Origin of the sequence: Nocardioides luteus, assembly GCF_000960475.2 — a bacterium.
GTDB classification, from domain to species: domain Bacteria; phylum Actinomycetota; class Actinomycetes; order Propionibacteriales; family Nocardioidaceae; genus Nocardioides; species Nocardioides luteus_A.
The window spans coordinates 1-50,195 of the sequence record NZ_JZDQ02000042.1; the positions used below are offsets into that span (position 1 = coordinate 1).

Annotated in this window: 44 protein-coding genes; 19 read left to right on the top strand and 25 right to left on the bottom strand. The window is 69.0% G+C overall.

Going from position 1 to position 50,195, the window contains the following annotated elements:
• Positions 1 to 299: hypothetical protein (locus UG56_RS28055; protein ID WP_218145275.1), on the bottom strand; the 299-nt coding region annotated here is incomplete at its 3' end.
• A gap of 314 nt (positions 300 to 613) precedes the next feature.
• On the opposite strand from UG56_RS28055, the gene UG56_RS23505 reads away from it, so the two are divergent.
• From UG56_RS23505 to UG56_RS23515, 3 genes are read left to right on the top strand one after another with little or no spacing between them, the layout of a single operon-like run.
• Positions 614 to 2,050: a hypothetical protein gene (locus UG56_RS23505; protein WP_045551502.1), complete on the top strand. Its 1,437-nt coding sequence runs from the start codon at positions 614 to 616 to the stop codon at positions 2,048 to 2,050.
• Positions 2,047 to 3,348, top strand: a complete 1,302-nt coding sequence (locus tag UG56_RS28525; RefSeq protein WP_052694158.1) for a sortase domain-containing protein — start codon at positions 2,047 to 2,049, stop codon at positions 3,346 to 3,348. The genes UG56_RS23505 and UG56_RS28525 overlap by 4 nt, the downstream gene beginning before the upstream one ends.
• Complete coding sequence (locus UG56_RS23515) at positions 3,348 to 4,025, top strand: class F sortase (RefSeq protein ID WP_045551503.1); 678 nt, start codon at positions 3,348 to 3,350, stop codon at positions 4,023 to 4,025. The genes UG56_RS28525 and UG56_RS23515 overlap by 1 nt, the downstream gene beginning before the upstream one ends.
• 68 nt (positions 4,026 to 4,093) lie before the next feature.
• On the opposite strand, the gene UG56_RS23520 is transcribed toward UG56_RS23515, so the two are convergent.
• From UG56_RS23520 to dnaB, 4 genes are all read right to left on the bottom strand, one after another.
• A complete protein-coding gene (locus UG56_RS23520) occupies positions 4,094 to 4,375 on the bottom strand; it encodes a DUF6510 family protein (RefSeq protein WP_045551504.1) in 282 nt (93 codons plus the stop codon).
• Between the two features lie 40 nt (positions 4,376 to 4,415).
• On the bottom strand, positions 4,416 to 5,117 hold the full coding sequence (locus UG56_RS23525; protein ID WP_143055164.1) for a ferredoxin reductase: 702 nt from the start codon (positions 5,115 to 5,117) through the stop codon (positions 4,416 to 4,418).
• Positions 5,118 to 5,143: 26 nt separating this feature from the next.
• The gene (locus UG56_RS23530) at positions 5,144 to 5,743 is read right to left on the bottom strand and encodes a sulfite oxidase-like oxidoreductase (protein WP_045551506.1); all 600 of its coding nucleotides are present in this window, start codon (positions 5,741 to 5,743) and stop codon (positions 5,144 to 5,146) included.
• 117 nt (positions 5,744 to 5,860) lie between these two features.
• Positions 5,861 to 7,291: a replicative DNA helicase gene (dnaB, locus tag UG56_RS23535; protein ID WP_045551507.1), complete on the bottom strand. Its 1,431-nt coding sequence runs from the start codon at positions 7,289 to 7,291 to the stop codon at positions 5,861 to 5,863.
• A gap of 471 nt (positions 7,292 to 7,762) precedes the next feature.
• Here dnaB and UG56_RS23540 point away from each other — a divergent pair, with 471 nt between their 5' ends.
• A complete protein-coding gene (locus UG56_RS23540; protein ID WP_084101524.1) occupies positions 7,763 to 9,118 on the top strand; it encodes an MATE family efflux transporter in 1,356 nt (451 codons plus the stop codon).
• A gap of 40 nt (positions 9,119 to 9,158) precedes the next feature.
• Here the strand turns inward: UG56_RS23540 and UG56_RS23545 are convergent, their stop codons facing one another.
• Both UG56_RS23545 and UG56_RS23550 read right to left on the bottom strand, forming a co-directional pair.
• Positions 9,159 to 9,830: a hypothetical protein gene (locus UG56_RS23545; RefSeq protein WP_045550259.1), complete on the bottom strand. Its 672-nt coding sequence runs from the start codon at positions 9,828 to 9,830 to the stop codon at positions 9,159 to 9,161.
• A 116-nt stretch (positions 9,831 to 9,946) separates the two neighbouring features.
• A complete protein-coding gene (locus UG56_RS23550; protein WP_045550260.1) occupies positions 9,947 to 10,273 on the bottom strand; it encodes a helix-turn-helix domain-containing protein in 327 nt (108 codons plus the stop codon).
• 150 nt (positions 10,274 to 10,423) lie between these two features.
• Between UG56_RS23550 and UG56_RS23555 the strand changes: the two genes are divergently transcribed.
• Positions 10,424 to 10,999: a DinB family protein gene (locus tag UG56_RS23555; RefSeq protein WP_045550261.1), complete on the top strand. Its 576-nt coding sequence runs from the start codon at positions 10,424 to 10,426 to the stop codon at positions 10,997 to 10,999.
• 147 nt (positions 11,000 to 11,146) lie between these two features.
• On the opposite strand, the gene rplI is transcribed toward UG56_RS23555, so the two are convergent.
• From rplI to UG56_RS23590, 7 genes are all read right to left on the bottom strand, one after another.
• Positions 11,147 to 11,599, bottom strand: coding sequence for a 50S ribosomal protein L9 (rplI, locus tag UG56_RS23560; RefSeq protein ID WP_045550262.1), 453 nt, complete (start codon positions 11,597 to 11,599; stop codon positions 11,147 to 11,149).
• A gap of 11 nt (positions 11,600 to 11,610) precedes the next feature.
• Positions 11,611 to 11,847 (bottom strand): 30S ribosomal protein S18, encoded by a 237-nt coding sequence (gene rpsR, locus UG56_RS23565; protein WP_008355445.1) that lies wholly within the window; start codon positions 11,845 to 11,847, stop codon positions 11,611 to 11,613.
• 71 nt (positions 11,848 to 11,918) lie between these two features.
• A complete protein-coding gene (locus UG56_RS23570; protein ID WP_045550263.1) occupies positions 11,919 to 12,503 on the bottom strand; it encodes a single-stranded DNA-binding protein in 585 nt (194 codons plus the stop codon).
• A gap of 104 nt (positions 12,504 to 12,607) precedes the next feature.
• Positions 12,608 to 12,895: a 30S ribosomal protein S6 gene (rpsF, locus tag UG56_RS23575; protein WP_008355448.1), complete on the bottom strand. Its 288-nt coding sequence runs from the start codon at positions 12,893 to 12,895 to the stop codon at positions 12,608 to 12,610.
• Positions 12,896 to 12,998: 103 nt separating this feature from the next.
• The gene (locus tag UG56_RS23580; RefSeq protein WP_045550264.1) at positions 12,999 to 16,232 is read right to left on the bottom strand and encodes a heavy metal translocating P-type ATPase; all 3,234 of its coding nucleotides are present in this window, start codon (positions 16,230 to 16,232) and stop codon (positions 12,999 to 13,001) included.
• A gap of 5 nt (positions 16,233 to 16,237) precedes the next feature.
• Positions 16,238 to 16,441, bottom strand: coding sequence for a heavy-metal-associated domain-containing protein (locus UG56_RS23585; RefSeq protein ID WP_008355452.1), 204 nt, complete (start codon positions 16,439 to 16,441; stop codon positions 16,238 to 16,240).
• A gap of 34 nt (positions 16,442 to 16,475) precedes the next feature.
• On the bottom strand, positions 16,476 to 16,796 hold the full coding sequence (locus UG56_RS23590; RefSeq protein ID WP_045550265.1) for a metal-sensitive transcriptional regulator: 321 nt from the start codon (positions 16,794 to 16,796) through the stop codon (positions 16,476 to 16,478).
• A gap of 74 nt (positions 16,797 to 16,870) precedes the next feature.
• On the opposite strand from UG56_RS23590, the gene UG56_RS23595 reads away from it, so the two are divergent.
• The 4 genes from UG56_RS23595 to UG56_RS23610 all read left to right on the top strand — a co-directional run bounded on the left by UG56_RS23595 (position 16,871) and on the right by UG56_RS23610 (position 21,921).
• Entirely contained in the window at positions 16,871 to 17,665 is a 795-nt protein-coding gene (locus UG56_RS23595) for a deoxyribonuclease IV (RefSeq protein ID WP_045550266.1), read from the top strand.
• A gap of 7 nt (positions 17,666 to 17,672) precedes the next feature.
• Positions 17,673 to 18,710, top strand: coding sequence for an LLM class flavin-dependent oxidoreductase (locus UG56_RS23600; protein ID WP_045550267.1), 1,038 nt, complete (start codon positions 17,673 to 17,675; stop codon positions 18,708 to 18,710).
• Positions 18,711 to 18,812: 102 nt separating this feature from the next.
• Entirely contained in the window at positions 18,813 to 20,870 is a 2,058-nt protein-coding gene (locus UG56_RS23605; RefSeq protein ID WP_045550268.1) for an acyltransferase family protein, read from the top strand.
• Between the two features lie 430 nt (positions 20,871 to 21,300).
• Positions 21,301 to 21,921: a DUF5317 family protein gene (locus UG56_RS23610; RefSeq protein WP_143055165.1), complete on the top strand. Its 621-nt coding sequence runs from the start codon at positions 21,301 to 21,303 to the stop codon at positions 21,919 to 21,921.
• Positions 21,922 to 22,134: 213 nt separating this feature from the next.
• Here UG56_RS23610 and UG56_RS29075 read toward each other — a convergent pair whose 3' ends face one another.
• The 4 genes from UG56_RS29075 to UG56_RS23635 are packed head-to-tail and all read right to left on the bottom strand — an operon-like array spanning position 22,135 to position 27,194.
• Positions 22,135 to 24,531, bottom strand: coding sequence for a CHAT domain-containing protein (locus tag UG56_RS29075; protein ID WP_143055166.1), 2,397 nt, complete (start codon positions 24,529 to 24,531; stop codon positions 22,135 to 22,137).
• A 50-nt stretch (positions 24,532 to 24,581) separates the two neighbouring features.
• A complete protein-coding gene (locus UG56_RS23620; RefSeq protein WP_177191543.1) occupies positions 24,582 to 26,117 on the bottom strand; it encodes a S8 family peptidase in 1,536 nt (511 codons plus the stop codon).
• A gap of 13 nt (positions 26,118 to 26,130) precedes the next feature.
• Positions 26,131 to 26,595 carry a hypothetical protein gene (locus tag UG56_RS23630; RefSeq protein WP_143055167.1) on the bottom strand — a complete coding sequence of 155 codons (465 nt, stop codon included), beginning with the start codon at positions 26,593 to 26,595 and terminating at the stop codon, positions 26,131 to 26,133.
• Positions 26,595 to 27,194 (bottom strand): RNA polymerase sigma factor, encoded by a 600-nt coding sequence (locus UG56_RS23635; RefSeq protein WP_143055168.1) that lies wholly within the window; start codon positions 27,192 to 27,194, stop codon positions 26,595 to 26,597. Before UG56_RS23635 ends, UG56_RS23630 begins: the two co-directional genes overlap by 1 nt.
• A gap of 274 nt (positions 27,195 to 27,468) precedes the next feature.
• Between UG56_RS23635 and UG56_RS23640 the strand changes: the two genes are divergently transcribed.
• Positions 27,469 to 28,632 (top strand): lipid II:glycine glycyltransferase FemX, encoded by a 1,164-nt coding sequence (locus UG56_RS23640; RefSeq protein ID WP_045551563.1) that lies wholly within the window; start codon positions 27,469 to 27,471, stop codon positions 28,630 to 28,632.
• On the top strand, positions 28,632 to 29,684 hold the full coding sequence (locus UG56_RS23645) for an alanine racemase (RefSeq protein WP_045551564.1): 1,053 nt from the start codon (positions 28,632 to 28,634) through the stop codon (positions 29,682 to 29,684). Before UG56_RS23640 ends, UG56_RS23645 begins: the two co-directional genes overlap by 1 nt.
• On the opposite strand, the gene UG56_RS23650 is transcribed toward UG56_RS23645, so the two are convergent.
• Complete coding sequence (locus UG56_RS23650; protein WP_256206858.1) at positions 29,642 to 31,087, bottom strand: glycosyltransferase family 87 protein; 1,446 nt, start codon at positions 31,085 to 31,087, stop codon at positions 29,642 to 29,644. The two genes, UG56_RS23645 and UG56_RS23650, sit on opposite strands and share 43 nt — an antisense overlap.
• An 11-nt stretch (positions 31,088 to 31,098) precedes the next feature.
• Entirely contained in the window at positions 31,099 to 33,486 is a 2,388-nt protein-coding gene (locus tag UG56_RS23655) for a transglycosylase domain-containing protein (protein ID WP_256206859.1), read from the bottom strand.
• 734 nt (positions 33,487 to 34,220) lie between these two features.
• Here UG56_RS23655 and UG56_RS23660 point away from each other — a divergent pair.
• Positions 34,221 to 34,874: a PadR family transcriptional regulator gene (locus tag UG56_RS23660; protein WP_045550687.1), complete on the top strand. Its 654-nt coding sequence runs from the start codon at positions 34,221 to 34,223 to the stop codon at positions 34,872 to 34,874.
• Positions 34,875 to 34,917: 43 nt separating this feature from the next.
• Positions 34,918 to 36,000, top strand: coding sequence for an inositol-3-phosphate synthase (locus tag UG56_RS23665; protein WP_045550686.1), 1,083 nt, complete (start codon positions 34,918 to 34,920; stop codon positions 35,998 to 36,000).
• A gap of 58 nt (positions 36,001 to 36,058) precedes the next feature.
• On the opposite strand, the gene UG56_RS23670 is transcribed toward UG56_RS23665, so the two are convergent.
• From UG56_RS23670 to UG56_RS23680, 3 genes are read right to left on the bottom strand one after another with little or no spacing between them, the layout of a single operon-like run.
• The gene (locus UG56_RS23670; protein WP_045550685.1) at positions 36,059 to 37,282 is read right to left on the bottom strand and encodes an ABC transporter permease; all 1,224 of its coding nucleotides are present in this window, start codon (positions 37,280 to 37,282) and stop codon (positions 36,059 to 36,061) included.
• A complete protein-coding gene (locus UG56_RS23675) occupies positions 37,279 to 37,953 on the bottom strand; it encodes an ABC transporter ATP-binding protein (protein ID WP_052693970.1) in 675 nt (224 codons plus the stop codon). The genes UG56_RS23670 and UG56_RS23675 overlap by 4 nt, the downstream gene beginning before the upstream one ends.
• Positions 37,954 to 37,997: 44 nt before the next feature.
• On the bottom strand, positions 37,998 to 39,104 hold the full coding sequence (locus UG56_RS23680) for a biotin/lipoyl-binding protein (RefSeq protein ID WP_177191544.1): 1,107 nt from the start codon (positions 39,102 to 39,104) through the stop codon (positions 37,998 to 38,000).
• 151 nt (positions 39,105 to 39,255) lie between these two features.
• On the opposite strand from UG56_RS23680, the gene UG56_RS23685 reads away from it, so the two are divergent.
• Positions 39,256 to 40,539: a helix-turn-helix domain-containing protein gene (locus UG56_RS23685; RefSeq protein WP_045550682.1), complete on the top strand. Its 1,284-nt coding sequence runs from the start codon at positions 39,256 to 39,258 to the stop codon at positions 40,537 to 40,539.
• A 123-nt stretch (positions 40,540 to 40,662) separates the two neighbouring features.
• On the opposite strand, the gene UG56_RS23690 is transcribed toward UG56_RS23685, so the two are convergent.
• Both UG56_RS23690 and UG56_RS23695 read right to left on the bottom strand, forming a co-directional pair.
• A complete protein-coding gene (locus UG56_RS23690; RefSeq protein WP_045550681.1) occupies positions 40,663 to 41,118 on the bottom strand; it encodes an SRPBCC family protein in 456 nt (151 codons plus the stop codon).
• An 87-nt stretch (positions 41,119 to 41,205) separates the two neighbouring features.
• Entirely contained in the window at positions 41,206 to 42,657 is a 1,452-nt protein-coding gene (locus tag UG56_RS23695) for a CCA tRNA nucleotidyltransferase (RefSeq protein WP_045550680.1), read from the bottom strand.
• A 50-nt stretch (positions 42,658 to 42,707) separates the two neighbouring features.
• On the opposite strand from UG56_RS23695, the gene UG56_RS23700 reads away from it, so the two are divergent.
• The 5 genes from UG56_RS23700 to trxA all read left to right on the top strand — a co-directional run bounded on the left by UG56_RS23700 (position 42,708) and on the right by trxA (position 50,025).
• Positions 42,708 to 44,882 (top strand): DUF6049 family protein, encoded by a 2,175-nt coding sequence (locus tag UG56_RS23700; protein ID WP_143055170.1) that lies wholly within the window; start codon positions 42,708 to 42,710, stop codon positions 44,880 to 44,882.
• Between the two features lie 79 nt (positions 44,883 to 44,961).
• Positions 44,962 to 46,599 carry a murein biosynthesis integral membrane protein MurJ gene (gene murJ / locus UG56_RS23705; protein WP_256206860.1) on the top strand — a complete coding sequence of 546 codons (1,638 nt, stop codon included), beginning with the start codon at positions 44,962 to 44,964 and terminating at the stop codon, positions 46,597 to 46,599.
• A 66-nt stretch (positions 46,600 to 46,665) separates the two neighbouring features.
• Positions 46,666 to 48,414: a protein kinase family protein gene (locus UG56_RS23710; protein WP_071327287.1), complete on the top strand. Its 1,749-nt coding sequence runs from the start codon at positions 46,666 to 46,668 to the stop codon at positions 48,412 to 48,414.
• A gap of 182 nt (positions 48,415 to 48,596) precedes the next feature.
• Entirely contained in the window at positions 48,597 to 49,571 is a 975-nt protein-coding gene (gene trxB, locus UG56_RS23715) for a thioredoxin-disulfide reductase (RefSeq protein WP_045547253.1), read from the top strand.
• Between the two features lie 124 nt (positions 49,572 to 49,695).
• A complete protein-coding gene (trxA, locus tag UG56_RS23720; RefSeq protein ID WP_045547254.1) occupies positions 49,696 to 50,025 on the top strand; it encodes a thioredoxin in 330 nt (109 codons plus the stop codon).
• The last annotated feature ends 170 nt before the right edge of the window (positions 50,026 to 50,195 follow it).

Here is a 50,195-nt window from a genome sequence, read left to right on the forward strand (position 1 = left end):
GATGGTTCGACCGGCGGTTCGACCGATGGTTCGACCGGCGGTTCGACCGATGGTTCGACCGGCGGTTCGACCGATGGTTCGACCGGCGGCTCCACCAGCGGCTCGACCGGCAGCAACACTGCCGGCAGCCATGGCGGGATGACGTACCCCGGTACGTCGACGGCCGGGAACCCGGCCGTGTACTTCCCCGGCAGCTCCAGCACGGGCGCGGGGATGTACACGCCGACGACCAGCACCAGCTTCGGCGGCCTCTCGCCGATGACCGAGTTCGGAAGCATGGGCACTGGAGCCAGTGCCACCTTCGGAGCCTCGGGCATGAACCACGGTGCTGGGGTCCACGGCGGAGCTCCGAACGGAGTGTTCGTCACGCCCATGGGGGCGGTCGGCGCGGGCGGTGGCGGCACCGCCAGCAACAGGGGGCGCGCCGAAAGCCCTTCCGGTGACGATGCCGACTGGCTGTGGCTGCTGGCCCTCGGGCTGGGTGCTGCAGCGGCGTCTCGTCGCCTCCGGAGCCGCGCGAGCTGACGCTCGCCGGCCCCACCTGGGTGGTGCGGCACGGCTCACCCGCCGTGCCGCACCACCTGCCCCGATCACAGAACGTGCAGGAGCCCCGATGACCACCATGCAGAACCATCTGCCCACCGAGAACCCCGCAGACCTCGAGTTCCAGCAGGTGCCGATCGTCTCGATCGGCGGCGGGCTGGGATCCTTCGCTCTCGTCGACCGGCTCCGGATCGGCGGCGTCAGCACCGCCGACATCCGGGTCGTCTCGCTGCACCGGCAGCCGGAGCAGGCCTTCGCCGACGCCTGTCGCGATTCCGGCATGGGCCCGCGCGACCGGCTCCGCTCCGAGTCATCGGCGCGGATCGACAACCTCTGGGGCTTCCCGGGCTACGCAGCCCGAGAGGCGCACGAGACGAAGAGCCCCGGCCTGATCCTCCGCTCGCTCGTCGAGCCCGTCCTGGCCCGCCCCTACGCACCGACTGCCGGCCTCGTCCAGCATGCCGTCAAGGAGGAGACCGCGCGGATCGGCTGGAACAAGATGACCGTACGCGGCATGGCGCTGCGAGTGCAGCGGCAACCCGACGGGGGCTACGTGGTCCTCGTCCGGCGTCGCGGGAACCGACGAGACCTGGCGCTGGTGTGCGACTACGTACACCTCGCCCTCGGACCCTTCGGACCGAAGCTCACGCCGGAGGCCGTCGGCTTCCGCCTCGAGCATCCCTACCCGCAGCGGCTGGTGCATGCCTACGAGCAGCACTCGGAGGTCTACGACGACCTCGCCGAGCACGGCGGATCCGTGCTGGTGCGCGGCTCCGGGATCGCGTCCTCGAGGGTCCTCCAGCGACTGATCGAGGACCGCGAACGATCCGGCAAGGACGTACACATCTTTCAGCTCTTCCGGAGCTATGACGACGACGGGTGCGGATTCACCCACCACCCGTACGACTTCCCGAAGGCCGCCCTCGGCGGACAGCTCCGCGACACCATGAGGCGGCTCGACGAGGACGGCCGGATCGAGCTGTCGACGAAGCTGGGCGCGACCTCGACGCCCTATCGGACCGAGTGGGCTGCGCCGCTGCGCGAAGCACGCGCCGAGGGCTGGTACGACGCGCTGGCCGGCGAAGTCCAGCAGTTCGTCGCCCTCGACGACCAGGTCAGGGCCCAGATCCGGCTCGCCGACAAGGAGACCTACGAGCTCGATGTCGACTACGTCATCGATGCCACCGGGATGGACCAGCGGGCCGACAACCATCCGTTGATCAGCGACATGGTCCAGCAGGGCATCGTCGAGGTCAACGACCTCGGCTGTCTCCGGGTCGGCGACGACTTTGTGGTCGCCGGCTCCGAGAACCACTCCGGGGCGATCTTCGCCTCGGGGATGAACGCGCGCGGTGGGCCGCTGGGACCGGTGGACTCGTTCCTCGGTCTGCAGAGCGCCGCACTCAGCATCGCCGACGTCCTCGCCGATCACGGCCTGGGCGAGCGGCTCACCCCGGCGCGCTCCGTACGCCAGTGGTGGAAGTGGATGGGAAGGAAATCGCTATGACGCCGACGCTCTCGGGACGGCTGCAGACACGCGTGGCGCTGATGGCCCTGGTGGCCGTGCCGCTCACACTGCTGCTGGCGCTCCTGCCTGGGCTCACGCTGGTGGGCGGTCTGCTCACCATGCTGATCATGACCGCTCTCGGCCTCGGCTGGGAGCTGGCCTACCACGCTCTCCAGCAGCTGCGGTGGGACAAGGACTGGCCCGGCCTCTTCTCGCTCCTCGCCGGCGTGCCCGAGGCTGTGGCGCTGTGGGCTGTGCTGGGTGCCCTCGGGCAGCGGCCCTCGGCCGGCACGTTCGCCCTGCACATCGGCGTGGTGTGGATGGTGATCTGGGCGATCCAGCAGGGTCCGCTCGCGGTGATCGCACCCGCGTGGCGGTTCCACGGCGCCCGGCTGATCGAGCGTCGAGCCGCGACGACACTGGCGCCGGCAGCGGCCCCCGCACTGGCTCCAGCGCCGGCACCGACCCCGGTTGCGGAGTCGCCGCTCGAGGCGATGTTCAAGGAGCCGAAGCCGGCCAAGACGGTACGTCCGAAGAGCAAGAGCCACGGTCGCAGGCAGCTCGTCTTCGGCCGCGGTGTTCGTATGGCCGCCGCGTTCACCGTACTTGCCGTCGTCGGACTGCTCGTCGCGTCCAATCTGCGCAGCGGGCCGCAGGCGCCGACGGCTGCCATCGACGTTCCGGCGGCCTCACCATCAGCACCGGCGAGCCCCCCGGGCTCGGCTCCGACCCGGTCTCCGGCCCCGTCGCCCACCCATCGGAAGCACGAGGCAGAGGGATCGAAGCCGGTGGCCTGGCAGGTGCCGAGCGACCACAAGGCGTACAAGACCTGGAACAAGAACGCCAGCGTGATCCCGTACGCCCTCACCATCCCGCGCCTGGGGATGCAGCAGAAGCTGGGAGCGGTCGGGCTCAGTGATTCCGGCACCCTGCAGACGCCGAAGAAGAGCACCGAGGCGAGCTGGTACCAGCAGGCGGCCGCTCCCGGGCAGGTCGGGCCCGGAGTGATCGTGGGGGCGATGCAGGGCCACCACGCGATCTTCGCCCACCTCGGCGAGCTGGTGAAGGGCGACACCGCTCTGGTCACCCGGATGGACTCGACCACCATCCAGTTCCGGGTCGACAGGGTGCAGACGGTCTCGATGGACCAGTTCCCGTCGCAGTCCGTGTACGGGATGACCGACGACCCGCAGCTGCGCCTGATCGGCTTCGCCCCGGGGAAGGGCAAGACGAAGGGCACCAACGTGATCGTCTACGGCACCGCCGTGCAGCTGCTCCAGCCGAAGCAGCAGAGCTGATGGCCAGGTCCGCGCCGGAGTCGACGCCGGGCCGAGGTGCGCTCGCGTACCTCGGCCTGGCGTGCTCCATCATCCTCGTCACGGCCGGGCTGCTGATCGGGCTCCACCCGGGGGAGACTCCGGCAACCAGCCCGGACACTGGCGGCCACGGGGCGCCCGACCAGCGTGCGACGGGTCCACGCCCGGCGTACGTCTCGATGGACGGAGTGGATCAGGCCGCTCCGGTCAGGCTGGAGATCCCGGCGATCGGGCTCGACCGGAGGCTGCTTCGGCTCGGACTGGACGAGCACAAGAAGCTGCAGGTCCCGACGATGGCGCAGGCCGACCGGCCGGGTTGGTATCGCTACTCCCCCACGCCCGGCGACGTCGGCCCGTCGGTCATCGCCGGCCACGTCGATTCCACCCATGGCCCGGCGGTCTTCTACCGGCTCCGTGAGCTGGAGCAGGGCGACACCATCCGCGTCCACCGCGCCGACGGTCGGCTCGCGGTCTTCACCGTCACGAAGGTGCGGCTGGTCCGCAAGAACCGGTTCCCCACCGACGAGGTCTACGGCCCCATTCGGTACGCCGGGCTGCGGTTGATCACCTGCGGTGGCGACTACGACCAGGACCACGGCGGATACCAGAGGAACCTGGTTGTCTTCGCCAAGCTCGAGCGCCTGCTCAAGGTCGCCTGACCACGGCGCCGCCACAGACGAACCGGCCCGGGCCACGGGGCACCCCGGGCCGGTTCACCGCCCCGTCCTCAACGGCTGCTAGCGCGCGTAGCCGTCGACGTGAAGTGGAACGAGGTGGCTCCGCCGAGGTCGAGCCAGGTGCCTGAGGGCGTCGTCGCCACGCGGATGACGTGTTCGCTGCATCCTGGGCAGCGGCCCACGAGGCCCGGCTCGGGCCCGTAGACGACGAGCTGGGCCAGCGTTGTCGACAGCCCACAGGCCCGGCACTGCACCTCGGCGGTGGTGGCTTCGACGGTGAAGATGTCGGCGAGCGGTCCTGCTAGCGCGTTGCCGTCCCGGTGTTCGCTCATGACAGGGTCTTCCTTTCCATGACTCGTGCAGTGGTCTCGCTCAGCGGCCGCCGAAACGTTCGGTACGGATCCGGTCGGCGTGGTGCCCGGCTGCGAGCAGGTGGTTCGCCGCTTCTTCGACGAAACCGGTGGGGCCGCAGACGAAACAGATCGGCGTCGCACCCGACGTCCAGTTGCTTCCGTCGTCGAGATCGCTCGGGCGGAGTCGACCTGGCGGACGCGTCTCGGTCGTCGGCGCGGTGCGTGTGTAGAGCCACGTCACCGAAGGCCCTCCGGCCTGGGCGGCGAGCCGGGTGAGCTCGTCTCCGTAGATGCGATCCTGCGGGGTTCGCACGGAGTGGACGAGGCGAAGTGGCGTCTGGATGTCGGCTCGATCGCGAGCACGGATCATGGACATGAGGGGAACGACGCCCGATCCGCCCGCGACGAGGAGGACGGGCGAAGGGTCGTCCTGGTCCCACACGAACCAGTTGCCGAGGGGGCCTCGGATCTCGAGCTGGTCGCCGATCATGGCGATATCGGTGAGGAAGGCAGAGACCTCGCCTCCGGGCAGGCGCTGCACGGTGATCTCGATGACGCCGTCGTCGGCCGGCGCTGCGAGCGAGTAGCTGCGTACGGCCTGGTAGCCGTCCGGGGCGGTCAGCCGCACGTCGATGTGCTGCCCGGGCAGGTGACCGTTCCATTCGTCGACCCGCAGGGACAAGGTGTGGGCCGTGGCCGTCTCGAGGCGGCTTCCGGTCACGGTGGCGCTCTGCCAGCGCCGCGCCCCTAGTCGCCCTGGTATCGCTGTTCGCGCCATGGGTCGCCGTAGTCGTGATAGCCGAGCGACTCCCAGAAGCCCGGGTCGTCGTCCTCGACGAGATCGAGGCTCTTGATCCACTTGGCGGACTTCCAGAGGTACAGGTGCGGGACGAGAAGCCGAGCTGGTCCACCGTGTTCGGCGGGAAGGTCCTCACCGTCGTGCTCGTATGCGATCCAGGCCTTGCCGTCGAGCAGGTCCTCGAGCGGGAGGTTCGTGGTGTAGCCGCCGTAGGAGCGAGCAAGCACGTACTCGGCCGCGGTGTCGACGTCTGCCAGGAGATCGTCGATGGCGACACCTCTCCAAGTGGTGTCCAGTCGGCTCCAACGGGTCACGCAGTGGATGTCGACCGTGATGTCCTCCGAGGGCAGGGCCATGAACTCGTCCCACGTCCAGGATCGCAGGGCCTGGTCTCCGTCCGTGACGCTGAACGTCCACTCGTCTCTTCGGATGGCGGGTGTCGGGCCGGCCGACAACACCGGGAAGTCGTCGGTCAGGTATTGCCCAGGAGGCAGTCGGTCGTCCGTTGCAGGGTGCCTGCCCGTGAAGCCGCGCGTCACGTGCACCATCTCAAGCCACCTACCCTTCTCTCGAGGGTCAGCGGCTGTCGGGTGCCGCGCCCCATCGCAGCGTAGTTCCAAAGCTCGGCCCCCGTGGTGGGAACGAGCTCGGCGTCGACACAGGCGTCAGTGGGCCATGTCGACGAAGCGGCTGTAGTGACCCTGGAAGGCGACGACGAGGTCGCGGGTGGGGCCGTTACGGTGCTTGGCGATGATCACGTCGGCCTCGCCGGGGCGGGTCGACTCCTTCTCGTAGACGTCATCACGGTGGAGGAGGACGACCATGTCGGCGTCCTGCTCCAGCGATCCCGACTCACGCAGGTCGGAGACGGCCGGGCGCTTGTCGGCGCGCTGCTCGGAGCCGCGGTTGAGCTGGGAGAGCGCGATGATCGGGACCTCGAGCTCCTTGGCCAGCAGCTTGATCTGACGGGAGAACTCGGAGACCTCGAGCTGGCGGGACTCGACCTTCTTGCCGGAGCTCATCAGCTGGAGGTAGTCGATCACGATGAGGCGGAGGTCGTGGCGCTGCTTGAGCCGCCGGGCCTTGCTCCGGATCTCCATCATCGTCATGTTGGGGCTGTCGTCGATGAACATCGGCGCGCTGGAGACCTCGCCCATCTTGCGGGCCAGCTTGTTCCAGTCGTCGTCGGACATGTTGCCGTTGCGGATGTGGTTGAGCGGCACCTTCGCCTCGGCGGAGAGGAGGCGCATGGTGATCTCCGAGCGGCTCATCTCCAGGCTGAAGAAGACGCTGGTCAGGTTGTTGTGGATCGAGGCGGCCCGGCAGAAGTCGAGAGCCAGGGTCGACTTACCCATCGCGGGTCGGGCCGCGACGATGATCATCTGGCCGGCGTGGAAACCATTGGTGAGCTCGTCGAAGTCGGCGAAGCCGGTCGGGACGCCGTAGAGGCCGGCCTCGCGGTTGGAGATCGCCTCGATCTCGTCGAGGACGCCGTCCATGATGTCGGCCAGCGGGGAGTAGTCCTCACCGGAGCGCTTGTCGGTGAGCTTGAAGACCTCGGCCTGGGCCTCGTCGACGATGTTGTCGACCTCGCCCTCGCCGGCGTAGCCGATCTGCACGATCTTGGTGCCGGCCTCGACCAGGCGCCGCAGGACGGACTTGTCGCGGACGATCTCGCCGTAGTAGGCCGCGTTGGCGGCGATCGGGACGTTGGAGGCGAGCGTGTGCAGGTAAGGGGCACCGCCGATCCGCTCCAGCTCGCCCTTGCGGCGCAGGTCGTCGGCGACGGTGACCATGTCGGCCGGCTCGCCGCGGCTGTAGAGATCGAGGATCGAGTCGTAGATCGACTCGTGCGTCGGACGATAGAAGTCGGTGCCGCGCAGCGTCTCGGAGACGTCGGCGATGGCGTCCTTGGAGATCAGCATCGAACCGAGGACGGCCTGCTCGGCGGCCATGTCCTGCGGTGGCGTGCGGTCGTTGACGGCGCGCGGAGCGTTGCCCGGTTCGTACGCCGCGGGGCCGTCGCCCCACTCCTCGAACGGCGGCTCCGGGAAGTCGCCCGGACCGCCCATCGAGCCGGTCTCAGTGACGCTCATTCCCTTGCCCCTCCGTGGTCTGCGGATCGTCGCTGCGTGGACTCGGTCGATCCGTTCCCACGCTAAGGGTCAGCACCGACAGTTTCTGTTCACACCGTCCGGGGCCGACCCTCGACGACACCTCAAGTCTCCGCGACCTTACGTCGCATGCCACATCGGCGACAGAGGGTTATCCACAGGCCCTGGGGATAACCAGGGGATAGCGGTGGACGACACCCTGGTCAATGTGAACAGCCTGGGGAACCGGCTGTGCATAACTAGTGAAACGTCATCGGTAAAGCCAATCTGACCTGCAGTTTTGTTGTTCACGACCTGTGGACGGAAGAAAGTACGCAGCCCATCCGGTTTTACCCCCGGGATTGGCTCACCTCGTCGGGCGTTTTGTCGACATAGCGCCGCAACGACGTTTTCCACAGGTTTTCCACCTGCCCTGAACAACGCTCCGGGCCGACGGTGTTTAACCTGGAGACCGTGATCACCCCGGCGGATACGAAGAACTACTCCAAGACCGACCGCCGAGGCCTCGACAAGCAGATCTGGCGGCTCGCGATCCCCGCCTTCCTGGCGCTCGTCGCCGAGCCGCTCTTCCTGCTGGCCGACTCCGCGATCGTCGGCCATCTCGGCACCCGCGAGCTCGCCGGCCTCGGCGTCGCAGGGGTCGTCCTCCAGACGATCGTGGGTCTCTGCGTCTTCCTGGCGTACGGCACGACAGCATCGGTCGCCCGCCGTATCGGCGCCGGCGACACCGCCGGCGCCCTCCGGCAGGGGATCGACGGGATCTGGCTCGCCGTCATCATCGGAGTCGTCGTCACGGTCCCGGTGATGGTGCTGGCCGAGCCGCTCAGCCGGGCGGTGGGCGCCGGCGACGAGGTGGCCGGCCCGGCGACGACCTACCTCCGGATCGCTGTCCTCGGGGTGACACCACTGCTGATGATGCTTGCGGCGACCGGTGTGCTCCGCGGGCTGCAGGACACCCGGACACCGTTGGTCGCGGCGGTCGTCGCCAACGTACTCAACATCGTGCTCAACCTCGGCCTCGTCTACGGCGCCGGGCTCGGGATCGCCGGATCGGCGATCGGCTCGGTGATCGCACAGGTGCTCGCCGCCGCGATGCTGACGTACGTCGTGGTGCGAGCCGCCCGCGCCGAGTCGGTGCCGCTCCGCCCGGACGCGCCCGGGATCCGCGCCGCCGCGCGGGCCGGCGTCGCCCTCGTCGTGCGCACGCTGACGCTGCGGGTGGCGCTCCTGGTCACGACGTACGCCGTCACCCATCTCGCCGTGGGCGACCAGGCCGTCGGGCTGGCGACCCACCAGATCGCCTTCACGCTGTGGACGTTCCTGGCCTTCGTGCTCGATGCGATCGCGATCGCCGCCCAGGCGCTGACCGGGCGGTCGCTCGGCGCCGGCGACACCCGGGAGACCCGGGCCATCACCGCCCGGATGGTGTGGTGGGGCGTCGTGATCGGGGTCGCGACCGGCGTACTCCTGGCTTCTCTCTCCCCGTTCCTCGGCGCGCTCTTCACCGAGGACCGGGCCGTGCGGGAGCTGTTGGTCCCGGTGGCGATCGTGGCGGCGATCGCGCAGCCGATCGCGGGCGTCGTCTTCGTCCTCGACGGGGTGCTGATCGGTGCCGGCGACGGGCGCTACCTGGCCTGGGGCGGGGTGTGGACCCTGGTCGCCTATGTCCCGCTCGTCGCCCTGGCCGTCGCTCTCGGCGGCGGGCTGGTGTGGGTGTGGATCACCTTCGCCGTCGGTTTCATGGGTGCGCGCTTCGTGGTGCTGACGCTGCGTGCGCGAAGCGACCACTGGCTGGTCACCGGCGCCTGAGCCCGCCGGCGACCAGCCCGTTCTCACCTCGGGTCGGGAATCAGGGGTTGCTGGTGACCAGGATCGGGTTGTTGGCCGCGTCGGTCGCGCTGACGGCATAGGTCGCCGCGAAGGAGACCTGGTCGCCGTTGGAGATCCCGGCGACCCCGCAGAGGAAGCCGGACACGTTGGACAGCGTCAGGGTGGGCTCGCTCCCGGGGAGGGTGAGCGTGCCGGACGAGTCGCCGTTGGTGTAGGCGCCGGCCACCGAGCCGGTCGCGTCGAACGAGCAGCCGGACCCGCTGACCCTGGCCGAGATCCCGCTGATGGTGCCGGCGGTGGAGCCGTTCGCGTCGGTGTCACCAGTGGCGTCGAGCGACCAGGTGCCCGATCCGGTGACGGTGAAGTCGATCCCCGCGGGGCCGGTGCAGTCGGTGAAGGAGACGCTGGAACCGTCGAGCGCGGCGATTCCGGTGCCGCTGATGGCATCGCCCGGGGTCGCGGTGCCCGAGATCGAGCTGCCGCTGCAGGTGACGGTGGCGCCGGCGGTGACGTCGGTGAAGGTGATGCCGCTCCCCTGCGCTCCGAAGGCGACGCTCGAACCTGCGGCCGCCGATCCGGCGCTGAGGTTGTAGCTCGAGGCCGCGAACGCTGCGGGTGAGGCGAGACCGATCGCGGCGACGGCCGCGACGGGTACGACGGTGAATCTGGCCAGCTTGGACATGTTCGACATGACACGCTCCTCTGGTGGTGGGGTCGGCCGAGGAGTCTCGACCGGACGATCACGCTAGGAGCGGTTCGGTCCGTTCGGGCTGGTCCGGGCCAGGGACCCGGACTATTTCGTTCATATCAACAACATGTGTCCCGGTTACCTCGCGCGCGGCGCCGCTTCGCGTACGCCGCCTCCGCCCGCCACCGCGGCAGCGCCGAACGCAACGCCCGCATCATCGCCAGCCTCACCGCCGGATCGTGCAGGTCCGGTCCGAGGAGCTCGCGGAGCAGGCGTACGCGGTAGGCGGCCGTCGACGGCGGGACCTCCATCCGCGCCGCCACGTCGGCGGGACGGTCGACGCCGTTGAGCAGCATGACCTCGAGCGTCTCGCCGAGAATCCACCTGGAGTGTGGCTTCACCTCCTCGAGCTTTCCCAGCACGGCTCCGTTGTCATGGGTCAACATGTGGGGGACCTCCCGAGTGGTCGCCGGCGGATCCCCGGCGATCCGCAAGAGAACAGGTTATAGAGCCGTCTCATGTTTCGATGAGGTTTCGAGACAACGAGTCCCACATACTCGCTTGCACCGAATCCGGGTTGGCGCGAAGGTCAGGGCATGCCCGCCGATCCGAAGAGCACCCTGAAGAGCTACATCGACGCGCGCCGCGAAGCGCTGATCTCCAAGGTCGAGGACCTGCCCGAGCGTGAGGCCCGGTTGCCGCGTACGCCGACCGGCACCAATCTCCTCGGCATCATCAAGCACGTCACCGGGGTCGAGGCCGTCTACCTCGGGACGACCTTCGGCCGCCCGTTCCCGCATCTCGAGGAGCTGATCTCGGACGAGGTCTTCGAGGCCGACCCGCAGGCGGACTGGTACGCCACCGAGGACGAGACCATCGAGGGAATCATCGATCTCTACCGTCGGGTCATCGCCCATGGCGACGAGACCATCGACGCGCTGCCGCTGGACGCCATCGGCCGCGTACCCCACTGGGGCGACGAGGAGGTCACCCTCCACCAGATGTTGGTGCACCTCTTCGCCGACCTCGCCGGTCACGGCGGCCAGGCCGACATCCTCCGCGAAGCGGCGGACGGCGCCGTCGGCTGGCGCAAACCCGGCGACAACATCCCCTCGGAGTACGACTGGCCGGCGTACGTCTCGAAGCTGACCGACATCGCGAACAAGTTCTGAGCCGAGGCGTCACCCCGGGCGGCCGAGATGGCACTCAGGTGACCAGTCGGCCGACGGGAGTGACGCTTCGGCCGACGTACCTGACTTCTCGGCGAAAACGAACAGGCCCGCCTCCCGAGGGAGGCGGGCCTGTGTGGAATCCCTAGATCAAGCGGGGACCACGTTGAGGGCCAGCTTGGCGGACACCTCGTCGTGGAGCTTGACGGAGACCTCGTGGGAACCGAGCGACTTGATCGGGTTGCCCAGCGCGATGGTGCGCTTGTCGATCGACTCGCCGGTGGTCTCGGTGACCGCGGCGGCGATGTCGGCGGCGGTGATGGCGCCGTAGAGGCGGCCGTCCTTGCCGGCGCGGACCTTCACGTTGACCGTGTTGGCCTCGAGCTTGCCCTTGATCTCGGCGGCGTGAGCCTCGTCGCGCACGGAGCGAGCCGAACGCGCAGCCTTGATCGACTCGACCTGCGACTCGGCGCCACGGGTCCAGCGGATGGCGTCGCCACGCGGGATCAGGTAGTTGCGGGCGTAGCCGTCCTTGACCTCGACGACGTCACCGGCGGAACCGAGCCCGGTGACCTCCTGCTGAAGGATGATCTTGGTAGCCATGTCGATCCTCCTCAGCGACCGGTGGAGGTGTAGGGCAGCAGAGCGACCTCGCGCGCGTTCTTGACGGCGATGGCCACGTCGCGCTGGTGCTGGACGCAGTTGCCGGTCACGCGACGGGCGCGGATCTTGCCGCGGTCGGAGATGAACTTACGGAGCAGGGTGGCGTCCTTGTAGTCGACACCGGTCGCCTTCTCCTTGCAGAACTGGCAAACCTTCTTCTTAGGCTTGCGAATCACTGCCTTGGCCATTGTGGTGCTTCCTTTCTAGAAGCCCGGCTAGCGCCGGAATGGTTGAGGGATTCGGATGGGGTTTTTGCTGATCAGAAGGGAGGCTCGTCGTTGCCCACGCCCGGGGTCGCCCACGGGTCGTTGGCCGGCGCGCCGCCGCCCGCGTTGGCAGGCTGCTGCGGAGCCGGCGAGGCCCACGGGTCGTTCCCCGCCGGGGCCTGGCCACCACCCTGGGGGCCGCCGTAGCCGCCGCCCTGGTTGTAGCCACCGCCCTGGTTGTAACCGCCGCCGCCACCCTGGCCGCCGGACTGCCGGCTGGCCTTGGTGACCTTGGCGGTCGCGTAGCGGAGCGAAGGACCGATCTCGTCGCACTCGAGCTCGAAGACAGTGCGCTTCTCGCCCTCACGCGTCTCGTAGGACCTCGACTTCAAGCGACCCTGAGCGACGACACGCATGCCGCGCTGCAGGGACTCGGCGACGTTCTCAGCAGCCTGGCGCCAGATCGAGCAGCGCAGGAACAGGGTCTCCCCGTCCTCCCACGCGTTGGTCTGCCGGTTGAAGCTGCTGGGCGTCGAAGCAATCGTGAAGTTGGCAACGGCTGCACCGGACGGCGTGAAGCGAAGCTCCGGGTCGTCGGTGAGGTTGCCGATCACGGTGATGACGGTGTCGCCTGCCATGAGATCTCCCTTGAGTCTGATCTGGGTGTCGGTGTCGGTCAGGAGTTATTCCTGGGCCCAAACATAGGACCACGCACCGACATTTTCCGACGGTGACATCCGCGTCACTTGGACGGGCGGATGACCTTCGTACGCAGAATCTGCTCGTTGAGGCCAAGCTGGCGGTCGAGCTCCAGAACGGTCTTGGGCTCGGCGGTCAGGTTGACGACGGCGTAGATGCCCTCGGCGTTCTTGTTGACCTCGTAGGCCAGACGGCGACGTCCCCAGACGTCAACGTTCTCGACGGTGCCACCATCGTTGGTGACGACCTTCAGGAACTTGTCAAGGGTCGGGGCGACGGTGCGCTCATCGAGGCTGGGCTCGAGGATCACCATTACTTCATAGGCGCGCATAGCGTTCTCCACCTCCTACGGACTCGGCGGCCATGGTCTCTCCATGGCAGGAGGGCTGATGCGATGTCCCATCTCCATCTGTGGAAAGGGACGCGTCAGCGTATCAACCAGCCGAACCCGCGGCCGAATCCACGGCCTCGACGGTGAACGGCACCGTGATCACCGTGCCGTCGCCGAGCCGGAACTGGGCCCACAGGCGGTAGAGACCGGCCTTGGGTACGTCCAGATGCAGCCCGAGCTCGGGCCCGAAGCTCGCTCCGGGGACCGCCAGCTCGTCGCCCTCGGCGTGCCCGTGGATGAAGGTCGCGCCGTCCGCGCTCATGACCACGACATGGCCGGCCGCACCGAGGTAGGGCTGTAGATCGTCGACAATCTTCCCGGTGCTGTCCTCGAACCGGAAGTGCAGGTCGCTCTGCTGGTCGGCGACGAGCGAGCCCTCCAGCGCGACGGTGAGATTGTCGACAGTCGACGATCTCGGCGTCGGCTCGAGCGGGACGGCCGGGGGCTGCGTACCTTCGACCGTGAGCTGCTGGCGGTCGAGCACATCGGCGATGTCGGCACGCCGGCGGAACTCGGTGTCGACGCGGTAGGTCCCTCCGGCGGGGAAGGTCACGTCGGTCTCGAGCTCGCCCGGACGGCCGGTCGGCTCGGCGTGCAGGTGGCGGAACCAGGAGAGGTCCTGGCTGGTCACGATGACGTGCATCCAGGCCTGGTGGGTGCGGCCGAGGTCGGTCACCGGCTCGCCGGTCCCGGCGTCCGTCACCAGGAAGCGGAGCCCGCCCTCGCGCCGCGTGATCGCGACGTCGATGCCCGACTCTGCGGAGCTGACCGGGGCCACGTCGACCTCGTGCATCTCCGTCATCGACGGTCGCATCGGGCTCATCCCCTGCGCCCAGGCGAGGATGCCGTTCATGCCACGCTGCGCGGGCTCGGTGCGCGACAGGTAGGTCAGCGCGGCCCCGATCGAGAGCGCGATCACGGCCGTGACCAGGAGATATCCACCGTCGCGGGCCTTGGTGACCAAGCCACGGCCGGCGTACGCCTCCGGGGTCTCCGGCCGGCGGAAACCTCGCAGGCGCAGCGCGTTGGTGACGACGCTGACCGAGCTCATCGCCATCGCGGCGCCGGCGAGGACCGGGTCGAGGAGGGCGAGCGCGGCGACGGGGATGAGGAGCACGTTGTAGGCGAACGCCCAGAACAGGCCCTGCTTGATCGTCGCGACCGTACGGCGGGAGAGCGCCAGCGCGGTCACCACGCCACGAAGGTCACCACCGACCAGGGTGATGTCGGAGGCGGCCAGGGCGACGTCGGTGCCGGTGCCGATCGCGATCCCGACGTCGGCCTGGGCCAGCGCCGGGGCATCGTTGATCCCGTCGCCGACCATCGCGACGACCTTGCCCTCATCCTGCAGCCGCTGGATCCGGGCGAGCTTCTGCTCGGGCAGGAGGCCGCCGGCGGCGTGGCGTACGCCGATCTCGTCGGCCACCTTCGCCACCGTCGCGGCCGCGTCGCCGCTGAGGATGTGCACCTCGACGCCCGACTCCTCCAGCAGGCGGACCGTCTCCTTCGCCTCGTCGCGGATCTGGTCCTCGACCCGGATCGACCCGGCGTACGCCCCGTCGACCGCGACCAGGACCGACCCGTTGTCGGCGGCGTCGATGCCGTCCTCGGCCAGCATCGCCGAGTTGCCGACGACGACGCGCTGCCCGTCGACGACCGCGCTGATCCCGCGACCCGGGTGAGTCTCGAACGCCGAGACGTCAGGCGCGCTGGCCGAGACGTCGCCAGATGACGCCTCGACCGACGTACGTGACGCCTCGGCCAGCGCCGCCGACTTCTCGGCCGACGCGGGTGACTTCTCGACGAAGGACCGGAGGGCGGTGGCGAGGGGGTGGTCGCTGCCGGTCTCGGCGGCGGCGGCGATGCGGACGAGCTGGTCCGCCGTCCACCCGGCAGCAGGCACGACCTCGGAGACCTCGGGCTTGCCGTGGGTGATCGTGCCGGTCTTGTCGAAGACGATGGCGGTGACCGAGCGGGCGCGCTCGAGGGTCTCGCCCGAGCCGACCAGCACGCCGAGCTCGGCGGCGCGACCGGCGCCCACCATGACCGCGGCGGGCGTGGCCAGGCCGAGGGCACAGGGGCAGGCGATGATGAGGACCGCGATCGCGGCGGTCACGGCGCTGGTGAGCCGCTCGGCATCGGGCCCGAGGACCAGCCAGCCGACGAAGGTCAGCGCGGCGACCACCAGGACGGCGGGCACGAACACCTCGGAGACCCGGTCGGCCAGGCGCTGCAGCTTGGTGCCGGAGCCCTGGGCGGACTCGACCATCGCGATGATCTGCGCCAGCGTGGTCTCGGAGCCGACCGCGGTCGCCTCGATCTCGAACGAGCCGGTCTGGTTGATCGTGGCGCCGATGACGATGTCGCCCTCGGCCTTCCGCACGGGATCGCTCTCGCCGGTGAGCATGGACTCGTCCACGTAGGACGCCCCGGCGACGACGCGGCCGTCGACCGGGATCTTCTCCCCGGCACGCACCCGGATCCGGTCGTTGACCCGCAGGTTCGCCACCGGGACCGTGACGTCGCGACCGTTGCGGACGACCGTGGCCGTCTCCGGCATCAGACCGACGAGGGCCTTGACCGCATCAGCCGTACGCGACTTGGCCCGGGCCTCCAGCCAGCGGCCCATCAGCACCAGCGCGACGATGACCAGGGCGGTCTCGAAGTAGAGGTGGAGCGGCAGGCCCCACGCCTCGGCCTGCCCCATCCACAGGGTCACGAAGGCGCTGTAGGCGAAGGCGATGCCGGTGCCGAGCGTGACCAGGGTGTTCATGTCGACGGTGCCGTGGCGCAGGCCGCGGGCCGCCGCGAGATAGATGTCCCGGCCCGCCCACCACTGGGTGACCGCGGCGACCACGAGCACGATCGACATGACCGGCTCCATCGCGTCGACGGGGAGCGGGACGTACATCAGGGCCATCAGGCCGAGCCCCACCGCCAGGGCCGTGATCCACCGCCGCTTGAGCTGGACGAGCTCTTTCTCGCGGCGTACGTCTCGATCGTCTTCGCCTACCTCGGGCTCCTGCGGATTGTCGACAGTCGACGATCGCAGGACAGCCTGATAGCCCGCCTTCTCGATGGCGGCGCTGATCTCGGCGAGGTCGGTGCGAGCGGGATCGAAGTGCACCAGCGCGGTCTCGGTGGCGAGGTTGACGTTGGCGTCCTCGACGCCCTCGACGCGGCTGATGGCCTTGGTGACGCGGCGCACGCAGCTCGCGCAGGTCATGCCCTCGATCTCGAGCTGCTGCTCCGTGGATGTGGCGGCGGTGGGGCTCATCGTGATCAGGCCAGCGAGTAGCCGGCCTCTTCGACGGCCGCGCGGATGGCGTCGTCAGAGATCGGCTCGGCGGCGGTGACGGTGACGTTGCCGGAGGCCAGGTCGACGTCGACGTTGCTCACACCGGCGATCTCGGTGACCTCCTCGGTGACGGAGGCGACGCAGTGGCCGCAGGTCATCCCGACGACGGTGAAGTTCTGGGTGCTCATGAGACTCTTCCTAGGGTTGTTGGATTGTTGACAATCAGGACCGGACGAGGCGAGCGATCGCTGCGGAGGCCTCGGCGAGCTTCTCGTCGGCCTCGGCGCCACCGTTCTGGACCGCGCCCGCGACACAGTGACCGAGGTGCTCGTCGAGCAGCCCGAGAGCGACCGCCTGGAGCGCCTTGGTGGAGGCGGAGACCTGGGTGAGGATGTCGATGCAGTAAGCCTCGTCCTCGACCATCCGCTGCAGACCGCGCACCTGACCTTCGATGCGCTTGAGGCGCTTGAGATAGGCCTCTTTGTTCTTGTTGTGGAGGTATCCGTGATCCGCGTGGCCTTCGTGCCCGGTGTGCTCGTCCATGCCGCCTACCATACCCCCGTATGGTATGAGGTCAACCCCGCAGAGATGTCGGTGCCGCGTCCTAGACTGGCCCCATGGCTGTTGCGATCGGTGCCCACGTTGACCAGACCGACCCCGTCGCCGAGGCGACCGCGCGGGGCGCGAGCCTGGTGCAGTTCTTCCTCGGCGACCCGCAGTCCTACAAGGGCCCGGTGGTGACGTACGCCGACGGCGCAGCCGCGCTCAAAGGACGCGCGGAGCAGGCCGGTGTCGATCTCTACGTCCACGCGCCCTACATCATCAACGTGGCCACGACGAACAACCGGATCCGGATCCCGAGCCGCAAGCTCCTCCAGCAGCACATGGACACCGCGGCGGAGGTCGGCGCCAAGGGCCTGATCGTCCACGGCGGTCACGTCAACAAGGACGACGACCCGGCCAAGGGCTTCGACAACTGGCGCAAGGCGATCGAGGCGACCGACATCAAGGTCCCGCTCCTGATCGAGAACACGGCCGGCGGCGACAACGCGATGGCGCGCTACCTCGACCGGATCGCCGGCGTCTGGGAGGCCATCTCCACCGCCGAGGGCGCGGAGAACGTCGGCTTCTGTCTCGACACCTGCCACGCCCACGCCGGCGGCAACCCGCTCGAGACGGTGGTGGAGGACGTCCGCAAGATCACCGGCCGCATCGACCTGGTCCACTGCAACGACTCCCGCGACGAGTTCGACTCCGGAGCCGACCGCCACGCCAACTTCGGTGCCGGCCGCATCGACCCCGACCTGCTCGCCGGCGTGGTCCGCGACGCCGGCGCCCCGGTGATCTGCGAGACCCCGGGCGGCGCCGAGCAGCACGCCAGCGACTTCGCCTGGCTCCGCGAGCGGCTCTGAGCACGACATGACCCGACGACTCCGCCGGCTCGGCTTCCTCACGATCGGCCTCTTCGATCCCTCCGCACCGGCCGCCGGCCACGAGGAGACCCTGCAGATCATCGAGCTGGGCGAGGAGCTCGGCTTCGACTCGGCCTGGCTGCGTCACCGCCACCTGCAGTACGGCATCTCCTCCCCGATCGCGGTGATGGCCGCGGCCACCCAGCGCACCTCGCGGATCGAGCTCGGCACGGCCGTCACGCCGCTCGGCCTGGAGAACCCGTTCCGCCTCGCCGAGGACCTCGGCACCGTCGACGTACTCTCCGACCGCGGCAGCGGCGGCCGGATCAACCCCGGCGTCAGCGTCGGCCCGCCGATGAACTACGACGCGCTCAAGGACCACCTCTACCCCGACACCCACGACGTCGAGGACTTCACCTACACCCGCGTCGAGCGGCTCCTCCACAACCTCGAGGGCAAGCCGGTCTCGACGTTCGAGGGCACCCGCGGGATCGAGACGTTCTCACGGAGCATCCAGCCGCACTCCCCGGGCCTGCGCGAGCGGGTCTGGTACGGCGGCGGCTCCACCCGCAGCGTCACCTGGGCCGCCGAAAAGGGTCTCAATCTGCTCACCTCGAGCGTGATCGACGCCGAGGGCGAAGATTTTGCCCAGATCCAGCGCGCGCAGATCGATCTCTTCCGCTCGCTGCACCCCGCCGGCGAGGCCGCTCGCGTCTCCCAGGGCCTCGTCGTCATCCCCACCGACACGGCGACGCCGGAGCAGAAACAGAAGTACGAGACGTACGCCGCCGCCCGGCTGCCCCGCACCCGCGAGCCACAGCAGCTGGGCCCGCACAAGCGCGCCTATTTCGCCCCTGACCTGGTCGGAAGCAGCGAACAGCTGGCCGAGCAGCTCAGCAACCACGCGGGCTTCCAGGCGGTCGACGAGGTGGCTTTCGCACTGCCGTTCACGTTCGGCCACGACGACTACGTCCAGATCCTCACCGACATGGCGACGAGGCTCGGACCGATGCTCGGGTGGTCACCGGGACGCGCGGGAAGCTGAGACAAGAGCCCGCTGAGAGATCCCTGAAGAATCGGCGAGAAGGACCACCCAGCGGGACCGTCAGCTATGACCCATCAGGGCCATTGACATAGGCTTTTTCAAATGAGCTCGAACTGGCGCGCCGATGTTCAAGGTCTCCGTGCCGTCGCTGTCGGTCTGGTGATCGCAGGACACGCGGGACTATCCGGGTTCGAGGGTGGGTTCGTCGGAGTCGACGTCTTCTTCGTCCTCTCCGGGTTCCTGATCACCACCCTGCTGCTGCGTGAGACCGACCGCAGCGGCACAGTCAGCATCAGCCAGTTCTACGCCAGACGCGCCCGTCGGATCCTGCCCGCGGCGACCGCGACGATGCTCGTCGTACTCACCTACAGCGCGATCGTCCTGCCCCAGACGCGCACCGACCAGATCGCGAGTGACGCGGGCTGGGCCGCTGTCTTCCTGGCCAACGTCCACTTCGCCAAGGAAGCCGTCGACTACTTCCACAGCGCCGCGCCGTCGCCGTTCCAGCACTACTGGTCGCTCTCGGTCGAGGAGCAGTTCTACGTCGTCTGGCCGCTGCTGGTGCTCGCCGTCGCGCTGTGGATCCCGAAGCACCACCGCCGTCGGGCGATCACCGCGGTCGCCACACTCGTCGCCGTGGTCAGCCTCGCCTGGTCGCTGCACGCGACCGCCACCGACCCGACGACGGCCTACTTCTCCACCCCGGCCCGCGCCTTCGAGCTCGCCGCCGGCGCCCTGCTGGCCTGCCTCGCGGGACGGGTGCAGGTCGCGACGACCTCGACCAGGGTCGGACGCATCGGCGCGGCAGCCCTCGGCGTCGTCGGCGTCGGCACCCTCGTCTACGCCACCGCGAGCTTCAGCGAGGAGACCCACTTCCCGGGCTGGCACGCCCTCGTCCCGGTGCTCGCCACGGTCGCGCTCCTGGTCGCCGGCCCCGCCACCCCGACCGGCTGGCTGCTCTCGAAGCAGCCGCTGCGCTACCTGGGTGACATCTCGTTCAGCCTCTATCTGTGGCACTGGCCGATCCTGATCCTCGCCCCGGAGGCGATCCCCGGCGGCGGCGTCCGCCAGCTGCTGATCATGCTGGCGCTCATTCTCGCCGCCTCCGCGGCCAGCTACCACTGGATCGAGATGCCCTTCCAGCGCCACAAGATCCCGCATCTCACCAAGGGCCGCCGCGCCCTCGCCCTCTGGCCGGCCGCCGCTGCCCTCGCCCTGGTCGCGGGCACGAGCTCCCAGGCGTACGCCGGCTATCAGGTCGACGTCGCCAAGGCGAACGCCGAGGAGTGGTTCAAGGACAACCCCGACGTCCTCGACACCGACGACAAGCCGGTCACGGGCGTCCTGAAGACGACCGTCAAGGCCGCCGAAGAAGGCGCCCCGCTGCCGCCGGAGGTCGAGTTCGACGCCACCGACTCGTGGGCCGAGCGTGGCGGCTACTGCTACGCGGGCTACGGCGAGACCAAGCTCGACGGCGACTGCGTCTACGGCGACGGCAAGGCCAAGCGCACCGTCGCCGTCGTCGGCGACTCCCACATCGGGATGTGGCTGCCCGCCCTCGACACCCTCGCCGAGCGCCAGCACGTGAAGCTGGTCCCGTTCGTGAAGCTCGCGTGCGCTGCGTACGGGGTGAAGCAGAAGTCCTCGAAGATGACCGTCGAGGAGTGCGAGGACTTCCGCAAGTGGACCAATGAGCAGATCACCAAGCTCAAGCCGGACACGATCGTCGTCGGCGCCCGCGGCATGCTCGACATGGAGGAGCGCGACGGCGTCTCGACCGAGGAGCAGTGGCGAGAGGGCGTACGCGAGGGCGTCGACGACTTCGAGAAGATCACCCCCGACGTACGCGTCTTCGCCGATGTCCCCTCCGTAGACCACGATCCCGGCGAGTGTCTCTCCGACGCCCGCAACCTCCTCGAGGACTGCGTCGTGAAGGCCGACGGAACCGAGGTCGACTCCAACGAGGTGACCCAGGAGGCGCTCGCGGGCACCGAGGCCGCGTACGTCGACATCGTCGACCTGGTCTGCACCGAACGCTGCCCGCTCGTCGTCGGCGACGTCGTCACCTACTACGACGACTCCCACATCACCGCGACCTGGGTCGACCGGGTCACCCCGGCGCTCGGCAAGCGCCTCGGCCGCCTGGACCGTTCCGCGTAGAACACATTCCAGTTCTGCGCTCGTCGACCATTGCCGTGGCGGCGTCGGCGCGGAAGAATCGAAGGTCGCCGGGCGGGGCAGTCAATCCCCTCACCGCCCCGCCCGGCCCACGTCCCGGGGCCTGATGCCGGTGGTCGAGCTTGTCGAGACCCCCGGCCCGCCCGTGGGTTGGGCATCCCCCTCTTGCCCAACCCACGTTGCGGCCCCGAAACCGCCTGCCTCCCCCAAGGCGGCGGCGCCAGCGTCCGAACCGAATTCCCCCGAATCTCGGTCCGGACAGCCCCAAGGAGTACGCGGCGGACCGCCTGATACACGGTCCTGAAGATTTCTTGCCGACTCCCTGCGGCCCCTCTCTCGGCACTCCGGACGCCCGGAACGAGTTGTCTCGTTCCCCTCACGGACGCCGAACGACGCCACTACGCTCTTTCGCATGCCCGGGCCCGGAATGCTCACGCTGATGGTGCTTCCTGCGGTCATCGGTCTCGTCATCGTTGCCCGACCGAACATCGCGACCTCGCTGACCAGCCTGCGCGGAAAGTGGCTGATCGTTCTCGCAGCTGCGCTCCAATTCACTCAGTACGAGGGGTGGTGGCCCCAGTCGATCCCCGAGGCGAACCAACACAGGTTGTCTGCGGTCTTGGTCCTGGCCATCGCAATGACGTTCTGTTGGCTGAACCGGTCGCTTTCATCCCGTCGTGCAGGCATGTGGGCATTGCCGCTCATTGTCCTGGGAACCGCGTCGAACTCAATCCCCATCGCCGTCCTTGGCGCTATGCCCTACAGCCTGTCCGGTGCACGAGCGGCTGGCTACTCCAGTGCGGAGTTGGCGACTGACGCGCCTGGGTACGTCCGGCTAGATGACGTCTCCCATCTCTGGATCCCGCTCGCTGACCTCATTCCGATTCCAGTGCTGATGAAGGTCCTCAGCATCGGCGACTTGCTTCTGTTCACTGGCCTTGCCCTGCTGATCGTCGCCTGCTACCGCTCCGAAACTCCAACCTCTGCCGACACTGACGCTTTGAACGACAGGTCGGTCCAGTCGTCGGCGTAGCCACGCCGATTCGCGCCTCTACCCCACGAGAGGAGGAAACCACCGATGTCGATGAACGATCTGAAGGCACGCGCATACCTTGCGGCGACCACCACGGTCACCACAGCGTTGGCCATCTACGCGTTTGCAGCGCCGCACAACAGGCCGACATGAGCAGCGGTTAGGTGGGTGAGGACCTGACAGGGTCCTCACCCACACCGCTGAACGAGGCCCCTACGAGAAACAGACGAATGGGGCCGGCGGAGCGTCCGTGGTTGCGGCGGGGAGGGACTCGGCGAGGGCTTCGGCGGGCGCCAAACCCTTCGCGAGGGCGCCGTGGAGGCGACTGAACACCTCGTACGCAGCCTCGTCCGCGACCACGGCTGGCGAGGCGATCACGGCGCGGGCGCCGGCGTGGAGCCAGGCGCCGACCAGGCCGATCAGCTCCTCGCCCCAGCGGATGGTCGATCGTCCGACCTCGCAGGCGGAGAGGAGCACAACGTCGGGGACGGCGGAGAGGCCGTCGATGTCGTAGCCGTACCAGGTCCCGTCGGTGAGCTCGAGCCCGGAGAAGAGTGGGTTGTCGGCGGAGTGGTGGCCGTGGGCGGCCAGGTGGAGTACGTCGACCTCGGCCGCCAGGGCGGAGACGGCTGCCGCGGTGGCGTCGCTGCCGGTGAGCAGGCGCGCGCCGGACCAGGCGGTGGCGCTCTTGGCCACCTCGTCAGCGGCTCGCATGACTCGGGGCCCCGCGACGAACCCGGCGGATGCGGTGCGCAGCGGGGTGTCGGCACGGCTCAGCCAGGCGGTGGCGCTCTGAGCGACCGTCACCGGTCGCCCGGTGAAGCCCGACAACAGCGTCCACGGAACCGCGGCCAAGACGGCCGATGGGGTCAGGACGACCGGCCGGTCGCCGATCTGCTCGAGAATCGGCGCGACGAGCAGGTCGGAGAGCTGCTGGAGCCGGACGGTCAGGTCACTGCGAACGGCCACACCCAGTGGACCCGGGAGATCGGTCGCGGCGACGTCGAGGTCCGGCAGCAGGCCGCCCAGGAGCGATCGGAGCGCGGCCTGGTCACCGAGGTCGACCCGGGTCGCGGTGTCGTCCGTCGCGACGACGGCGACCAGGCGGCCGGCCGCGACGACGTAGGCGACCAGTGCATGGCCACCGATGCGTTCATGCAGGTCAGGCAGGGAGATAGGGTCCGAGACCTGGCCGGATCCCTTCACCCGCCAGGCACGCTGCCGGATCTGCTCACGCAGCTCGGCCTCCCGCTCGGGCGTCACCTCGCCGCGGAGCTCGGCCAGGTCGGCGGCGAGCTGCGGATCGGACGGTGGCCGCACCGGCTGGACCCGTGACGCCAGCATCCGTGACCGCTCCGACCACTCGAAGAGCACGTCGGTCTCCCCAGACTCGACCGCCAGCTCCAGACCGCGCCGGGCCAGGGTGCGGCCGTGGCCGGAGACATTGGTCTGCAGGTCCAGGCTGCCGAACGAGCTCTGCCACAGATGGAAGTCATCGAGCCCCGACCGGAGCTCACGGAGTCCGGCGACGGTTCGGCCGGCCGCCACCGCCAGCTCGGCCCGGAGCTCACGCTCCAGCAGGCGAACATCGATGGGAGCCTCGGCCGGGACCGGACCGAGGATCCCGCCGCTCGCCGGTCGCGCCGGAAGCCCGGCGCTCTCAGCCGAACGGATACGCGCCAGCCGGGCCTGCATGCGTACGCGAAGAGCTGGCCAGCTCAAGCCCTGCTCCTCGAGCGGGCCGGCCAGCGCTTCGCCGTTCTCGCTCGGATCTCGGCCTGCGGTCACGGCTGCCTCGAACGCCACCGCCCTCGCCCGCAGCGCCAGCCCTGTCGCCCGCGCCTCCTCGAACCAGTTGAGCGCCGAGCGGGCCACCCGCTCCGCTTCGACCGGATCGGTCGCGACCAGATGCGACGCCAGCACCAGTTCGGCCTCCCCCTGCCGCTGGCGTTGCTTCTTCGATCCGTACGCCTCTGCCGCCTGTCGCAGCATCTCGCCTCCCTGCCGCGTCAGGCCCGCCGCCATCAGCACCTCGGCCCGATCGGCGTCGCACACAGCCTTCAGGAGTGGTCCGGCCGCAGCCTGAACGTCATAGCACGACTCCATCAGCGCGAGTGCGCCAACCAAGTCCCCCGCCAGGAAGAACGCATAGGCCCGGTTGTGGTCCGACTGCGCCGCCGACACCTCGTCGGCAGCTTCGCGGTAGCCGATCGCCGCCAACTCGAACTCATGCGCTGCGAGAGCCGGCTCGTGCTGATCGAGATAGACGGTCCCACGGTTGTTATGCGCTTTGGCGAGTTTGGCCGGCTGTCCTTGTAGGGCATCGATCGCCTGCCCGAACGTTTCCAACGCCTCATTGGCGCGCCCGGCCCGCCTGAGCAGCGTCGCGCGTTGCTGCAGCAGGGCGCCGCGAGTTGCGAGGGAGAGTTCGGATCCACCCAGCGCACGATCCAGCCGATCCAGGGCATGCTCTAGGTCCGACTCATCCGCAGCGAGAAACGCCATGGATGACTCGATCCGCGCCGCGAGGTCGGGATCATCTGCGAGCGCTTGTGCCCTTCGGAGCAGTTCTTGTGCCTCTGTGAGATCGCCAGCGTTGAGCGCGGCCACCCCGAGACGATGTAGCTCCTCGGGCGGTTCTTCCCCCCGCGGCATCACGATCAGCGCCTCAGACTCGTCAACTCTTCGAGTGCGGCCCAAGCACGCTTAACGTCGTCTTCCGTGGAACCCGGTGCACCGTTTCCGAAGATGTGTTGAGCGATACGCCCAGCCATCAGCGGCGCGGCGAAAGACGTCCCGCTCCAGAGTCCGAACCCGCTGCTGAAGTCATCGGGATCGAGGCTAGATCGGCGTCGTCCCATGAACTCGGTCAGTTGGGCCGGCTGGTAACCCCCATTGAACGCAACGGGGAAGGTGCTCACAACGCCAGCTCCGACCTCGTGTGCTCGTACCCATGGTCCGGCATTGCTGAAGATCGCGTCCGTGCCGTTGGGATTCAGTGCCCCGACCGAGACGATCGGCAACTCACCTTGCCGTACGGGCACTGGGCCCTGCCCATCCGTCCAGGGGGCAAATGCCGCAGGGAAGGCGGGGCGAGAGGTGGCATCGTTCCCAGCTCCGCAGACCACGACCGTTCCGTTTGCCGAGAGGTCCGCCAGGATGTCGTACAGCGTCCCGTCGAACAGCTCGTCGGCCGGAGTCTCGTGGTAGTAGCTGATCGACAGGCTGAGCACGTCGATTCGCCGTCCGCGTGGATCACCGTCCCGATACAGACGGACGAGCTCCGCGATCTGCGCGAGGGCCGTGATCCAGTCCGTTTCGGTCACGGGACCGTCCGGTGGCACGATTCGCCAGGAATAGATGTCCGCATCCGGGCACGCTTGGTGAACGAGGCCAGCGATGAATGTGCCATGTCCAGCTACAGGGTCGATCAACCCGTCCAGACGACCTACCTGATCCCCGTCGACCTCCGAGTTCGGGACCTCGCTACCCCAACCGACCTGGTGGTCGCCGAGGCGTACGTCGCGCTGGACGAAGTCGAGCCACGGATGATGGCCGCATCCGGTGTCCAGGATCGCAACCACCGGTCGCGTCCGGTCACCAAGTTCCTGGTCGGAGCGTCGATGGGGCCGCGCCCCGACGAAGGCAACGGGTTGCCGACCGCCAGTTCCCAACGGGTCGTAACCAGTTCCGGCGTCCGCCTGGTTGTGCGGGTCTGGCTGGTTGTGCGGGTCTGGCTGGTTGTGCGGGTCCGGCTGGTTGTGCGGGTCCGGCTGGTTATGCGGGTCTGGCTGGTTGTGCGGCGCCGGAACCAACACGTGCTCAAGGCTTACGCCGCGAACATTCTCCAGACCCTCGGCCCGCAGGTACTGCAGGACGGTCCAAGCGTCGGGGGCCTGTGATGCCTTGCCTGGCCGAACCCCGAGCCGCACGCGGCGTACACCAAAGCGGAGGTCGACGGCACACTCGCGCTCATCCTCCGCGATGGCACGCCAGCCAAATCCCTTAGCGGCCTTCTCGATGCGGTCGAAAGTGTCGTCGAAATCGACCGACTTGGAGACGAGCAGGACGGCGGAGGAGTAGATCGTCGGACGAGCGTTGACGCCGTCAACGACCACTGCATTGGTGGGGTCGAGGACCCGCGCGTCGGTCGATCCGTATGCCACCGACAACCGGGGCTCACTCTTGGGATGCACTGTTACTCCTGGATCAGATCTCGAACGTGGGGGTCAGGAAGGCGGCGGAGCCGTCGGCGGGCTCGAAGCGGCCCGAGGCGCCGAGGGTGACGGCGACGATCGGCGTACGGACTTCGTCGGCGCGGATGGCGCGGACGGTCATGGGTGAACCGGGGACGACCCAGCCGTCGAGGCGGGCCGTGGTGTCGGTGTCGGAGGCGACACGGACGAGGACGTCGACTCCGGACTGCGCGAAGCGCAGGGTGTAGGCGGAGCGGGCGGAGGCGGGGGCGGCGGAGCGGACTCCGGCGGCCTCGGACGACGACTCCACCAGGAGCATCAGCTCGAGGTCGAGCCCGAGGCCGGACTCCTCGGCGGCGCCGGCCGCGGCCGCCTGCATCCGGGAGATCAGTCCGCCTGGGACCGGATCACCGGCGACGTACGCCTGCCGGACCAGACCCAACAACTCTTCGCGCGAGGGTTCCTCCGAGCGACCCATCACGACACCCCTTCTTGTCGAAGTGCATCCCGCAGCTTCCCGAGACAGCGACCGCGGGTGGGGCCGATGCTGCCGATGGGCATCTCGAGCTCTTCGGCCAGACCGGCATAGTCGGGCCGGTCGGAGAAGGCGACCACGCGCAGCAGCCGCCGGCACCGCTCCGGGAGCGACTCCACGGCCGCCCACAGGAGCGAGTTGCGGTCGCCCTCGACGACGAGGGACTCGGCCGAGCGCTGGGTCGGGACGCGGGACTCGAGCGCCTCGTCCTCCACAGGTACGTCACGCCCGGACCGCTTCGCGACCCGCCAGGCCTCACGGCGCGTGGTCAGGGTGAGCCAGGCGCCGACGGCTGCGGTGTCGAGGATCGAGGAGTGCTTGCGTACGAACGTGAGCCAGGTGTTCTGGACGACGTCCTCCGCCTGCTCCTGGGTGAGCCGGTAGGAGCGGGCGACCTGCCACAGGACGGGTGTCATCGTCGCGACCAGCTCGTCGAGGGCGGCGGAGTCGCCGCTGAGCCAGCGGTCGAAGTCGGCCGTGGCCCGGGACCACACGGTCACGGGTGCGTCGGCGTGGCCGATCCCGCGTCGTACCCGTGTCACAGTCCCCTCCTCGACCGGCGGCCTCCGGTTCGGCATGGAGCCGGTGGGGGGCCAGATGACACGCGGGCGCGCCATCGTGGTGGTCATAGTTGCTGTCACGGCTCCAAGGAGGCCCGGGCCCCAAGCCGTGATACATCTGGTCGCTGACAATAGCGTCTCAGCGGCTCGGACTCACTAGGTGAGCGAGGGAACTCATCAGATTAGGGTCGTCTCGACAAGCTCGACGCAACGCCCGACAAGCTCGACCACCGGGGCGACGGGTAGCCTTCTGCGGGTGAGTCTCACCGTGCGCCCCATCACCGCTGCGGAGCATCTCGCCTTCATCGAGAAGCAACCCAGCGTGAGCTTCCTCCAGACCCCGTCGTGGGCGCGGGTCAAGACCGAGTGGCGCTCGGAGTCGATCGGCTGGTTCGACAGCCTGCAGGGCGGTGCCCTCGTCGGCGCCGCGCTGGTGCTGCACCGGCCGGTACCGAAGCTGGAGCGGTTCACCCTCGCCTACCTGCCCGAGGGTCCGAGCATCGACTGGTCGGGCGATCTGGCTCCGTGGCTGCAGCCGCTGGCGGCGTACCTGAAGAAGAACCACGCCTTCGGCATCCGGATCGGGCCGCCGGTCACGACCGCCACCTGGAGCGCGGCGCAGGTCAAGGACGGCATCGCCGACGACACCGTCCAGCGGCTCAACCAGCTCACCCCGACCCACCGCGACGCCACCGGCGCCCGTGTCGTCTCGCAGCTGCGGGCGGCGGGCTGGCGGCTCCAGTCCCCCGAGGACGGTTTCGGCGCGGGGCAGCCGCAGTACAACTTCGTCATCCCGCTGGCCCACGAGGACGGCACCCCGAAGACCGAGGACGAGGTCCTCAAGGGGATGAACCAGCTCTGGCGCCGCAACATCAAGAAGTCCGCCAAGATGGGCGTCGAGGTCTCCGTCGCGACCCCGGCCAAGCCCGCCGGCGGCGAGTTCGACGCGGACCTGAGCGCGTTCCACGACCTCTACGTCCACACCGCCGAGCGCGACCACTTCACCCCGCGACGCCGCGACTACTTCAAGACCATGTTCGCGGCGATGTCGGCCGAGGACCCCGACCGGATCAAGCTCTTCATCGCCCGTCACGAGGGCGACGTGGTCGCGGCCACGATCATGGTCCGGGTGGGTCAGTACGCCTGGTACTCCTACGGTGCCTCCTCCACCGAGAAGCGAGACGTACGTGGCTCCAACGCCCTCCAGTGGGCGATGATCCAGGACGCCATGGCCGCCGGCGCGACCACCTACGACCTGCGCGGCATCACGCCGACGCTCTCCACCGACGACTCCCACGTGGGGCTGATCCAGTTCAAGGTCGGCACCGGGGGCCAGGCGGTGGAGTACGCCGGGGAGTGGGACCTGCCGCTGAACAAGCCGATCTACACGGCCTTCGATGTCTACATGAAGAGGCGCTAATGCCACTGAAATTGACCGTTGACGCCGATCGCTGGCGCAAGCACGTCCAGACCTTCGCCGAGGCGACCCCCGGCCTCGTCCCGGTCGCGAAGGGCAACGGCTACGGCCTCACCCTGCGCAAGCTCGCCCACCAGACCGAGTGGCTCACCGGCCTCGGCACCGGCGTCGACACGCTCGCGGTGGGCACCTACAACGAGGTGTGGGAGGTCGCGACCCGGTTCAGCGGATCGATCTACGTCCTCACCCCGTGGCGGCCCTACTCGCCGGAGATCAACCCGGAGATCGCCGACCGGATCATCCACACCATCAGCCGCCCCGAGGACCTGCCGCTGCTGCTGGAGCGCCAGCCGAACGCGCGGGTGATCGTGGAGCTGGTCACCTCGATGCGCCGTCACGGGATGACGCCGAGCGACCTGTGGCCGACCGCCGCGATCGCCCGCGAGCACGCGCGCTTCGAAGGCATCACCATGCACTTCGGCCTCGACGGCGGCTCGCTGGCCGAGGTACGCGCCCAGATGGACGCCGTCGTCGGCGCCGAGGCGAAGACGGTGTGGGTTTCCCACCTGAGCGCCAACGAGCTGGCCCAGCTGCGCGCCTCCTACGGCGACATCACCTTCCGTCCCCGGGTCGGCACCGCCCTGTGGCTCGGTGACCGTGGCGCGCTCCACGTGACCGCGACGGTCGAGGACGTGCACCCCCTCGAGCGGGGCTACTCCTACGGCTACCGCGGCCGCACCGCGCTGCGCGCCGGTCACCTGGTGGTCGCCTCCGGCGGCACCGCACACGGCATCGGGCTCGAGGCGCCGCTGGGCGACACCCACCTGCGCTCCCGCGCCCTCGCGGTCGCCCGCGGCGGGCTCGACGCCATGGGGCAGTCCCGCTCGCCGTACACGCTCGACGGCAAGGCGCTCTGGTTCGCCGAGCCGCCGCACATGCAGGAGTCGATGCTCACCCTTCCCTCCGGCGCGCGTGTGCCCGAGGTCGGCGAGGAGCTCGAGGTGCGGGTGCGCTACACCGCGACCTCGTTCGACGAGATCATCCTGGACTCCTGACCCTCCGTAGCGGGCTCGGCCTCGGACTCGATGGTCGCCTCGGTCCACCGGACCGGGTCGCGCCACGGCTCGTAGATCTCCCGGACGACAACCACGATCAGATAGATCTCGGCGGCGACCCGCGCGAGGATCGCGAACCAGTAGACCGGCTGGTCACCACCGCTGCTGGCCAGGATGTCGGCGAGATACCACCAGACCGCGACGAAGTAGAAGAGCTCACCGGCCTGCCAGATGAGCTGGTCGCGCCAGCGCGGCACGGCGAGGACCGCCAGCGGCAGCAGCCACAGGACGTACTGCGGTGAGTACACCTTGTTGACCAGCAGGAACCCGGCGACGATCAGGAAGCCCAGCTGCGCCAGCCGCGGCGTCTCACGGGCGGTCAGCCCGATGATGAGTACGCCGCTGCACCAGGCGATGAAGAAGGCCCAGGAGACGAGGTTGACCGTCTGCGCCGAGATGGTCGCGTCCGTGGCCTGCTGGACCACGAGCCACAGCGAGCCGAGGTCGGGGCCGCGCTCGGAGTTGAAGCTCCAGAAGACCTTCCACTGCTCCGAACCGGTGGCCATCGCCGGCAGGTTGGCGAGCACCCAGGCGAGCACCGTCGACAGGGCGGCGACCGCCAGGTCGTAGTAGCGGCGGCGCCGGATGCAGATCACCACCAGCCCGCCGAGCAGGAAGAGCGGATAGAGCTTGGTCGCGCAGCCGAGCCCGATCAGGATGCCGGTCAGCAGCGGCCGGTCCCGCGACCATGCCCACAGGGCACCGGCCACGAGGACCACGGCCAGCATGTCCCAGTTGATGATCCCGGTCGCCGCCAGTACCGGGGCGAGCGCGAACGCGGCCGCGTCCCAGGGCCGCCGGCGGTGCGTACGTGCCAGGAACCAGGCCGAGAGCAGCGCCGCGACGGCGAACCCGATCACGTTGACGATGATGAAGACCCGGATCTCGTGGAGCATGCCGGGCAGGCCCCAGAAGGTGGAGGTCTCGGCGAGATGACGTTCGTCCTCGTCGGGGGTGTCGGTCAGCCAGTCGGTGACGTACGAGGTCGCCCAGGCGTAGTAGGAGATGCCGACCGGATACTCCATCACCTGCGGATAGCGCGCCCGGACGTCGGGATCGGAGGAGTAGGGCCACTCGTGCTCGGCCAGGCCCCGGTCGACGTAGAGATAGGGCAGGTCGGAGTAGCAGAAGTGGGTGTATCTGCTCTCGCCGTTGGTCCAGGTGGCGTTGTAGCAGGTCTGCTTCGAGACCATCCCGATCGCGAAGGTGAGCGAGGTCAGCAACAGCAACAGGCCGACCGCGCTGAACCAGCGCCGTCGGCCGTGTGCGAGTCCCCCGAGAGGACCGCCCACCGCGGCGGAGGCGGTCCTGACGACCGGATCCTCCGCCGCAGGGGCGGTCACTGGACCATCTGTCACTGAGTGGTGCTCCCCGTGGTGCTGTCGTTACCGCCGCCATTATTGCCATCGGCCGGCGGCGAGGACGACTCGCAGTCGCCGAACCAGTCACACGCGGTCGCGGTGGCAGCCGGGTCCGTCGACTCCGACGGGTCAGGGGTCGTCCCGCCACCTGGGTCGCCGGCGGTCGCGCCGTCGCTCGGCGACGTGCTGGCCGACGGCTCCTCGATCGGGATGCAGAGACCCTTGCGCTCGTCCTTCTTGGAGCAGTTCTCCGACGGCGTCGGGGTCGGCGTCGGGGTCGCGGTCAGCGACGGCTCGTGACCGTCCATCGGCGCGTCGCCGTCCATCCAGGCCGGCTCGGGGAACTCCTCGAGGTCGAGGTCGTCGGTCAGCGTGCCCATGATCTCGGCCCACGTCTCCGCCGGGTAGCCGGCACCGAAGTAGGAGTCCAGCCAACCGTCCAGCTTGCCGGAGCCCTTGCCGCGGACGTACATGACGGCCGTGGCCAGCTGCGGCGTGTAGCCGGCGAACCATGCCGAGGAGACGTCGTCGTCCGCGTTGGTCGCGGTGCCGGTCTTGCCCGCGGCCGGCTGGTTGATCACACCGGCCGTCTTGCCGGTGCCGTTCTTCACGACCTGCTGCAGGGCGTAGGAGGTGTCGTCGGCGGCGTCCTCGGACATCGCCCGCTCCTCGCCGTCGCGCTGGTTCCACTCGTAGACGACCTCGCCCTCCGCGTTGACGACCTTCGAGACGAGGTGCACGGTGTTGCGTACGCCGCCGTTCGCGATGGTCGCGTAGGCGTTGGCCATGTTGATCGGGCTGATCGCCTGACGACCCAGGGTGATCAGGTAGTTCTTCGGGTCGAAGTCGATCGAGTAGGCCGGGATCGAGCGGTAGTCGGCCGGTGCGTTCTCGGCGTGCTCCTCGTCCGGCGGCAGACCGGCCTTGACCGCCATGTCGTAGACGTCCTCGCTGCCGTTGGGCAGCGCGGTCGACATCTGGACGAAGGAGGTGTTGACCGACTCCTCCATGGCCTTGATGCCGGTGATGTGCTCGCCGTAGCCGTGACCGGTGGGATCCGAGTCGCTCTGACCCGAGTTGCGGACGACCCGGTCGGTGCCGGGGATCTCCAGACCACCCTCACCGGTCCAGGTGTCCTTGAGCGAGTAGCCCGCCTCGAGAGCCGCGGCGAGGGTGAAGGGCTTCATCGTCGAACCGGCCATGCCGCCGGAGGCCGCCCAGTTGATCTGGGAGTCGAGGTAGTCCTGGCCGCCGTAGAAGCCCTTCAGCGCACCGGTCTTCACATCGACCGTGGCCGCACCGACGTGCAGCTCGTTCTCCGGGTGCTTCGCGTTGACCGCCTTCTTGTCGTCGGGACGTACGTCCTTGACGGCGTCCTCCGCGGCCTTCATGGCCTTCGCGCTGAGCGTGGTGGTGATCTTCAGCCCCTTGCTGTCGATCTCCTCCTCGGTGAAGAGAGGCTCGCCGTTCTCGTTCTTGAGCGACTTCAGCTCGTTCTTCACCAGGGTCAGGGCGTGGCCCTTCTGGCCACCGAGGCGGCTGTCGGCCTTCGGCTTGGGGAACTTGGGCAGCGCCTCCTTCGCCTTCTCCAGGGTGGCCGTGTCGTAGTCGCTGAGCGCCTTGCCCTGGCTCTTGAGGTCGGCCATGCCGTTCAGGACGTACTGATAGCGGCCCAGCAGCTCCGTGCCGCCCGAGTCCGCGCCGGCCTTCGACGGGTCGAACCCGTTCGGGTTGTTGAGGATCGCGGTGAGCGCCGCGGCCTCCTTGATGTCGAGGTCCTTGGCCTGCTTGCGGAAGTAGGCCTTCGCGGCGGCCTGGATGCCGTAGGCACCGCGGCCGAAGTAGACGGTGTTGAGGTAGCCGGTGAGGATCTCGTCCTTGGACTTCTGCCGGCTGATCTTGAGCGAGATGACCGCTTCCTTGACCTTGCGCGAGTAGGTGCGCTCCTGGGTCAGGTAGAGGTTCTTGACGTACTGCTGGGTGATCGTCGAGGCGCCGCCCTGGCTGCCGGTGGTGGCGTTGGAGAAGAGGGTGCGGGCGATGCCCTTGAGGTCGATGCCGTTGTTCTCGTAGAAGCTGCGGTCCTCGGCGGCCACGGCAGCGTCCTTCACGAGGGCGGGCATCTCGTCCGGGCGCAGCGCGTCACGGTTCTGGTCGCCCGCCTGGAAGCGGCCGACCTCCTTCTTGCCGCCGGCGTAGTAGACGAAGCTCGACTCGGCCTCGAACGCCGCGTTGGCGCTGGGGATCGAGATCATGTTGTAGGAGACGATCACCGCGGCGCTGCCGATCAAGGCGAGGACCAGCGCGCAGATGGCCGCGATCTTGGCGATCCGGACCGCCAGACCCTTCTTGTCCATGTCCGGGTCGTTGAACCGGTCCATCGCCGCACCGAAGGCGCCCTTGGGGTCACGCGGCGGGCGACCGGGGCCACCCGGCTCGGGACGCGCAGGGCGCTGGCCGAGGCGGTCGACCGGCGGCTCGCCGGGGCGACGCGGGCCCGGATAGGGCGGCCGCTGACCGGAACGAGGACCACCGGGAGGCATCGGGCGCTGGCCGCGGGGCTGACCGCCGCGCGGCTGGGGCCCGCGGGGCTGGGGACGGCCACCGGAGGGCTGACCCTGCGACTGAGGCCGGCGCGGAGCCGGCGGACGGCCGGCCGGACCACCCTGCGGTGGGCGCGGTCCGCCCTGGGGTCGTCCTTGCAGCCCACCGAGATCGGATCTACGGGGACTCGCGCTGCGGGGGCTGGGCCTTTGAGAAAAGCCGCCAGATGGGTCGCTCACGGGTGTAGCACTGCTCCTGTGACTGCCCGGCACGTGACCGGACGGGCTGACACTGACAATCCCCCGACGTCGCTGGATCCCCCGAGGAAATCCCATCAACCTGACGCGCGACGCTTGCCGAACATCTCCCCGGGTGGTTCCGCAGGTGGGTGGACGGCAGCCATCAGCGTACGCAATCGACGCTAGCGCTCCTGCATCCACGCCCAGCGCGCCCCAAGTCACCTGACGTCAACAGTTCGGTGACGGTTGCATCGAAATGCCTCTCCCAGGCGTCATCAGACAAGACTTTGGTCTCTATTTGCTGTCTCGGATATATCGGTACGATAGGTCGCATGGCACGTCGCGCAGAGACGATCGAGTTGGCAGTCCTCGGACTGCTGCACGAGTCGCCTATGCATGGCTACGAGCTGCGCAAGCGGCTCAACCTGATGCTGGGCTGGGGACGAGTGCTGTCGTACGGCTCGCTCTACCCGGCTCTGAAGAAGATGCTGCGCAAGCACCTCATCGAGGAGGTGGCGCAGACCGTCACGCCGGTGACCCGGCGTCCGCGGATCGTCTACCAGCTGACGCCTGCCGGCGAACGTGAGTTCACCCAGCTCATGTCCGAGGTCGGTCCGATGGCCTGGGAGGACGACAACTTCGACATCAGGTTCGCGTTCTTCGGTCGCACCGACATGGAGATCAGGCTCCGCGTCCTCGAGGGACGTCGCAGTCGGCTCCAGGAGCGGCTCGACCGGGTGCAACGCGAGCTTGCCATGACCCAGAAAGAGGTCGACTCCTACGCCCGCGAGCTTCAGCGTCACGGTGTCGAGTCGGTCGAGCGGGAGGTCCGATGGCTCTCCTCGCTGATCGATGCCGAGCGCAACCCCAAGCCTGCGATCAACGAGCAGGCAGCGGGTCGAGGGGATCTGGGGGATGACGATGGCGTACGCGACGAAGCGGACGTCTCGCGCACAGCGCAGAGCAGCCTAGAGAACGAGAAATGACCTTCTGACCGGTGAACCGGCCAGAAGTATGGAAGGAGCCCCGATGGGTTCGGTTCGTGTAGCAATCGCGGGAGTCGGCAACTGTGCCAGCTCCCTGGTCCAGGGTGTGGAGTACTACAAGGACGCCGACCCGGCGGGCAGTGTCCCGGGCCTGATGCACGTCACGTTCGGCGACTACCACGTCTCTGACGTCGAGTTCGTCGCTGCCTTCGACGTCGACGACAAGAAGGTCGGGAAGGACCTCTCCGAGGCGATCAACGCCTCCGAGAACAACACCATCAAGATCGCCGACGTCCCCTTCAAGGGTGTCGAGGTGCAGCGTGGCCCCACGCTCGACGGTCTGGGCAAGTACTACAAGCAGACGATCTCCGAGTCCGGCCTCGACCCCGTCGACGTCGTCTCGATCCTGCGCGAGAAGGAGGTCGACGTCCTCGTCTCCTACCTTCCCGTCGGCTCGGAGGAGGCGGACAAGTTCTACGCGCAGTGCGCGATCGACGCGGGCGTCGCCTTCGTCAACGCGCTGCCGGTCTTCATCGCCTCCGACCCGGAGTGGGCCGCGAAGTTCGAGGCCGCCGGCGTCCCGATCGTCGGTGACGACATCAAGTCGCAGGTCGGTGCCACCATCACCCACCGCGTCATGGCCAAGCTGTTCGAGGACCGCGGCGTCGCGCTGGACCGTACGTACCAGCTCAACGTCGGCGGCAACATGGACTTCAAGAACATGCTCGAGCGGGAGCGCCTGGAGTCCAAGAAGGTCTCCAAGACCCAGGCCGTCACCTCGAACCTCAAGGGCGAGCTGGCCGACAAGATCGACGACCGCAACGTGCACATCGGTCCCTCGGACTACGTGCAGTGGCTCGACGACCGCAAGTGGGCGTACGTCCGGCTCGAGGGCCGCGCGTTCGGTGACGTCCCGCTCAACCTGGAGTACAAGCTCGAGGTCTGGGACTCGCCCAACTCGGCGGGCATCATCATCGACGCCGTCCGTGCGGCCAAGATCGCCAAGGACCGCGGCATCGGCGGCCCGATCATCCCGGCCTCGGCCTACCTCATGAAGAGCCCGCCGGTTCAGATCGAGGACACCGAGGGTCGTGCGCAGCTGGAGGCGTTCATCCGCGGCGAGTGATCCTGAGCGGACCGGCCCCGAGGACTCTCGGGGCCGGTCCGCCCGTTTTCGGGGACGGTCAGAAGCGGATCGCGTCGATGATCCTGACCCGCGCAGCGATCATCGCCGGGAGGATCCCGGCGAGAGCTCCGACCGCGAGCGCGACGGCGAGACCGAGGAACGCCGCCGAGAGCGGGAACGGCGGGACGTCGTCGATGCCTCGGAGGACGTACTTCTCCACCAGCGGGTTCTTGACGGCGGCCACGGCCAGGAGCACGCCGATCACGCCCGCGACCACGGTGGCGACCACGCTCTCCATCATCACCGAGAAGAAGACCCGCCCGGTGGTCGCGCCGAAGCTGCGCCGGATGCCGATCTCCCGGATCCGCTGCTGGATGGTGACCAGCGCGATGTTGAGCAGGCTCAGGGCGCCGAGCAGCAGGATGATCCCGGCGATGCCGATGATCACCCACTTGACCGGGCCGATCGGGTCCTCGCCGCCCCACGCCATGTAGTCGTCGCGCTGGGCGTCGACCTGGAGTCCCGGGAGCTCCGCGCGCATCGCCATGTTGATCTCTCCGGCGAGCTCGTCCGCGCCGTCGACCGGCACCCACATCTCGTAGGCCGCGTCCGTGGGCGCCCCGCTCTGCCAGTGCTCCAGCGAGTCGGCCAGCATGAACGCACGTGGTGTGCCGTAGCCGCGCAGGCTCGTCACGCCGATGATCGTGGCCGTCACCGACATCCCCTGGCCCTTCAGGTCCACGGACGTCGGCAACGGCGTGCCCTGCAGACCGAGCTTCTTCAGGAACGTCTCGTCGACCACGAGCGCCGGGGAGAGGCGCTCCTCGTCCGAGGCCGCCAACCAGCGGCCCTGCGGCACCACGACCCGGTGGATGGCCGCGTACGCCGGGTCGACCCCCATCAGCTCGATCCGCTTGCTCCGGCTCGTGGCGGTCGCCTTGATGTCGTAGACGGAGATCCTCGCCGATGCGTACGTCACGTCGAACCGCTCCGCGACCGTCTGGAACGCGGGCCGGACCCGCTCGACGGAGAGCGGCATCCCGCTGCGGCCGTCGTAGGCCATGATCGAGATGTGGGCCGGTCGCCCGTCGGTCTCGTAGGACTCGGTGAACATCTGCTTCGCGATCTGGCCGGCCGCGACGGTCGCGGTGATCGAGGCGACCGCCACCGCCACCCCGACCAGCGACAACAGCACGCGGAGCTTGTGGATGCGCAGCTCCTGCCACGCCTCGACGGTCGACGCGGCCAGACCCGTGACGAGGCGTCCCAGGGCCGTCCTCACGCCATCGCCGCCTCGGTCAGCGGGTGGAGCCGTCCCTCGGCGAGCCGGAACCGGCGCCGCGCCAGGGCGGCGACGTTCGGGTCGTGGGTGATGGTGATGAGCGCGGCGCCGGAGTCGTAGGTCGCCTGGTCGAGCAGCTGCATCACCATCGCGCCGGTCTCGACGTCGAGAGCGCCGGTCGGCTCGTCGGCCAGGACGACGGACGGTGTCCGGACCAGGGCTCGGGCGATCGCGATGCGCTGCTGCTCGCCGCCGGAGAGGAACTGCGGCATCGCGTCGAGCCGGTCGCCGAGCCCGACCCTGTCGAGCATCTCCGCCGCTCGCCTGCGTCGCTGCCAGAACTCCCGGCCCGAGGCGTAGAGGAGCGGCGCCATCACGTTCTCCAGGGCCGTACGTCCCGGCAGCAGGTTGAACTGCTGGAAGACGAACCCGACGTCCCGCCCGCGGATCCGGGCGGCCTGCCGGTTGCTGATGTCGGTGACGTTGCGGCCCGCCCACTCCAGCGTGCCGCCGGTGGGCCGGTCCAGCAGGCCGAGCAGGTTCAGCAGCGTGGACTTGCCGGTCCCGGAGCGGCCGACGATGCCGACGTGGTCGCCGCGGCGTACGTGCAGGTCGACGCCGGTCAGGATGTGCAGGTCCTCGCCGTCGGGGAGCTCGACAGTTCGGGCCACGCCGGTGAGTCTGAGGAGCTCCTCCGCGCTTCGCGCGGCCTCGCTCACATCTCCCCCTCGGGCATGCCCTCGGCGGCCATGTCACCGGCCGACTCCTTCGAACCCGGGACGTACCTCAGGATCGAGTCGCCCGCCTTCAGCCCGCTGGTGACCTCGACGACCTTGCCGTCGGTGACGCCGAGCTTGACCGGCTGCTCGGTCGGGGTGCCGTCCTCACCGACGACCCAGACGCTGCCCTCGCGGACCAGACCGGTGACCGCCGTGACCGGGACGGTGACCACGTCGCCGTCGCTCTTGCCGGCGTCGATGGTCATCGTCATCGTGAGGCCGTCGAAGACGGTCACCTTCTCCGGGACCAGGCAGCTGATCCGGGCGCCCGCGCCGGACTCGCCCTCGGCGCCGGACTCGCCCTCCATCATCTCGCCCTCGGGTGCGTCGCTGGTGATCGTCTCGGTCGCCGCGTCGCCGATGCGCAGGTGGGTGCAGGTGAACGGCTTCGGGCCGCCCTCGATGGTGACGGTCGCCCGGTCGGGATTGCCGGCCAGCCGGTAGCGGTCCAGCGGGGAGATCGCACCGACCGCGTGGAAGGTCGTGGGACGGATCGAGACGACCACGCCGTCCTCGGCGACGTCTCCCATCAGGTCGGCGACGTAGCTGCCGACGACACCACTGGCGGGCGCGACGACCGTGTACCAGTGGTAGACCGGCTCGGGTGCCCGCTCGACGGGTGCGTCGTCGACCTTCCCGGGCTCGTCGGGGTTCTCAGCGTCTTCGGTCTCCTCGGCCGGCTCGTCGACGGGTTCGACGGCCTCGGCGGGCTCCTCGGTGCGTACCTGGAAGAGCTTGTCGCCCTTCTTCACCCTGGCACCCGTCTCGGCGAACCGGTGCGCCAGCACGCCGCTGACCGAGCTGGAGACCGACACGGGCTTGTCGATCACGATCGTCCCGTCGACCGTGAGCGAGTTGGAGATCGTGCCCTTCTCGACGACGACCTCCTCCGGCGGGATCTTCCCGGTCGGCGTGAGCGGTGCGCCGTCGGCGTCCTGCGTCGACCCGGTGAAGGCCAGCTTGAAGAGGCTGACCGCGACGACCAGCCCGATCACCGCCCAGAACGTTCTGAAAAGTACGCGGCGCACCGCCGTCTTCGACATGACCGGACTGTAGCCCCGGGGTCGGGGTCGCGGCGGCCGAATTTTCACCCGGTTCGCCAACACTCCATCGACAGACATCTCGAACACGTGTTCCATCCCCTAGACTCCGGGGCCGAACGATCGACCGCCTCAGGTACCGGAGACCCCCACGATGCGTCCCGACAACGACTCGACCACGGCTGGCAAGGGCTCCACAGACAACGGCCGTGGGCTCATCCTCTTCGGCGCCGTCTCGGTCGCGCTGATCTCCACGGCCGCGGCGTACGTCGCGATGGTCGGCTTCGGACGAGACGTGCTCGCCATGGGCGCGATCAACGCCTACGCCTTCGCCGGGGTCTTCGAGCTGTCGCTGGTCACCGTGGCGCTGATGGCCCGCGAGGCCGCCCAGCAGGACCGGCCGGCGCAGACCCTGCTGACCCTGACCTGGCTGCTGTCGGCCGCGTCCGGTTTCTTCGCCGGCTGGCACGAGATCCACCTCGGCCACGCCGCCACCGCGGCGGCGTTCCGGTTCATCGTGCCGCTGCTGGCCGCGCTGATGTGGCACCTGGCGCTCGTCGGCGACCGCCACCTCGCCATGGAACGCTCCTGGTCCGACCTGCGGATGGGCGCCCGGATGCACGCCCTGCTCGCCACCCGGGTCGAGTGGCGGCGGGCTCGCGACACGGCGGTGCGGAAGCGTACGCGCTCCTCCCGACGGAAGCTGGAGCGCGCGCAGAAGCGCTACTGGCGCGCCGAGGCGGTGGCGCTGCGGTCCGTCGCCCCGGGCGCCATGCGCGAGCAGATCAACCAGTGGGTCGACGCCTTCGCCGCGGTCGCCGAAGGCACCCGCCAGGCCGACCGGCTGCCGATCACCCTCCCCGACGTGCACGAGGCGCTCAGCGTGCCGGTGGTGGAGCAGGTCCCGCACGTGACGCCCTCCGGTGTCGACCGGGCCATCGAGGCGGCACCGACCGGCATCCTCTTCGACCGGACCGCCGACGCCGTCTCCGACTCGGTCACCGACGTACCTCGTGAGGTGACGCCGTCGGGCGAGACCCGGACCCGCGAGATGGCCTCCGCCCTCGCCACCACCGACACCCGCCGCCGGGTCTCGAGCCGGGTGACCGACTCCGTACGTGCCGCCGCCGAGGCGGCCCCCGGGGCCGGGATGGCTCCGCAGTTCAGCAACGGCCGCACGGCCTCCAAGCCCTCCGACGCCGACGGCGGCCTCCTCGACCGGATCCCGTTCCCGGAGAACATCCCCGACCCCGAGCCGGCCATCGACTACCCCGACATCCTTCCCGACGAGATCGCCGAGCTGATGGCGAATCTCCCCGACGACAAGGCCGAGGCCTCCCGGCTCCTCGTCGACGCCGGCGCCCGCATCCCCGACGTGGCCGCGCAGCTCGGCGTCTCCACCAGCAGCGTCTACCGCTGGACCAGGGCAAAGGCCTGACCCGAGGCGTCACCCCCGTCGGCCGAGACGTCACGTACGTCGCTCGAGACGTCAACACGATGCCATCTCGGCCGACCGGCCTGACGCTTCGGCCGACCGGAGCGACGCCTCGGCGTGGGAGGGTCAGCTCTCGAGGTCGGCCTTGAGCTTGGCGAGCGTGGTGGCCATGCCCGTACGCAGCTCCTCGGTGAAGTTCTCCTGACCCCCGAAGGCGATCTTCGTCAGCGAGAGGGAGAGCGCCGAGATGCCGGTCGGGGTCTCCCGGCGGTGGGTGACCACGGTGCCCTCGGGGCTCTCGGCGAGCTGGTAGGACCACACGGTGGTGTTCTCGGTGATCCGGAAGGCGAAGTCGGAGTGCGGGGTGAAACGTACGACCTTCGCGTTGGTCGGCCAGTGCTTCCAGCCCTGGTGGTTGATGTTGAGGAAGCGGGTCCCCTCCTTGACCTGCCCGAACACGATCGTCTTCACCACCTGCGGGCTCCACGAAGCCATCCGTGGAAGGTCGGTGATCGCCGCCCACACCTGCGCCGGCGTCGCGTTGATCGTCGTCGTTGCCTCGAGATCTGTGATCGTCGTCATAGCCGGAACCGTACCGTCAGTATGGCTCGATGGACAGTAGTAGCCCAGATGTCAACAGGCTCGTGCCGAGCGCCACAGCCGAACGGGCTATGCGGAGCGCTCGGCCCACCAGGCCAGCAGCCGCTTGGCGGCGTCCTCCTCGGAGAGGACGCCCTCGTCGAGCCGCAGGTCCATCAGGAACTTGTACGCAGCCCCCACCTCACGACCCGGAGGGATGTCGAGCAGCGACATGATCTGGTTGCCGTCGAGCGCGGGACGGAGTGCGGCGAGCTCCTCCTCCTCGGAGATCCGCTCGATACGCGCCTCAAGGGCGTCGTAGGTGCGGGCGAGGCGGTCGGCCTTGCGCCGGTTGCGGGTGGTGCAGTCGGCGCGGGTGAGCACGTGGAGCCGCTCGAGCTGGTCACCGGCGTCGCGGACGTAGCGGCGCACCGCCGAGTCGGTCCAGTCGCCGTCGCCGTAGCCGTGGAAGCGCAGGTGCAGCTCGACCAGCTTCGAGACCGCCTCGATCTCGTCGTTGGAGAAGCGCAGCGCCTTCATCCGCTTGCGGGTCATCTTGGCGCCGACGACGTCGTGGTGGTGGAACGAGACGGTGCCGTCGTCGTGGAACTTCCGGGTGCGGGGCTTGCCGACGTCGTGCATCAGGGCAGCGAACCGCGAGACGAAGTCGGGCCCGCCACCGAGCCGCGCCTCCTGGTCGATCGACTGCTCGAGCACGGTGAGGGTGTGCTCGTAGACGTCCTTGTGGCGGTTGTGCTCGTCGCGCTCCATGCGCAGCGCGGTCAGCTCGGGCAGCACCAGCTCGGCCAGGCCGGTCTCGACCAGCAGCGACAGGCCCAGACGCGGAAAGGGGGCGCAGATCAGCTTCACCAGCTCGTCGCGGACCCGCTCGGCGGAGATGATCGAGATCCTCGAGGCCATGTCCTTCATCGCGGCGACGACCTCGGGCGCGACCTCGAAGCCGAGCTGGGCGGCGAAGCGCGCGGCGCGCATCATCCGCAAGGGATCGTCGGAGAACGAGTCCTCGGGGGTCCCGGGGGTGCGGAGCACCCGGGTCGCCAGGTCGACGACACCGCCGTAGAGGTCGACGACCTCACGGCCCGGCAGCCGCACCGCCATCGCGTTGACGGTGAAGTCGCGGCGTACGAGATCGTCGGCCAGCGAGGTGCCGTAGGCGACCGCCGGCTTGCGGGAGTCGGCCGAGTAGGCCTCGGAGCGGTAGGTGGTGACCTCGACCTGCCAGGGGCCCTTGCGGGTGCCGATGGTGCCGAAGTCGCGGCCCATGTCCCACAGCGCCTCACCCCACGTACGCAGGATCTTCTCGGTCTCCTCGGGACGGGCCGAGGTGGTGAAGTCGAGGTCGTTGTGGGGGCGTCCGAGCATCGCGTCGCGGACGGGTCCGCCGACGAGGGCCAGCTCGTGACCGTCTGCAGCGAAGGCCTCTCCGAGGGAGTCGATCACCGGTGCGATACGGTCCAGTTCAGCAGTCACCGATCGCTGAACATCGGCGACGCTGATCGGGGGAAGCTGGCTGTCGGACACAACGCCGCAGTCTACGAGGACCGCACCCCCGGAAAGATATTCTCGAAGTCATGCCAGTCCGCCAGCATCAGGCGAGGCCGCCACGGCCACGTGGGCGAGTCACCGCCGCACTCGTCCTGGCGCTGCTCTCACCCCTGCTGCTGATGCTGCCGGCGCCCGCTCAGGCCGACGACGAGGCTGCCGAGACCGACCCGCTGGCGGTGAGCATCGACCAGCTCGACACGGTCAGCCTCGACGGCCGCACCAAGGGCCGGATCACGGTGAGCGGCAAGGTCGCCAACACCACCGAGGACGAGTGGAACGGGGTCAAGATCTACCCGTTCATCGGCGACACGCCGATGACCACCTCCAAGGAGCTGGCCGAGGCCGCCGACCTGCCCGCGGACGCGCTGGTCGGCGAGCGGATCGTGTCCGAGGGGACGTACGCGACGATCCCCGACCTCGCACCCGGCGAGACCTACTCGTGGTCGCTGACGGTGCCGCGCAAGCTCCTGCACATCACCGAGCCGGGCGTCTACTGGTTCGGGGTCCACGCGCTGGGCGCCACCACCCCCACCACTGCGGATGGCCGGGCGCGCACCTTCCTGCCGCTGGTCAAGGAGCCCAACAAGAGGGCCAAGGCCGAGAAGGTCTCGCTGGTGATGCCGCTGCGGCGCAGCGTGGTCTACAACGCCGACGGCAGCGTGAACTACCTCCCCGGCTGGACCCGTGACCTGAGCGCCGGAGGACGCCTCTTCCGGATGCTCGAGACCGGCAGCGAGATGCCCGAGCTGACCTGGGCCATCGACCCGGCCCTCATCGATGCCGTACGCAACCTCGCCGAGGGCAACCCCGCCCGCAACCTGGCACCGACGGACGAGGGTGGCGAGGAGCCCGAGGAGAGCGGCAGCCAGAGCGCGTCACCGTCCGCCTCGGCCCTGGTGCCGAGCCCCTCGACCGGCCCCGACACCGACGCCGAGGAGGCACTCGACGAGGAGGCCCAGGCCGCGCAGAAGGCCGCGACGGTCTGGCTGGGTCGCCTCGAGGACGCGCTCGCCGGCCACGACCTGCTCGCCCTTCCCTACGCCGACCCCGACCTGTCCGCGCTGGCCACCACCGATCCCGACCTGCTGGCCACGGCGCGTGAGCACACCGCCGAGGCGCTCGCCAGGCTCGGCATCAAGGCGACCTCGGCGGTCGCTCCGCCGACCGGCTACCTCGACCGCGCCGCGGTCAACCTGCTCGAGCCGGGGGCGGTCAACCTGGTCAGCGACCGCATGTTCCGCGGCACCGCACCGGTGATCGCCGATCTCGACGGTCATCAGATGATCGTGACCTCCTCCGGTGCCGCCCGCGGTGGGCCCGGCCCCAACGATCCCATCGACGCGATCTCGGTGCGCCAGCGTCTGGTCGCCGAGGCCGCGCTGCTCCGCGGCTCCGGGAAGCCTCTCGTGGCGGTCCTCCCCGACGGCTGGCACCCGCCCCAGACGCCGGCCTCGTTCGTCGGCCCGTGGAAGAAGGCGGCCTGGATCTCGTCCTCGACGCTGACCGAGGCGATCGCCGGTCACAAGGCGACCTCGATCACCACCAACAAGCTCCGCTACCCCCGTCGCGAGATGAAGGCCGAGATCTCCGCCGACCGGATCGGCACCGCCAACGAGCTCATCGACGCCGGCACGATGCTGCAGCGGGTCCTGACCCACAACGACGAGATCTCCTCCGACATCGTCAGCGAAGCCCTGACCACCACCTCCTACTCCGCCCGCAAGGGTGACACCGACTCGGCCGCCAACGCGCTGAGCGAGGTCAGCGCCCAGCTGAGCTCGATCACCGTGGCCGTACCCCCGAAGGTGATCCTCTCCAGCATGAAGGGCGGCGAGTTCCAGGTCACCCTGAGCAACGAGCTCGACGAGCCGGTCACGGTGCGTCTGGACGCGATCACCGATGAGTCGCTGCGGGTCGCGACCTCCGAGCCCGTCCAGCTCGACGCCAACTCGAAGGCCAGCTTCAACCTCGCCGCGAGCATGGACGACACCGGCACCCACACCGCCCTCATCGTCGTCACCGACACCAAGGGCAACCCGCTGGGCGCCCACGCCTCCGTACCGATCCGCCCCTCGCAGGTCAGCGGGGTGATCTGGTGGTTCGTCGGCACCGGCTGCGCGCTACTCTTCGCGGCGATCGCCGTGCGACTCACCCGGCGCATCATGAAAGCCAAGAAGGCCCGTACGTCAGGAGCAGCGTGAGCGAGCGTCAGCGAGTGAACCATGAATGCAAGACGCCGCCGCGTCCGTATTCTGGCGCTTGCGCTACGGAGGTGGCGGCGTGACAGCCACCGAGCAGAAGTCCGGCGGAAGCTCGGTCCTGGCCAACAGCGCGGTGATGGCCGCGGGGACGCTCTTCTCGCGGGCCAGCGGGTTCATCCGCTCCGCACTCCTCGTCGCGGCCCTGGGTTCCGGGCTGCACGCCGACGTCTTCAACATCGCCAACACCGTTCCCAACATGCTCTACATCCTGTTGGCGGGCGGCGTCTTCAACGCGGTGCTCGTGCCGCAGCTGGTGAAGGCGCAGAAGAACGACGAGGACGGCGGCGCGGCCTACACCGACCGGATCATCACGCTGGCCGGGCTCTTCCTCGGTGTCGTCACGATCGTCCTGGTGCTCGGTGCGCCGCTGCTGATGCGCCTCTACCTCGGCGCCGACATGTACACCCCCACTCACCAGGCAGAGCTCGAGTCGACCATCGACTTCGCCCGCTGGTGCCTGCCGCAGGTGTTCTTCTACGGGATGTTCGTGCTGGTCGGGCAGGTGCTCAACGCCCGCGGCAGCTTCGGGCCGATGATGTGGGCTCCGATCGCCAACAACATCGTCGCGATCTCGACCCTGGTGGTCTACCTGGTCGTCTTAGGACCGTCCGACGTCGGTGGCTTCACGGCCGGTCAGGAGACGCTCCTGGGCCTGGGATCGACGCTCGGCATCGCGCTGCAGTTCCTGCTGCTCCTGCCGGTGCTGCGCAAGGCGGGCGTCCGCTTCCGCCCCCGCTTCGACTTCCGCGGCGCCGGGCTCTCCCAGACCGCGAAGCTGGGCATCTGGACCGTGCTGTTCGTGATCGTCAACCAGATCGCCTACACGATCGTCACCAAGCTCGCCTCGACCGGTTCGGCCTCGGGCGGCACCGGCTACACGGTCTACTCCAACAGCTTCCTGGTCACCCAGGTGCCGCACTCGATCATCACGGTCTCGCTGGCGACGGCGATCCTGCCGGTCCTGTCGCGCCACGGCGCGGCCGGCGAGCTGCCCGAGCTGGGACGTACGCTCTCCCGGCAGCTGCGCAACGCGCTCGCCATCGTGATCCCGATCGCCGCGCTGCTGCCGGTGCTCTCCGAGGACATCGCCCACATCCTGTTCGGCTACGGCGCCGGCGCCGACGCGTTCAAGACGTACGCCCCGACGCTGTCGGTCTTCGCGGCCGGGCTCGTCTTCTTCACGATCCACTACCTGCTGCTGCGCGGCTTCTACTCCCTGGAGCAGAACCGCACCGTCTTCTTCATCCAGTGCTCGGTCGCGACGACGAACATCGTCGCCGCGCTGCTGCTGACCAGGGCGTTCTCCGCCGAGCACACGGCCGCGGCGCTGGCCGGCGCCTACTCGCTGTCCTACCTGGTCGGCTCCGTCGTCTCGTACGTCGTGCTCAAGCGCACCCTCGGCGACCTGGACGGCCGCGGGCTGGTCGCGTTCCTGGCCCGGCTGATCATGGTCACGCTCGTCGCCGCCGTCGCCGCATGGCTGCTGCGCACCGGGCTGGGCCTGATCAACGACGAGCCGACGATGGTGCTGGCCTTGATCGGGGCCGCTATCGTCGGGGCGCTGCATCTCGGCATGCTGCTCCTCGGGGCGCAGGCTGCCCAGGTCAAGGAGCTGACCACGATGGTGCAACAGGTTGCCCGACGGCTGCGTCGTTGAGCGGTCCTCGACCACCATCGGACAGCCGCCTCACTGTCTGGCAAGGTCTGAAAGAATGGGTCCGATATGGAGTTCACGCAATCAGGCGACGTCCTCGCCGGCAGATACCAGCTGACGGATCTGCTGAGCGAGTCCCGTGAGGGACGCTTCTGGCGTGCCCAGGACGCGGTGCTCGGCCGCCCGGTTGCCGTGCACGTCCTCGATGCCCGTGACGAGCGCGCCCCGCGCCTGATGGCCGCGGCCCGCAACTCCGCCGCCGTCGGTGACCCGCGGATGCTGCGCGTCCTCGACGCCGCCCAGACCGACCAGGTGGCGTACGTCGTCAACGAGTGGGGCGAGGGCGCGTCGCTGGAGAACGCACTGGCCGCCGGTGGCCCGCTGCCGCCGCAGCAGGCCGCCTGGATCGCCTCCGAGGTCGCCGACCTGCTGGTGCTGGCCCACGACCAGGGCCACGCCCACGGCCGGCTCAACCCCGAGGCCGTGCTGCTCGACGACCTCGGCGCGGTGCGCGTCATCGGCTTCGGTGTCGACGCCGCGCTGCACGGGATCGACCCCGACACCCGTGACTCGCAGCGCCGCGACCGCGTCGACGCCGTCGGTGTCCTCTACGCCGCCCTGACCGGCAAGTGGGCCGGCGAGACGCTCTCCTCGATGCCTCCCGCGCCCCGCGACCACGGCCGGGTGCTCCGTCCCCGGCAGGTACGCGCCGGCGTACCTCGTCCGCTCGACGACCTGTGCGACCGGGTGCTGGGCAGCGGTGCCGACATGCCGCCGCTGACCGCCGCCGAGCTCCACTCCGCCCTCGCCGGCTTCTCCGGCGAGCCGACCGCCCCGCTCAACCGGCCCTCGGCGATCGACGAGGACACCCAGGCGATGGCCCCGCCGACCGAGCTCGAGCCCGCCGAGGCACCGGCCGCGGCCAACGCCATCGGCGTGGCCCCCGATGCCGTACGCCCCCAGCGCCAGCGCCCGTCGTCCCCGCCGCCGATGCAGGACCCGACCCCGTCGAAGCCGCTCTTCGCCGACGAGACCCCGGGCTACACGCCCCCGCCGCCGCGGCCGCAGCAGCCTCCTGCCGCCGCCCGGCGCCCGGTGGCCCCGGACGCCTCCTACAACGGCTGGCAGGGCCCCTGGACCGGCGCCAACGTGGCCATCGCCGAGGAGCCGGACTACAACCAGAAGCCCGGCACCAACTGGATCCGCGTCGCCATGGGCGTCGCCCTCATCGTGCTGGTCCTCATCGCCGGCTCGATCGCCTGGAACATCCTCGGCGACGACCCCAGCACCACCGCCGAGAACCCCGGCACCGGGAGCAACGGCGGCGGTGACAACCCCGCAGCCGCCGAGCCGACGGTCATCAAGGGCATCACCGCCAAGGACCTCGACCCCCACGGCGACCCGCCCACCGAGTATCCCGACTTGGTCGGTGGCGTCGTCGACGGCAAGAACGACCCGGCCACCGCCTGGCGCACCTCGACCTACAACGACCAGATCGGCGACGGTCCCCGCTCCCTCAAGCCGGGCATCGGCATCGTGCTCAACCTCAAGGGCGACTACGCCGTCGACGAGGTGAAGTTCAACATGAATGCCGAGCCCACCGACATCTCCGTCTACGTCGGTGACTCCCCCTGGACCGAGGACCCCACCGGCGCCGCCGCAGGCAAGGGCAGCATCGGCCGCACCGGCGAGATCAAGCTCGACGACGCACCTGAGGGCAGCTACGTACTCGTCTGGATCACCGGCCTTCCGCAGAGCGAAGGCGGCTACCGCACCGAGGTCAACGAGGTCGAGGTTCTCGGCACCTCCGTGTCCTGAGGCGTCACCCCGGTCGCCCGAGAAGTCACTCCCGTCGCCCGAGATGTCACGCCGATGCCGCCTCGACCGACGTACGTGACGCCTCGGCCGACGCGGGCGACGTCTCGGCGTTCGGGGCCATGGAATGTACGTGGCCTACGATCTGTTGTGCAGTTCGCCAGCCACACCTGAGGAGCCTCTAGATGCCGACCCCGTCGTCCCCGACCGAACCCCGCAACGTGATCGTCGTGGGCTCCGGCCCGTCGGGCTACACCGCAGCCGTCTACAGCGCCCGTGCCGGACTGCAGCCGCTCGTCTTCGAGGGCTCGGTGACCGCCGGCGGCGCTCTGATGAACACCACCGAGGTGGAGAACTTCCCCGGCTTCCGTGACGGCATCATGGGTCCGGAGCTGATGGACAACATGCGTGCCCAGGCCGAGCGTTTCGGCGCCGAGCTCGAGCCCGACGACGTGGTCGAGATGGACCTCACCGGGCCGGTCAAGGTCGTCAAGACCGCCACCGACACCCACTACGCGAAGTCCGTCATCCTCGCCACCGGCTCGGGCTACAAGAAGCTCGGCCTGCCCCGTGAGGACGAGCTCTCCGGCAAGGGTGTCTCCTGGTGTGCCACCTGCGACGGCTTCTTCTTCCGGCAGAAGCCCATCGTGGTCGTCGGCGGCGGTGACTCCGCCCTGGAGGAGGCCCTCTTCCTGACCCGCTTCGGCTCCTCGGTCACCCTGCTCGTACGCCGCGACGAGCTGCGTGCCTCGAAGATCATGCAGGAGCGTGCCTTCGCCGACCCGAAGCTCGAGATCGCCTGGAACTCCGTGGTCGAGTCCATCAACGGCGAGCTGTCCGTGGAGAGCATCACCGTCAAGGACACCAAGACCGGCGAGCTGCGCGACCTCGAGTGCTCCGGCCTCTTCATCGCCATCGGCCACATCCCGCGGTCCGAGCTGCTCGTGGGCCAGGTCGACCTCGACGACGAGGGCTACGTCCTGACCAAGGAGGGCTCCACCGCCACCAACATCGAGGGCGTCTTCGCCGCGGGTGACCTGGTCGACCACGTCTACCGCCAGGCGATCACCGCCGCCGGCACCGGCTGCCAGGCTGCCCTCGACGCGGAGAAGTTCCTCGCCCACCAGGCCCACGCCGAAGCGGCTGCCGTCTCGGCCTGACCTGGGCCTCTACGGTGGTGGTCTCGACAAGCTCGACCACCGGGCGCTGGGAATGCGCGACGCAAGCCCAGCGTTCTGACCACAGACCTCCCCAAACACGTCCCTACCCGAGAAGGAACCCATCGTGGCTGACAACATGACCGCCGTGACCGACGCCGAGTTCGACTCGACCGTCCTGAAGTCCGACAAGCCCGTACTGGTCGACTTCTGGGCCGAGTGGTGCGGCCCGTGCCGCCAGGTCTCCCCGATCCTCGAGGAGCTCGCCGGCGAGCACGGTGACAAGGTCACCTTCACCAAGATGAACGTCGACGAGAACCCGGTCACCCCCTCCACCTACCGCGTGACCGGCATCCCGACCATCAACGTCTACCAGAACGGCGAGGTCGTGAAGTCCATCGTCGGCGCCAAGCCGAAGGCCGCGCTCCTCAAGGAGCTGCAGGAGTTCATCGGCTGACACCAGCCGTCGCCCGCCGGCCCGCTTCCTGTCACAGGGGGCGGGCCGGCGTCATTTCGCCGAGACGTCACTTACGTCGGGCGAGACGTCACTTACGTCGGGCGAGACGTCACTTACGTCGGGCGAGACGTCACTTACGTCGGGCGAGATGGCACTTACGTCGGGCGAGA

Bases quoted from the DNA above. Each gene is read 5' to 3' on its own strand.
- UG56_RS23505 (WP_045551502.1), top strand. From the start codon at position 614: ATGACCACCATGCAGAACCATCTGCCCACCGAGAACCCCGCAGACCTC.
- UG56_RS28525 (WP_052694158.1), top strand. From the start codon at position 2,047: ATGACGCCGACGCTCTCGGGACGGCTGCAGACACGCGTGGCGCTGATG.
- UG56_RS23515 (WP_045551503.1), top strand. From the start codon at position 3,348: ATGGCCAGGTCCGCGCCGGAGTCGACGCCGGGCCGAGGTGCGCTCGCG.
- UG56_RS23520 (WP_045551504.1), bottom strand. From the start codon at position 4,375: ATGAGCGAACACCGGGACGGCAACGCGCTAGCAGGACCGCTCGCCGAC.
- UG56_RS23530 (WP_045551506.1), bottom strand. From the start codon at position 5,743: ATGGTGCACGTGACGCGCGGCTTCACGGGCAGGCACCCTGCAACGGAC.
- dnaB (WP_045551507.1), bottom strand. From the start codon at position 7,291: ATGAGCGTCACTGAGACCGGCTCGATGGGCGGTCCGGGCGACTTCCCG.
- UG56_RS23545 (WP_045550259.1), bottom strand. From the start codon at position 9,830: ATGTCGAACATGTCCAAGCTGGCCAGATTCACCGTCGTACCCGTCGCG.
- UG56_RS23550 (WP_045550260.1), bottom strand. From the start codon at position 10,273: ATGTTGACCCATGACAACGGAGCCGTGCTGGGAAAGCTCGAGGAGGTG.
- UG56_RS23555 (WP_045550261.1), top strand. From the start codon at position 10,424: ATGCCCGCCGATCCGAAGAGCACCCTGAAGAGCTACATCGACGCGCGC.
- rplI (WP_045550262.1), bottom strand. From the start codon at position 11,599: ATGGCTACCAAGATCATCCTTCAGCAGGAGGTCACCGGGCTCGGTTCC.
- rpsR (WP_008355445.1), bottom strand. From the start codon at position 11,847: ATGGCCAAGGCAGTGATTCGCAAGCCTAAGAAGAAGGTTTGCCAGTTC.
- UG56_RS23570 (WP_045550263.1), bottom strand. From the start codon at position 12,503: ATGGCAGGCGACACCGTCATCACCGTGATCGGCAACCTCACCGACGAC.
- rpsF (WP_008355448.1), bottom strand. From the start codon at position 12,895: ATGCGCGCCTATGAAGTAATGGTGATCCTCGAGCCCAGCCTCGATGAG.
- UG56_RS23580 (WP_045550264.1), bottom strand. From the start codon at position 16,232: ATGAGCCCCACCGCCGCCACATCCACGGAGCAGCAGCTCGAGATCGAG.
- UG56_RS23585 (WP_008355452.1), bottom strand. From the start codon at position 16,441: ATGAGCACCCAGAACTTCACCGTCGTCGGGATGACCTGCGGCCACTGC.
- UG56_RS23590 (WP_045550265.1), bottom strand. From the start codon at position 16,796: ATGGACGAGCACACCGGGCACGAAGGCCACGCGGATCACGGATACCTC.
- UG56_RS23595 (WP_045550266.1), top strand. From the start codon at position 16,871: ATGGCTGTTGCGATCGGTGCCCACGTTGACCAGACCGACCCCGTCGCC.
- UG56_RS23600 (WP_045550267.1), top strand. From the start codon at position 17,673: ATGACCCGACGACTCCGCCGGCTCGGCTTCCTCACGATCGGCCTCTTC.
- UG56_RS23605 (WP_045550268.1), top strand. From the start codon at position 18,813: ATGAGCTCGAACTGGCGCGCCGATGTTCAAGGTCTCCGTGCCGTCGCT.
- UG56_RS23610 (WP_143055165.1), top strand. From the start codon at position 21,301: ATGCCCGGGCCCGGAATGCTCACGCTGATGGTGCTTCCTGCGGTCATC.
- UG56_RS23630 (WP_143055167.1), bottom strand. From the start codon at position 26,595: ATGGGTCGCTCGGAGGAACCCTCGCGCGAAGAGTTGTTGGGTCTGGTC.
- UG56_RS23645 (WP_045551564.1), top strand. From the start codon at position 28,632: ATGCCACTGAAATTGACCGTTGACGCCGATCGCTGGCGCAAGCACGTC.
- UG56_RS23655 (WP_256206859.1), bottom strand. From the start codon at position 33,486: ATGGACCGGTTCAACGACCCGGACATGGACAAGAAGGGTCTGGCGGTC.
- UG56_RS23660 (WP_045550687.1), top strand. From the start codon at position 34,221: ATGGCACGTCGCGCAGAGACGATCGAGTTGGCAGTCCTCGGACTGCTG.
- UG56_RS23665 (WP_045550686.1), top strand. From the start codon at position 34,918: ATGGGTTCGGTTCGTGTAGCAATCGCGGGAGTCGGCAACTGTGCCAGC.
- UG56_RS23680 (WP_177191544.1), bottom strand. From the start codon at position 39,104: ATGTCGAAGACGGCGGTGCGCCGCGTACTTTTCAGAACGTTCTGGGCG.
- UG56_RS23685 (WP_045550682.1), top strand. From the start codon at position 39,256: ATGCGTCCCGACAACGACTCGACCACGGCTGGCAAGGGCTCCACAGAC.
- UG56_RS23690 (WP_045550681.1), bottom strand. From the start codon at position 41,118: ATGACGACGATCACAGATCTCGAGGCAACGACGACGATCAACGCGACG.
- UG56_RS23700 (WP_143055170.1), top strand. From the start codon at position 42,708: ATGCCAGTCCGCCAGCATCAGGCGAGGCCGCCACGGCCACGTGGGCGA.
- UG56_RS23710 (WP_071327287.1), top strand. From the start codon at position 46,666: ATGGAGTTCACGCAATCAGGCGACGTCCTCGCCGGCAGATACCAGCTG.
- trxB (WP_045547253.1), top strand. From the start codon at position 48,597: ATGCCGACCCCGTCGTCCCCGACCGAACCCCGCAACGTGATCGTCGTG.